This window comes from uncultured Thioclava sp., from assembly GCF_913064665.1.
In the GTDB taxonomy this organism is placed as follows: Bacteria; Pseudomonadota; Alphaproteobacteria; order Rhodobacterales; family Rhodobacteraceae; genus Thioclava; species Thioclava arctica.
The window spans coordinates 1-46,398 of the sequence record NZ_CAJYBT010000028.1; the positions used below are offsets into that span (position 1 = coordinate 1).

General features: G+C 61.3%; 45 protein-coding genes, 1 tRNA gene and 3 pseudogenes. 19 read left to right on the plus strand and 30 right to left on the minus strand.

What is annotated here, in order from left to right; all coding sequences use genetic code 11:
- A partial coding sequence (locus tag QZ571_RS12310) for an MFS transporter (RefSeq protein WP_295535185.1) occupies window positions 1-1,244 on the plus strand: 1,244 nt, incomplete at its 5' end.
- An 18-nt stretch (window positions 1,245-1,262) separates the two neighbouring features.
- Here the strand turns inward: QZ571_RS12310 and QZ571_RS12315 are convergent.
- Window positions 1,263-4,397 carry a valine--tRNA ligase gene (locus tag QZ571_RS12315; protein WP_295535187.1) on the minus strand — a complete coding sequence of 1,045 codons (3,135 nt, stop codon included), beginning with the start codon at window positions 4,395-4,397 and terminating at the stop codon, window positions 1,263-1,265.
- 358 nt (window positions 4,398-4,755) lie between these two features.
- Entirely contained in the window at window positions 4,756-5,187 is a 432-nt protein-coding gene (locus tag QZ571_RS12320) for an Lrp/AsnC family transcriptional regulator (protein ID WP_295535188.1), read from the minus strand.
- A 226-nt stretch (window positions 5,188-5,413) separates the two neighbouring features.
- Between QZ571_RS12320 and QZ571_RS12325 the strand changes: the two genes are divergently transcribed.
- Window positions 5,414-6,559: a type III PLP-dependent enzyme gene (locus QZ571_RS12325; protein ID WP_295535189.1), complete on the plus strand. Its 1,146-nt coding sequence runs from the start codon at window positions 5,414-5,416 to the stop codon at window positions 6,557-6,559.
- 123 nt (window positions 6,560-6,682) lie between these two features.
- Complete coding sequence (locus QZ571_RS12330; RefSeq protein ID WP_295535190.1) at window positions 6,683-7,852, plus strand: DUF2235 domain-containing protein; 1,170 nt, start codon at window positions 6,683-6,685, stop codon at window positions 7,850-7,852.
- On the opposite strand, the gene QZ571_RS12335 is transcribed toward QZ571_RS12330, so the two are convergent.
- Both QZ571_RS12335 and metF read right to left on the minus strand, forming a co-directional pair.
- The gene (locus QZ571_RS12335; RefSeq protein ID WP_295535192.1) at window positions 7,754-8,245 is read right to left on the minus strand and encodes a PaaI family thioesterase; all 492 of its coding nucleotides are present in this window, start codon (window positions 8,243-8,245) and stop codon (window positions 7,754-7,756) included. The two genes, QZ571_RS12330 and QZ571_RS12335, sit on opposite strands and share 99 nt — an antisense overlap.
- 144 nt (window positions 8,246-8,389) lie before the next feature.
- Window positions 8,390-9,256 carry a methylenetetrahydrofolate reductase [NAD(P)H] gene (gene metF / locus QZ571_RS12340; protein WP_295535193.1) on the minus strand — a complete coding sequence of 289 codons (867 nt, stop codon included), beginning with the start codon at window positions 9,254-9,256 and terminating at the stop codon, window positions 8,390-8,392.
- Between the two features lie 93 nt (window positions 9,257-9,349).
- Here metF and QZ571_RS12345 point away from each other — a divergent pair, with 93 nt between their 5' ends.
- The 3 genes from QZ571_RS12345 to QZ571_RS12355 all read left to right on the plus strand — a co-directional run bounded on the left by QZ571_RS12345 (window position 9,350) and on the right by QZ571_RS12355 (window position 11,871).
- Complete coding sequence (locus QZ571_RS12345) at window positions 9,350-10,255, plus strand: LysR family transcriptional regulator (RefSeq protein ID WP_295535194.1); 906 nt, start codon at window positions 9,350-9,352, stop codon at window positions 10,253-10,255.
- 79 nt (window positions 10,256-10,334) lie between these two features.
- On the plus strand, window positions 10,335-11,126 hold the full coding sequence (locus QZ571_RS12350; protein WP_295535196.1) for an inositol monophosphatase family protein: 792 nt from the start codon (window positions 10,335-10,337) through the stop codon (window positions 11,124-11,126).
- Between the two features lie 106 nt (window positions 11,127-11,232).
- Window positions 11,233-11,871 carry a hypothetical protein gene (locus QZ571_RS12355; RefSeq protein ID WP_295535198.1) on the plus strand — a complete coding sequence of 213 codons (639 nt, stop codon included), beginning with the start codon at window positions 11,233-11,235 and terminating at the stop codon, window positions 11,869-11,871.
- Between the two features lie 29 nt (window positions 11,872-11,900).
- On the opposite strand, the pseudogene QZ571_RS12360 reads toward QZ571_RS12355, so the two are convergent.
- A pseudogene (locus tag QZ571_RS12360) lies at window positions 11,901-12,595 on the minus strand (glutathione S-transferase N-terminal domain-containing protein).
- Window positions 12,596-12,709: 114 nt separating this feature from the next.
- Here QZ571_RS12360 and mscL point away from each other — a divergent pair.
- On the plus strand, window positions 12,710-13,138 hold the full coding sequence (mscL, locus tag QZ571_RS12365; RefSeq protein WP_295535201.1) for a large conductance mechanosensitive channel protein MscL: 429 nt from the start codon (window positions 12,710-12,712) through the stop codon (window positions 13,136-13,138).
- A gap of 66 nt (window positions 13,139-13,204) precedes the next feature.
- On the opposite strand, the gene ald is transcribed toward mscL, so the two are convergent.
- Window positions 13,205-14,320 carry an alanine dehydrogenase gene (gene ald, locus QZ571_RS12370; RefSeq protein ID WP_295535203.1) on the minus strand — a complete coding sequence of 372 codons (1,116 nt, stop codon included), beginning with the start codon at window positions 14,318-14,320 and terminating at the stop codon, window positions 13,205-13,207.
- Window positions 14,321-14,464: 144 nt separating this feature from the next.
- On the opposite strand from ald, the gene QZ571_RS12375 reads away from it, so the two are divergent.
- On the plus strand, window positions 14,465-14,929 hold the full coding sequence (locus QZ571_RS12375; protein WP_295535205.1) for an Lrp/AsnC family transcriptional regulator: 465 nt from the start codon (window positions 14,465-14,467) through the stop codon (window positions 14,927-14,929).
- Between the two features lie 11 nt (window positions 14,930-14,940).
- Here QZ571_RS12375 and QZ571_RS12380 read toward each other — a convergent pair whose 3' ends face one another.
- Window positions 14,941-16,389, minus strand: a complete 1,449-nt coding sequence (locus tag QZ571_RS12380; protein ID WP_295535208.1) for a TrkH family potassium uptake protein — start codon at window positions 16,387-16,389, stop codon at window positions 14,941-14,943.
- Between the two features lie 187 nt (window positions 16,390-16,576).
- Entirely contained in the window at window positions 16,577-16,783 is a 207-nt protein-coding gene (rpsU, locus tag QZ571_RS12385; RefSeq protein ID WP_010398727.1) for a 30S ribosomal protein S21, read from the minus strand.
- A 104-nt stretch (window positions 16,784-16,887) separates the two neighbouring features.
- Between rpsU and QZ571_RS12390 the strand changes: the two genes are divergently transcribed.
- The 3 genes from QZ571_RS12390 to QZ571_RS12400 are packed head-to-tail and all read left to right on the plus strand — an operon-like array spanning window position 16,888 to window position 18,941.
- On the plus strand, window positions 16,888-17,556 hold the full coding sequence (locus QZ571_RS12390) for a COQ9 family protein (RefSeq protein ID WP_295535216.1): 669 nt from the start codon (window positions 16,888-16,890) through the stop codon (window positions 17,554-17,556).
- Window positions 17,556-18,548, plus strand: coding sequence for an NAD(P)H-quinone oxidoreductase (locus QZ571_RS12395; RefSeq protein WP_295535219.1), 993 nt, complete (start codon window positions 17,556-17,558; stop codon window positions 18,546-18,548). Before QZ571_RS12390 ends, QZ571_RS12395 begins: the two co-directional genes overlap by 1 nt.
- A 21-nt stretch (window positions 18,549-18,569) precedes the next feature.
- Window positions 18,570-18,941 carry an STAS/SEC14 domain-containing protein gene (locus tag QZ571_RS12400; protein WP_295535221.1) on the plus strand — a complete coding sequence of 124 codons (372 nt, stop codon included), beginning with the start codon at window positions 18,570-18,572 and terminating at the stop codon, window positions 18,939-18,941.
- Here the strand turns inward: QZ571_RS12400 and QZ571_RS12405 are convergent.
- Window positions 18,938-19,576, minus strand: coding sequence for a ribonuclease T2 (locus QZ571_RS12405; RefSeq protein ID WP_295535224.1), 639 nt, complete (start codon window positions 19,574-19,576; stop codon window positions 18,938-18,940). The genes QZ571_RS12400 and QZ571_RS12405 overlap by 4 nt on opposite strands.
- A gap of 132 nt (window positions 19,577-19,708) precedes the next feature.
- On the opposite strand from QZ571_RS12405, the gene QZ571_RS12410 reads away from it, so the two are divergent.
- Window positions 19,709-20,470 carry a cell cycle transcriptional regulator TrcR gene (locus QZ571_RS12410; protein WP_295535227.1) on the plus strand — a complete coding sequence of 254 codons (762 nt, stop codon included), beginning with the start codon at window positions 19,709-19,711 and terminating at the stop codon, window positions 20,468-20,470.
- 117 nt (window positions 20,471-20,587) lie between these two features.
- Entirely contained in the window at window positions 20,588-21,340 is a 753-nt protein-coding gene (locus tag QZ571_RS12415) for an SDR family oxidoreductase (RefSeq protein WP_295535230.1), read from the plus strand.
- A gap of 16 nt (window positions 21,341-21,356) precedes the next feature.
- On the opposite strand, the gene QZ571_RS12420 is transcribed toward QZ571_RS12415, so the two are convergent.
- The 3 genes from QZ571_RS12420 to ubiA all read right to left on the minus strand — a co-directional run bounded on the left by QZ571_RS12420 (window position 21,357) and on the right by ubiA (window position 24,778).
- Window positions 21,357-21,683, minus strand: a complete 327-nt coding sequence (locus QZ571_RS12420; protein WP_295535233.1) for a hypothetical protein — start codon at window positions 21,681-21,683, stop codon at window positions 21,357-21,359.
- A 12-nt stretch (window positions 21,684-21,695) separates the two neighbouring features.
- Window positions 21,696-23,732 carry an OmpA family protein gene (locus tag QZ571_RS12425; RefSeq protein WP_295535236.1) on the minus strand — a complete coding sequence of 679 codons (2,037 nt, stop codon included), beginning with the start codon at window positions 23,730-23,732 and terminating at the stop codon, window positions 21,696-21,698.
- A 77-nt stretch (window positions 23,733-23,809) separates the two neighbouring features.
- Window positions 23,810-24,778 (minus strand): 4-hydroxybenzoate octaprenyltransferase, encoded by a 969-nt coding sequence (gene ubiA / locus QZ571_RS12430; RefSeq protein WP_295535239.1) that lies wholly within the window; start codon window positions 24,776-24,778, stop codon window positions 23,810-23,812.
- Between the two features lie 12 nt (window positions 24,779-24,790).
- Between ubiA and QZ571_RS12435 the strand changes: the two genes are divergently transcribed.
- The 3 genes from QZ571_RS12435 to QZ571_RS12445 all read left to right on the plus strand — a co-directional run bounded on the left by QZ571_RS12435 (window position 24,791) and on the right by QZ571_RS12445 (window position 27,485).
- The gene (locus QZ571_RS12435; protein WP_295535241.1) at window positions 24,791-25,516 is read left to right on the plus strand and encodes a 16S rRNA (uracil(1498)-N(3))-methyltransferase; all 726 of its coding nucleotides are present in this window, start codon (window positions 24,791-24,793) and stop codon (window positions 25,514-25,516) included.
- Window positions 25,513-26,046: a hypothetical protein gene (locus QZ571_RS12440; RefSeq protein ID WP_295535291.1), complete on the plus strand. Its 534-nt coding sequence runs from the start codon at window positions 25,513-25,515 to the stop codon at window positions 26,044-26,046. The genes QZ571_RS12435 and QZ571_RS12440 overlap by 4 nt, the downstream gene beginning before the upstream one ends.
- Window positions 26,047-26,114: 68 nt before the next feature.
- Window positions 26,115-27,485, plus strand: coding sequence for a glutamate--cysteine ligase (locus tag QZ571_RS12445; RefSeq protein WP_295535244.1), 1,371 nt, complete (start codon window positions 26,115-26,117; stop codon window positions 27,483-27,485).
- A 142-nt stretch (window positions 27,486-27,627) separates the two neighbouring features.
- On the opposite strand, the gene yihA is transcribed toward QZ571_RS12445, so the two are convergent.
- The 8 genes from yihA to rpmH form a co-directional block, all read right to left on the minus strand.
- Window positions 27,628-28,278: a ribosome biogenesis GTP-binding protein YihA/YsxC gene (gene yihA, locus QZ571_RS12450; RefSeq protein ID WP_295535247.1), complete on the minus strand. Its 651-nt coding sequence runs from the start codon at window positions 28,276-28,278 to the stop codon at window positions 27,628-27,630.
- Window positions 28,278-29,048: an MOSC domain-containing protein gene (locus tag QZ571_RS12455; protein ID WP_295535249.1), complete on the minus strand. Its 771-nt coding sequence runs from the start codon at window positions 29,046-29,048 to the stop codon at window positions 28,278-28,280. The genes yihA and QZ571_RS12455 overlap by 1 nt, the downstream gene beginning before the upstream one ends.
- On the minus strand, window positions 29,045-30,889 hold the full coding sequence (gene yidC, locus QZ571_RS12460) for a membrane protein insertase YidC (protein WP_295535252.1): 1,845 nt from the start codon (window positions 30,887-30,889) through the stop codon (window positions 29,045-29,047). Before yidC ends, QZ571_RS12455 begins: the two co-directional genes overlap by 4 nt.
- Before the next feature lie 189 nt (window positions 30,890-31,078).
- Complete coding sequence (locus QZ571_RS12465) at window positions 31,079-32,647, minus strand: EAL domain-containing protein (RefSeq protein WP_295535255.1); 1,569 nt, start codon at window positions 32,645-32,647, stop codon at window positions 31,079-31,081.
- A 74-nt stretch (window positions 32,648-32,721) separates the two neighbouring features.
- On the minus strand, window positions 32,722-33,603 hold the full coding sequence (gene ttcA / locus QZ571_RS12470; RefSeq protein WP_295535258.1) for a tRNA 2-thiocytidine(32) synthetase TtcA: 882 nt from the start codon (window positions 33,601-33,603) through the stop codon (window positions 32,722-32,724).
- Window positions 33,596-33,880: a membrane protein insertion efficiency factor YidD gene (gene yidD, locus QZ571_RS12475; RefSeq protein WP_295535261.1), complete on the minus strand. Its 285-nt coding sequence runs from the start codon at window positions 33,878-33,880 to the stop codon at window positions 33,596-33,598. Before yidD ends, ttcA begins: the two co-directional genes overlap by 8 nt.
- A complete protein-coding gene (gene rnpA, locus QZ571_RS12480) occupies window positions 33,877-34,311 on the minus strand; it encodes a ribonuclease P protein component (RefSeq protein ID WP_295535264.1) in 435 nt (144 codons plus the stop codon). The genes yidD and rnpA overlap by 4 nt, the downstream gene beginning before the upstream one ends.
- 144 nt (window positions 34,312-34,455) lie before the next feature.
- Window positions 34,456-34,590 carry a 50S ribosomal protein L34 gene (gene rpmH, locus QZ571_RS12485; protein ID WP_074854838.1) on the minus strand — a complete coding sequence of 45 codons (135 nt, stop codon included), beginning with the start codon at window positions 34,588-34,590 and terminating at the stop codon, window positions 34,456-34,458.
- A 283-nt stretch (window positions 34,591-34,873) separates the two neighbouring features.
- Here rpmH and QZ571_RS12490 point away from each other — a divergent pair, with 283 nt between their 5' ends.
- Window positions 34,874-36,298, plus strand: a complete 1,425-nt coding sequence (locus QZ571_RS12490) for a HAMP domain-containing sensor histidine kinase (protein WP_295535270.1) — start codon at window positions 34,874-34,876, stop codon at window positions 36,296-36,298.
- 97 nt (window positions 36,299-36,395) lie between these two features.
- A tRNA-Arg gene (locus tag QZ571_RS12495) sits at window positions 36,396-36,472 on the plus strand.
- 61 nt (window positions 36,473-36,533) lie between these two features.
- Here the strand turns inward: QZ571_RS12495 and QZ571_RS12500 are convergent.
- From QZ571_RS12500 to QZ571_RS12510, 3 genes are read right to left on the minus strand one after another with little or no spacing between them, the layout of a single operon-like run.
- Window positions 36,534-39,851, minus strand: a complete 3,318-nt coding sequence (locus QZ571_RS12500; RefSeq protein WP_295535273.1) for an error-prone DNA polymerase — start codon at window positions 39,849-39,851, stop codon at window positions 36,534-36,536.
- Window positions 39,848-41,341, minus strand: coding sequence for a DNA polymerase Y family protein (locus QZ571_RS12505; protein WP_295535276.1), 1,494 nt, complete (start codon window positions 41,339-41,341; stop codon window positions 39,848-39,850). Before QZ571_RS12505 ends, QZ571_RS12500 begins: the two co-directional genes overlap by 4 nt.
- A complete protein-coding gene (locus tag QZ571_RS12510; RefSeq protein ID WP_295535279.1) occupies window positions 41,256-41,855 on the minus strand; it encodes a hypothetical protein in 600 nt (199 codons plus the stop codon). The genes QZ571_RS12505 and QZ571_RS12510 overlap by 86 nt, the downstream gene beginning before the upstream one ends.
- Window positions 41,856-42,122: 267 nt before the next feature.
- On the opposite strand from QZ571_RS12510, the gene QZ571_RS12515 reads away from it, so the two are divergent.
- Window positions 42,123-42,275, plus strand: a complete 153-nt coding sequence (locus tag QZ571_RS12515) for a hypothetical protein (RefSeq protein ID WP_295535281.1) — start codon at window positions 42,123-42,125, stop codon at window positions 42,273-42,275.
- 71 nt (window positions 42,276-42,346) lie between these two features.
- Here the strand turns inward: QZ571_RS12515 and QZ571_RS12520 are convergent, their stop codons facing one another.
- The 7 genes and pseudogenes from QZ571_RS12520 to QZ571_RS12550 form a co-directional block, all read right to left on the minus strand.
- Window positions 42,347-43,156, minus strand: a complete 810-nt coding sequence (locus QZ571_RS12520; RefSeq protein ID WP_295535282.1) for a division plane positioning ATPase MipZ — start codon at window positions 43,154-43,156, stop codon at window positions 42,347-42,349.
- A gap of 272 nt (window positions 43,157-43,428) precedes the next feature.
- Window positions 43,429-43,719 (minus strand): hypothetical protein, encoded by a 291-nt coding sequence (locus tag QZ571_RS12525; protein ID WP_295535284.1) that lies wholly within the window; start codon window positions 43,717-43,719, stop codon window positions 43,429-43,431.
- Between the two features lie 109 nt (window positions 43,720-43,828).
- On the minus strand, window positions 43,829-44,377 hold the full coding sequence (locus QZ571_RS12530; RefSeq protein WP_295535285.1) for a LuxR C-terminal-related transcriptional regulator: 549 nt from the start codon (window positions 44,375-44,377) through the stop codon (window positions 43,829-43,831).
- A gap of 20 nt (window positions 44,378-44,397) precedes the next feature.
- On the minus strand, window positions 44,398-44,829 hold the full coding sequence (locus QZ571_RS12535) for a hypothetical protein (protein ID WP_295535287.1): 432 nt from the start codon (window positions 44,827-44,829) through the stop codon (window positions 44,398-44,400).
- A gap of 107 nt (window positions 44,830-44,936) precedes the next feature.
- Window positions 44,937-45,416 carry a hypothetical protein gene (locus tag QZ571_RS12540; protein ID WP_295535289.1) on the minus strand — a complete coding sequence of 160 codons (480 nt, stop codon included), beginning with the start codon at window positions 45,414-45,416 and terminating at the stop codon, window positions 44,937-44,939.
- 167 nt (window positions 45,417-45,583) lie between these two features.
- A pseudogene (locus tag QZ571_RS12545) lies at window positions 45,584-45,811 on the minus strand (tryptophan synthase subunit beta); the annotation flags it as partial.
- A gap of 45 nt (window positions 45,812-45,856) precedes the next feature.
- A pseudogene (locus QZ571_RS12550) lies at window positions 45,857-46,398 on the minus strand (transposase); the annotation flags it as partial.

Genomic DNA, 46,398 nt, shown 5'->3' on the forward strand with positions numbered 1-46,398 from the left:
CAGGCGACAAAAGCGGCACCCCCAAAGAGCTAAGCGATCAGGCGAGCCGCGCCGAGCCTGCGAACTTCCTGCGCCATGTCGCCTCGCTGTCGATGACCAAACTGGCCGATGGGCTGATCGACCCGAAGCTGGTGCTAAGCTGGCTGATGCAGGCGGTTGGCGCGCCCGCCTCGCTGGTGTCTTGGTTGGTGCCGATCCGAGAGGCCGGCTCGCTGCTGCCCCAACTGTTCACCGCACCGCGTATCCGCCGGATGCCGCAGCGCAAATGGGCTTGGGCGGCGGGCAGTCTGTTTCAGGGGCTGGCGGCGGCGGCCATCGTGGGCATCGCGATCACGATGCAGGGCATGGGCGCGGGTCTGGCGATACTGGCGGCGCTGGCTGTGCTGGCGATAGCGCGCTCGATCTCATCGGTGAGCTATAAGGACGTGCTGGGCAAGACGGTGGATCGCACGCGTCGCGGCACCACGACCGGGATCGCCACGACGATTTCCGCAGCGGGGGTGATCCTGTTTGCGGTGATCTTGATCACCGGCATTTTGGGGCGGATGAACCTTGTGATCGGGGCGATTTCTTTTGCAGCGCTGCTTTGGGGCGCGGCGGCAGCGGTGTTCTCGACCTTGCGAGAAGAGGACCAGCCGGGCGAGCCGGGAAAAGGCGTGGGCTGGCACGAATTGGCGCTGTTGTGGCAGGACCGTGATCTGGGGAAATTCGTGATTGCGCGCACGCTGTTGCTGCCCACAGCGCTTGCCCCGCCCTATATCGTGCTGCTCGCCGCGCAGGCGGGCGATAATCGTTTTGGCGCGCTCGGGGCGATGGTGCTGGCATCGGCGCTGGCCTCGCTGACGAGCTCCTATATTTGGGGGCGGTTGGCGGATCGGTCTTCACGCAAAGTGCTGATTTTCACCGGGATGGTCGCGGCGGTGTTTCTGGCGCTGGGGATCGGGCTGGATCAGGCCGATCTGATGAGCACGATTTGGGCTGCGCCGATCACGCTGTTTGGGCTGATGATTGGCTATCAAGGTGTGCGGCTGGGGCGGTCCACCTATCTGGTTGATATGGCCCCCAAGGACAATCGCGCCGCCTATACGGCGGTGTCCAACACGACGGTGGGTGTGATGCTGCTGGGGTTTGGCGCGGTCAGTTCCGCTGTGGCGATGATGGGGCCAGAGGCGGTGCTGATCGCGTATGCGGTGATCTGCATGATCGCCTCGAGGGTGGCGTTCACGATGAAAGAGGCGGGCTAGGCGCCCGCCCCGTTTTGTTTAGCCAAGCTCTGCAAGGCGGGTGACAGCGCCGCGCACTTTGTCGGCCTCTTCCTCGGCCCGCGCGAGGTTCTCGCGGGTCTCGACCACGACCTCGGGGTCGGCATTCTCGATGAATTTCGGATTGTTCAGCCGGCCTTTCAACCCGCCGATATCCTTTTCCATCTTGCCCAAAGCCTTTTCCAGACGGGCCTTTTCCGCGCCGATGTCGATCACCCCTTCCAGCGGCAGGCCGAACAACGCGCCCTGAGCCGGGATCGAGATCGCCCCTTTCGGGATCGCGGCCTCGGTGATGCTGTCGACCCGCGCGATGCGGAAAATCAGCGCCTCGTTATTGGCCAGCGCTGCGCGTGCGGCGTCATCCGCCTGCGCCAGAACCATCGGCAGTTTCAGCCCCACCGGAACCCCCATCTGCGTGCGCGAAGACCGGATTGCCTCGATCAGATCGATCACCCAGTTCATCTCGCGATCCGCAGCCGGATCAACCAGATCGGCGGCGGTATAGGTGGGCCAATCGGCATGCACTAGCATCTTGGCACGATCACCCTGCGGCGCGGTCAAATCCCACAGCTCTTCGGTGATGAAGGGCATAATCGGGTGCAACTGGATGTAGCACTGATCGAGTACCCAACGCATCGTTTCGCGCGTTTCCTCGGCATATTCGCCATCAAACAGCGGCTTGGCAAACTCGACATACCAGTCGCACACCTTGCCCCAGACAAAGCCATAGAGCCCCAGCGCCGCATCGTTAAAGCGATAGTTGGCAAAGGAGTCATCGACCAACTCGCGCACTTTCGCAGTTTCGCCGATGATCCAGCGGTTCACGGTATGCTTTGGCTGCGGGATCGCGCTGACAACCGGGCCCTCAAAGACGCCGTTCATCTCGGCAAAGCGGGTGGCGTTCCAGATCTTGGTGCCAAAGTTGCGATAGCCTTTGATGCGCTCTTCGCTGAGTTTCAGCACGCCGCCAAGCGCCGCCATCGCGGTATTGGTAAAGCGCAGCGCATCCGCACCGTACGCGTCGATGATCTCCAGCGGGTCAATCACATTGCCCGTGGTCTTGGACATCTTCTTGCCCTTCTCGTCGCGCACGAGCTGGTGCAGATAGACCGTGTGGAACGGCACCTGATCGGTCACGGCAAGCTGCATCATCATCATCCGGGCGACCCAGAAGAACAGGATGTCAAAGCCGGTGACCAACACGTCGGTCGGGAAATACTTCGCCAATTCGGGCGTCTCTTCCGGCCATCCCAAAGTGCCGATCGGCCACAGCCCCGAGCTGAACCAGGTATCGAGCACATCCGCGTCGCGCCAGATCGGGTAGATCAGCTGCGTCGGGTCCTCGGACATCTCGTAATTGGCAAGGCTCGCGGCCAGCGCCTCAACAGCGGCGTGACGGTCGGCCACTTCGATCACGCGCGCAGCGTTGAGCGGCGTGGGTAGACCCGCGATGCCCGCCTTGAACTGCGCAACGACCCCGCCGAATTCGGGCGCGCAGTGATGCACATCGCCCTGATGGACCATCTTGGTTTCTACCAGCAGCCGACCCATTTCGACCAGATCAAGGGTGCCATCGCCCTCGTCATCGCGGAAATCGGGCGCTTCAAGGTCAAGGCCATACCAGACCGGGATTTGATGCCCCCACCACAGCTGGCGCGAAATGCACCACGGCTCAATGTTTTCCAGCCAGTGGTAATAGGTCTTCTCGCCCGCCTCGGGCAGGATCACCGTGTCGCCATTACGCACCGCATCCAGCGCGCGCCCGACGATCTTTTCGGCATCCACGAACCACTGATCGGTCAGCATCGGCTCGATCACGACTTTCGAGCGATCGCCGAAAGGCTGCATGATCGGCTTGGCCTCGACCAGCGGCACCATGCCGCCATCAAAGCAAACCTTACCATCGGAATCGTCAGGCTCGCCGGGGATCATCACCGCCAGCCCCTCATCGGTGATCTGCGCGATCACGGCTTTGCGGGCCTCAAAACGATCAAGGCCGCGCAAGGCGTCGGGCACAAGGTTGAGGCTGTCGATCTCGGTCTCGGTGAAATCCGCGCCTTTCGAGATCTCCATCGCACGCGCGGCGCAGTCTTCGTAAGGCAACCCATCATCGCGCATCGCGCCTTTGGTATCCATCAGGCGATACATCGGGATGCCATTGCGCTTGGCGACCTGGTAGTCGTTGAAATCATGCGCGCCGGTGATTTTCACCGCACCCGATCCGAAATCCTTGTCCGGATATTGATCGGTGATGATCGGAATCAGGCGACGGTGTTCCTTGGGGCCGACCGGAATTTCACACAGCTTGCCCACGATCGGCGCATAGCGCGTATCTGAGGGATGCACCGCCACCGCGCCATCGCCCAGCATGGTTTCGGGGCGCGTGGTCGCGATGGAAATATAATCGCGCTCTTCCTGCACGACGATATTCCCGTGCTCGTCTTTCTCGACGTAAGTGTAGGTCTCACCGCCAGCGAGCGGATATTTGAAGTGCCACATATGGCCCGCAACTTCGATATTCTCGACCTCAAGATCGGAGATCGCGGTTTCGAAATGAGGGTCCCAGTTGACCAGCCGCTTGCCGCGATAGATCAGGCCCTTTTCATACATATCCACGAAGACCTTGATGACGGCATCATGGAAATTGGGGCTGTTCTCATGGCCGGTGCGCGGATCGCCCGGCGCGCCTGCCATCGTGAACGCGTTGCGCGACCAATCCGCGCTAGAGCCCAGCCGCTTAAGCTGGTTAACGATGGTCGAGCCGTATTGGCCTTTCCAATCCCAGACCTTCTCGAGGAATTTTTCACGCCCCAGTTCGGTGCGCTTGGGCTGCTGGGTCTTGGCAAGTTCTTTTTCAACCATCAGCTGGGTCGCGATGCCCGCATGGTCCTGACCCGGCTGCCAGAGCGTGTCGAAGCCGCGCATCCGGTGCCAGCGCACGAGGATGTCCTGCACCGTGTTGTTAAAGGCGTGCCCGACATGAAGCGCCCCGGTGACATTGGGCGGCGGGATCATCACGCAGAATGTTTCCTCGCGCGAGGCGTTTGCGCCCGCTTTGAACGCCCCCATCTCTTCCCATTTCGCATAGATCCGCGGCTCGGCGGCGGCGGCGTCAAAAGTTTTGTCCATTGTCATGTCATGGCATCCTTGCTGGCTTGAGCGTTGTGTAGCGCGCGCGCGCGGCAAGGAAAACCCTTCGCAGTTTGCAAGGGCGGCCCGAAGGGGGCGCTGCCCCCGCCTGCTGCGCAGGCTCCCCCGGGATATTTCAGGAATTTGGAAGCTGGTAACGCACCCTTAACCAGAATCGGGCCAATCAGGTTATGCGGGACAGGCGGGGACGCCGATGGCCGCGAATTTGGAAAGCGCCCGGCTTACCCGCCCCTCTGCGGTTCGAGTCGGGCGCGCCTTTCCTTTCCAAATTCTGGAAATATCCCGGGGGACTGACAAAGACTTGGCTTTGTCAGTTGGGGCAGAGCCCCCTCAGGGCGGCGTCCTAGACGGCGCGGTCGAGTTTCGTCGTCAGATGGATCAAGCTTTCGGAGTCTTTGACGCCCGGAATCTCGCCGATCACGTCAAGCACTTTATCAAGCTGAGGTGTCGAGTTCGCCGCGATTTGCAGCATCAGGTCGATGCGCCCGGACGAGGTGACGATCCGTTCGATCTCGGGCAGGGTGCGCAGTTTTTGCAAAATCGCGGCCTGAACCCGCAAATCGATTTCAAGCAAGACAGTCGCGCGCAGGCGTGCGGCTTTGGCTTCCTCACCCAGTTTGACCGTGTAGCCTGCAATCATCCCGTTGGTTTCCAGCCGCTCCAGCCGCGTCTGCACCGTCGAGCGCGCGACCCGTAGCCGGCGCGCCATCGTTGCGAGGGAGATCCTGGCATCGGCTGAAAGCAGGCCGAGAATCTTCTGATCGAGCTCATCCATGGCATCACCTTACAATTTGACCGGCACTTTCGTCATTGTAACGGAGTTTCGCAACTAATTTGTTCTTTTAACTGGTGAAAACGTGCCGCATATCGCGGACTATAGACGGACAGGAAAAGGGCGGCTCATACGTACCTTGCCTGCGGACTGGTTGAAACGCGTAAGCGCTCTCCCAACCCGCTCGGGGCAAGAGGTGGCTGCCACTCATTTGGCAAGGAGCAAGCCGATGGGACTGTCGAAGACAATCTGGGCAAACCCCGTAGAAGTTATTCGCACCAAGCTGCCGGATCATCCGGTGCTGGTGTTTGCACCGACCGTGCTGCAAGCGACCGCGCGGCGGTTTCTGGGCGGCTTTCCGGGTCTGGTGACCTATGCCGTGAAATCGAATCCCGACGAGATGGTGATCGAGAATCTGGTTGCAGCGGGTATCCGCGGCTTTGATGTCGCCAGCCCCGCCGAGATCGCGATGATCCGTCGCCTCGCACCGACCGCAGCGCTGCATTACCACAACCCCGTGCGCGGGCGGGACGAGATCGCCTTTGCCGTGAAGATGAATGTGAAAACCTGGTCGGTGGATTCGATCTCGGAACTGGAAAAACTGATCGAGATGGTCCCTGCCGAGGGCTGCGAGATTTCCGTGCGCTTCAAGCTGCCGGTCTCGGGTGCTGCGTATAATTTCGGGGCGAAATTCGGCGCGACCGCAGAGCTGGCTGCTGTGCTGCTCTCACGTGCTGCGGCGGCCGGGTTCATTCCCTCGCTGACCTTCCACCCGGGCACGCAATGCACCGATCCGAAGGCATGGGATGCCTATATCCGCGCCGCCGCCGAGATCGCTGGCAATGCGGGCGTTCAAATTGCGCGTCTCAATGTGGGGGGCGGGTTCCCGAACCACCGCTTGCAAGGGCCGGCACCGGTTCTCGAAGAAATCTTCGCGTTGATTGCACGGGTGCGCGACGAGGCCTTTGGGGCGGTGCGTCCGGCACTTGTCTGTGAGCCCGGTCGTGGCCTGGTGGGCGATGCCTTTGTGCATGTCACGCGCGTCAAAGCGGTGCGCGACGGGGCGCATGTGTTTCTTAATGATGGCGTGTATGGCGGATTGGCGGAGCTGCCGCTGATCGGGATCATCGACCGCGTGCAGGTGATCTCGCCCGAGGGGCAGTTCCGGCGCGAGGCGGGGCAGCCGCGTGTGGTGTTTGGCCCGACCTGTGACTCGGTGGACCGGCTGCCCGGCGAAATGGCGTTGCCGATGGATCTGGCAGAGGGCGATTTCGTCGTCTTCCAAGGCATGGGCGCGTATTCGAGCGCGACCAACACCCGCTTTAACGGCTTTGGTCAGCTTGAAGTGGTGACGGCGCTGAGCCTCAATTTCTAAGCGATCACGCAAGCGCCCTGACAAAGGCAATGAAAATTAACCAACCTTGCCTTACACTCTGTGGGGCAAGGTTTTTCGTTTGTCTTCGGGGAGGGCGATTTGCGCGGGTTGTTTGACAGGTTGATGTCGGTTTTCCGACGTCACGACCGGGCCAGCCCCGAGGCGCGCTCAGCCATGCGGGGGCGCGCGCCGGTCGATCATGTTGTGCTGCTGGATGGCACCTTGGGCAGCTTGCGGTCGGATCGGTTGACGTCGATCGGAATTATCTATCGGTTTTTGCGCCGCGCCGCGCCCAAAGCGTCGGTCTATTACGGGCGTGGGCTGCAATGGCGCGAATGGCATGACACATCAGATGTGTGGTTCGGTTGGGGCGTGAACCGCCAGATTCTGCGCGCCTATGGCTGGCTGGCGATGCGCTATCATCCCGGCGATCGGATTTTCCTGATCGGCTATTCGCGCGGGGCTTTTGCGGCGCGCTCGCTGGCGGGAATGATTGAACGTGTCGGGCTGTTGCGCGCCGAGGCCGCGATTGAACGCAATACGCAGATGGCGTGGCGTCACTATGAGGGGGCAACGCCTGCGCCAATCCTGCATGGTTTTCGCGATGGGCTGTGTCACCCCTCGGTGCGGCTGGAAATGGTGGGTGCGTTTGACACCGTCAGTGCGCTGGGCGTGCGCTTGCCGTTTTTCTGGATTTGGAACGAGCGGCGCGCGCAGTTTCATGACCATTTACTGGGGCAAAGCGTGCATCATGGCTATCAGGCGTTGGCGCTGGACGAAACGCGGTCCGTGCTCGAGCCGCTGATCTGGGACAGTGAGGGCACCGGGGCTTCGCGGATCGAACAGGTGTGGTTTCGCGGCTGTCATGGCGATATCGGCGGCCAGCTTGGCCATTATGAAGACTCGCGGCCTTTGGCCAATATCCCGCTGGTCTGGATGCTGGAGAAGGCCGAGGCGCTGGGGCTCTCGCTGCCGTCCGATTGGCAAGACGACTTTCCCCGCGATGCCAATGCCGCCTCGGTTGGTTCTTGGCGCGGTTGGGGGAAATATTCGTTGCTACGTGCACCGCGCGTCGTGGGTCGTGATCCAAGTGAGAGCTTGCACGAATCGGTGCCGCTTGCGCCGCCGGGGGGATGGCGCGCGATCTTGCGCCCGCGTCTGCTGTACCCCAAACCGGCCGTGCCACCCGCGTCGTCAGCCTCCGGGGGTCATCACGAAACAGGTGGCGGAGCCCGTAGCGTAGAGCCGCCCATCCTGAGCGCCCCGAATCTCGCCGCGCGCGACTCCGGTTGAGCGCCCGATGTGATCAAGCGTGCCCGTCGCGACCACCTCGGTGCCCGGCTTGATCGCCCCAATCAGATTGACTTTGAATTCCAGCGTGGTCTGGGTCTGGCCCAGTTTCAGCCCGGTGATCACTGCGCAGGTCATCGCGGTGTCGAGCACCATTGCATACCAGCCGCCATGAATGCCGCCATAGCCATTTGTTTGCGGATGCCCGGGCGTGCCACGCAGCTCGACGCGGCCTTCTTCGACCTGCGTGATCTTATAGGCCATCAGTTTCTGCACGGTGGGTGAGGGCACTTCGCCCGCCGCCATCTTACGGATGTAGTCGAGCCCCGATATGCTCAGAACCTCGTCAAGAGCGAGGAAATCCTCGGGGCCGTCGGCATATTTGGGATCGGGCATTGGCGTCTCCTGTTAGATGCGCCACAGGCTAGCGTCCGTTTTGGCAATGCCAAGGACATGCGTGACTTTCCTAGCGTCACAAGGCGCGCGCGCATGAAAAAAGGGGGCGCTTGGCCCCCCGTTTTGGTTTTCGCCGAAGGTCCTTCAGGCGACGTTTTCCAGAACCGTTTCGGGCGTCACGCCCAAAGCATGGCACACATCGCGCGTCAGCGTGGGGCGGTTGAGCGTGTAGAAATGCAGATCCTCGACGCCGCCCTCGATCAGCTTGTCGCAAAGCTCGGTGCACAGCGCGGTTGCCAAAAGCTGTTCGCGATCATCGCGCGTCGCGGCTTCAAACGCCTCTTCGACCCAAGCCGGGATCGAGGTGCCACAGCTTTGGGCGAATTTCTTAGCCCCTTTCCACGACTGGATCGGCAGGATGCCGGGGATGATCTTGGCCTCGATCCCCTCTTTCTCGCAGGCATCGCGAAAGCGGAAAAACGTGTCTGCTTCAAAGAAGAACTGCGTGATGGCGCTGGTGGCCCCCGCCTCGACCTTGCGCTTGAGCCAGCGCACATCGGCCAGCGAATCCGTGGCCTCGGGGTGGGGTTCGGGATAGGCGCCCGCGCGGATCGTAAAGCGACCATCTTCGGCCAGTGCCTCGATCAGCTCGACCGACGAGGCAAATCCATCGGGGTGCGGCGTGAAGCCGTTCGACCCTTTGGGCGGGTCGCCACGAAGGGCGACGATTTCCGTGACGCCAACCTCGGCATAGGCGTTCACGATCTCCATCGTTTCGGCTTTCGTTGCCTCAACGCAGGTCAAGTGCGCGGCCACATTCAGCCCGTAATTCTTGTGAATCGCGCCCACGGCCTCATGGGTCAATTTGCGCGTCGTGCCGCCCGCACCATAGGTGACCGAGACGAATTCAGGCTGCAGCGGCGCCAGAAGCTGCGCCGTTTCCCACAGCCGAAAGGACGCATCCAGCGTCTGCGGTGGGAAGAACTCAAAGCTGATTTTCGGCGTGGTCATGGCGGCGTTCCTTTTCGTTGGGTCTCTTGTGCCAGATCACTCATTGTGAGACAAACTCATAATATTCAAAATTGTTATGAGCCTGACAACAAGATGCACATCGAGTTCCGTCACCTGCGCACGATCAAGGCAATTCACGATGCGGGCGGACTCGCGCGGGCGGCGGACCAGTTGCACATAACACAAAGTGCGCTGTCTCACCAAATCAAGGGGCTGGAGGATCAAACCGGGGTCGAACTATTCGTGCGCCGCTCCAAGCCGCTGAAATTGTCGGCGGCGGGTATGAAGCTGCTGCGATTGGCCGAGCGCATCCTGCCCGAGATCGCCGCAACCGAGGCCGAGTTCGACGCGCTGCGGTCGGGCCGCGCGGGCCGCTTGCACATTGCGATTGAATGTCACGCCTGTTTCGACTGGCTCTTTCCGGTGCTGGAGCAGTTTCGCCATGCCTGGCCCGAAATCGACGTCGATATCCGCCCCGGTCTTGCCTTTAACGCCTTGCCTGCACTGGCGCGCGAAGAGGTCGATCTGGTGATCTCATCTGATCCCGAAACGATCCCCGGCGTGCAGTTCAACCCGCTGTTTGATTACGCGCCCACGCTGGTGGCCCCGGCCAATAGCCCCTTGGCGGCAAAGCCCTTTGTCGAGGCCGAAGATTTCGCCGATCAGACGCTGATCACCTACCCGGTGGATCGCGCGCGCATCGACATTTTCACGCAATTGCTGACGCCCGCGCATGTCGAACCCAAGGCGCATCGCAAGGTCGAGTTGACGGCGGTGATCTTGATGCTGGTGGCCTCGGGGCGCGGGGTGTCGGTGCTGCCCGACTGGGTGCTGCGCGAGGTGAAGTATCAGCCCGACTACATCACCCGCCCGGTTACCGCGAAAGGGCTGACCAAACGCCTTTATGCTGCGACGCGGGTCGAGGACGCGACGCAGCCTTTCATGTCTCATTTCCTGCGCTTGGCACGCTCAGAGCCGGTGAAATTGCAACGCGCATGACCGGGGGCGGTGCGCGGGCTCTTGGATTCCGTGCGCAACCCTTGTAAGGCAGCCGCTTGAAACGCAAGGAGCTCTTCGGATGCAAGGCAGCGCAAACCTCAACCTGATGATCAAGGCCGCCCGCAAGGCAGGCCGCTCGCTGGTCAAGGACTTCCGTGAGGTAGAGAACCTTCAGGTCTCATCCAAAGGGCCGGGCGACTTCGTGTCCAAAGCCGATCGTGAGGCCGAAGCGATCATCAAGGAAGACCTGCGCGCGGCGCGTCCGTCCTATGGCTGGGTTGGCGAAGAAACCGGCGAAGAAGAGGGCGAAGACCCGACCCGTCGCTGGATTGTCGACCCGCTTGATGGCACCACGAATTTTCTGCACGGCTTGCCCCATTGGGCCATTTCGATCGCGCTGGAGCATAAGGGCGAAGTGATTGCGGGCGTGGTGTTTGATGCTGCGAAAGACGAGATGTATTACGCCGAAAAAGGGCTTGGTGCGTTCATGAACGAGACGCGCTTGCGCGTTTCGGGGCGTCACAAAATGATCGAGTCGATCTTTGCGACCGGCGTTCCTTTTGGCGGCAAAGCGACCCTGCCTGCCACCTTGCAAGACCTTGCGCGTCTGATGCCGCAATGTGCCGGTGTGCGGCGTTGGGGGGCAGCGGCGCTGGATTTGGCCTATGTCGCCTCGGGGCGCTATGAGGGCTATTGGGAGCGTGGGCTGAATTCCTGGGATATCGCCGCTGGGCTGATTCTGGTGAAAGAGGCGGGCGGCTTTGTGTCGTCCCTGCGCGAGGGCCGCACGATCTTTGAATCGGGCTCGGTGGTTGCGGCGAATAACGCAATGTTCGACCCGCTGAAAAAAGTTCTGACGGAAAAAGCCTAGTATTTTAGACGTTCAATCGTCTCTAGGTTGATTTCTGGCGCTTTGTTCACTTCTTGTTCACCGTCCCGTGGCAGCGTGCAAATGCTGCCATAGGAGGGACGCTGCCATGTTCCAAGATCTTTATTGGGCCGATGCTGGCCCACACCAGTCGCGTGCAGAATTCGGTGGGGCCTACCCGATCGAAGCGGCGCTGGATGAGTTGCGCCTTGCTGCGCGCGACCTTGCTTTCGCCGAAACCGCTGAGATGATTGCGCAAAACCGCATCACTGTGATGGACGGAATGATTGCCGCCTGTGAAAAGGATGCCACGCAATCCGCCACGTCTGAGGCGGTGGCGTTGCGGGATGCGGCGGCAAATCTGCGCGAAGAGCGGGCGTCACTGGTGGCGACCTTGCCGTTGGAATGTGACTTTCGGGCCGATCAACGGGATCTCGCGCGCGCCCGGATTGCGGCGGTGCATGCGCGGCTTAGGGCGTGGCTTGAAAACCCGGATGCGGTTGAGGCTGCGTTCAATCCCAATATCGCCCAAGATGAGGCCGTTGATCTGGTGCACGAAGGGTTGGCTTGCTCGCCCGATGACATCGCGATGACCGCGCGTGCGCAAGCGCGTGCACGCCTCTATGAGGTCTCTGCCGGAGAGGCGCTGGATATTTCGCCCGTCGCGCCCATGCCGGCCACGCATTGTGCTGCTTGGCTTGCTGGCCGGTTGGTGGCGCGGGCGCGGGCTCGGCGCATTCGCAGCTAAGATGCGGTACCGAGGATTGGCGCGCGGTCCTAGTCGCGTGCCGGAATCGTCAATCCGCGCTGCACTGCGGGCGCTCAAGAAAGCGATCCAGATAGGCGGGGACATGGCGCAGCGCGTCCCACCCGGTCATGGCACCCACTTTGTAAAAGTCGCGCAAGGTGCGCAGCCAAGGGGCGATCGCGATATCGGCAATCGTGTAGTCCCCCGCAATCCAGTCGCGCCCCGCGAGCGCCCCGTCAAGCACGCCCAGTAGGCGGGCGGCCTCTTCGCGGTAGTGCTCTTTGGGGCGCGGATCGTCGATGTCTTTGCCCGTGCTGACGTGGAAATAGCCAAGCTGGCCAAACATCGGGCCGATACCACCCATCTGAAACATCAGCCATTGCAGCACTTCATAACGCCGCGCCTGTGGCAAAAGCTGCCCCGTTTTCTCGGCCAGATAAATCAGGATCGCGCCGCTTTCAAACAGCGCCAATGGCGTGCCGCCCGGCCCGTTTGGATCAATGATGGCAGGGATTTTGTTATTGGGATTGAGCGAGAGAAACTCGGGGCTCATTTGATCTGAGGTGGCGAATTTCACCAGATGCGGCTCGTAGGGAAGGCCGATCTCTTCAAGCATGATCGAAACCTTCACCCCATTGGGTGTGGGAAACGAATATAGCTGGAGCACCTGCGGATTGCTGGCAGGCCAACGCCGGGTAATCGGGAATTTTGACAGGTCAGACACGACGTGCAGGACTCCTATTGTTTACGCTGGGCGCGACATCTCGCCACACGAGGTTAAACTATGTTAGTATCCCCGCACCCGAAAGTCGTTCGGGCTATCTCTAAGGGGCAGAGAATGATTCAAGAGTTCAAGGATTTCATCGCCAAAGGCAATGTCATGGACATGGCGGTTGGTATTATCGTTGGCGCCGCGTTTACTGCGATCGTCACATCTTTGGTTGGCGATCTGATCAATCCGATTATCGGGTTGTTCACAGGCGGCATCGATTTCTCCAACAAATACGTCGTGCTGGCAGGGGACGTTCCCGCCGGGTCCGCTTTGGCGGCGGCACGCGAGGCTGGCGCATCGGTCTTCGCCTATGGTTCGTTTATCATGGCGATCATCAATTTCCTGATTATCGCCTTTGTGGTGTTCCTGTTGGTGAAGCTGGTGAACCGCGTTAAATCTGCCGCGGAAAAGCCCGACGACGTTGCACCCGAAGTGCCGACGGGACCGAGCGAACTGGACGTGTTGCTTGAAATTCGTGACGCATTGAAAAAATAAGCCTACTTTGCGCGGCTTGCAAAAAAGGCCCGGGGTGACCCGGGCCTTTTCGTATCGCGATAGCGCTTAAGCCAGCAGGGACTCTGTCGTGGTCAATGGCAGGCCAAGCGCCTCGGCCACCGCCGCATAGGTGATCTGTCCCTCATGTACGTTCAGACCGTTCGCAAGGTGGGAATCGTCCGTGCAGGCCTTCTGCCAGCCCTTGTTGGCCAGTGCCAACATGAAGGGCTGCGTCGCGTTTGACAGCGCCAAGGTCGCCGTGCGCGCAACGGCACCGGGCATATTGGCCACGCAGTAATGCATCACACCCTCGACCTCATAGATCGGATCGTCATGGGTCGTGGCATGCGAGGTTTCCACGCAACCGCCCTGATCAATCGCCACATCGACAATCGCAGCCCCCGGTTTCATCGTTTTCAGCATGTCGCGCGTCACCAGTTTGGGCGCAGCCGCCCCCGGAATCAGCACCGCGCCGATCACCAGATCGGCCGCTGCGACCAATGCAGCGGTCTCGGCTTTTGACGAATAGGCGGTGCGGAAAACCCCGGCGAAGGTGTCATCGAGATAGCGCAGGCGCGGCAACGAGCGGTCCAGCACCGTGACATCCGCGCCCATTCCCGCCGCCACACGCGCAGCCTGCGTGCCAACCACGCCACCGCCGATCACGACAACTTTGGCGGGGGCCACGCCGGGAACGCCACCCAGCAAAACGCCGCGCCCGCCATTGGCCTTTTGCAAGGTCCAAGCGCCCACTTGCGGTGCAAGACGCCCCGCCACTTCCGACATCGGTGCGAGCAGGGGCAACGTGCCGTCCTTGGCCGTCACGGTTTCATAGGCGATGCAGGTCGCGCCCGATTGCATCAATTCGCGCGCCTGTGCCTCATCGGCGGCGAGATGCAGATAGGTAAACAGAATCTGGCCCTTGCGCAGCATCGCGCGCTCGGACGTCTGGGGCTCTTTGACCTTCACGATCATGTCGGCCGCCTCAAAGACCGCCTTGGCGCTGGGCGCAATCTTGGCACCCGCTGCCTCATAATCGGCATCGCTAAAGCCCGCACCCACGCCTGCGCCGGCCTCGACGAGAACCGCGTGGCCATGTGCCACCGCCTCATGCGCTGCAGCCGGCGTCAGCCCGACCCGGTATTCCTGTGACTTGATCTCGCGCACGGTTCCGATTTTCATTGCGTTTCCTCCTCCAATGGTCCTGTCGCGTCCTGACCTTACTATGGGTTTTCTTGCGCGAAATCGGTTTGCCAATATGTGATTGTGACATCGCTAAAGCGCCGGTATCTTCGGTGAAAGCGGGTCAAGGCAGCAGGAACTTGCATGGATGGTAAATTGGACGCGACAGATCGTCGACTTTTGACGGTGTTACAAAAGCTTGGGCGAATCTCTAATGCCGATCTGAGCGAGCGGGTGAACCTCTCTCCCTCGGCCTGTCACAGGCGTGTCCAGCGGCTGGAGGAAGAGGGCTATATTCGCGATTACGTGGCGCTTTTAGATGCGCGCAAGATGGGGCGCACGACGGTGATCTATGTCGAGATCAAGCTGTCGGGGCAGGCCGATGAAATCCTTGCCGCATTTGAGAACGAGGTGCAAAAAGTGCCCGAAGTGCTTGAGTGTCACCTGATGGCGGGGGCTGCGGATTATCTTTTGAAGGTCGTGGCCAAAGATACCGAAGATTTTGCGCGCCTGCATCGTGCCAAACTGGCCTGTCTACCCGGGGTAATGCAAATTCAGTCAAGTTTCTCGTTGAAATGCGTGCAATGGACGACGGCGTTGCCGGTGTGACGTCAATCTGACTAGTCGCGCCAGAATTTGGGCAGGAACAGCACAAGGATCGCCAGCATCCCGATACGCCCCAACAGCATCGCCAGCGTCATCAACCAGATCGCAGTGGTCGAAAACGCGGCCATTGTGCCGCTGCTGGCAGTCAGCGGCCCGATCGCATAGCCGATATTTCCCAGCGCCCCCCACGTCGCGAATAGCGCCGAGATGAAATCGGCTCCGGTCATCGAAATGCCGACCGAAATCACCCCAAGCGCCAGAATATAGCCGGTGAAATAGAGGATCAGCGAGGACAGCACGTCCTCTTCGAGAACCTTGCCGCCAAGCCGGGGCAAGATGACGCGATGGGGCGCGTGCAACCGGCGCACCGAGGTGCGGATCACTGCCGCCAGCGCTTGCCAGCGAAAGACCGAAAGCGCGCCCGAACTGGAGCCCGTGCAACCGCCGATCAGCCCGACCCAATAGACCAGAACCACGCCAAAACTGCCCCAATGGGTCACATCCGAGGTGCCAAACCCGGTGCCCGTGATGATCGAGGACAGGTTGAAACTGCTATCGCGCAGGATGTCCTCGAAAGAGCCTTGGCGATGCAGGTAGCGCCAGATCAGCAAGGCTCCCAGGGCGATTGCGAACCAGCGCAGAAACGCGCGCACCTGCGGGTCTGCCCAAAAGGGGCGCAGGTCGCCATGGCCCAGTTGCACATAGCGGATAAAGGGCAGCGCCGAGGCCAGCATGAAGAGTGTCCCGGCATATTGGGCGGCAGGGGGGAAGCCTGCAAAGCTGGAATCATGGGTGCCAAAACCGCCCGTCGCAAGCGTCGCCATCGCGTAGCAAATCGCGTCGAACGGTGTCATCCCCGTCGCGCTATAGCTGACCGCGCAAATAACGGTGAGGGAGCCATAGACCCAAAGCAGCGATTTCGCGATATCGCGCGCGCGCGGCATCACCTTGCCCAGCGTATCAAAGCCTTCGGTCTGGAAATAGCGCATCCCGCCAATGCGCAGTACGGGCAGAAAGATCATCGCGACAAAGGCGATACCAAGCCCGCCGAACCAGTTCAGCATTGCACGCCACAGCAGGACCGAACGGGGCAGCTCATCAAGATCGGTGAAGACCGTGTAACCAGTCGTCGTGATGCCTGAGGATGCCTCGAAATAGGCATTGGTGAAGGACACATGCGGCGCTCCCTCAATAAAGGGCAGCGCGGCAAAACAGGGCACGGTGAGCCAGATCGCGGCGGTCAGCAAATAGGCCTGCCGGGTGGTCAGCCCATCATCGCTTTCGCTATGGGAAGCCATTGCAAGAAGGCTGCCCACCAGCATCGTCTCGATCGCGGCTTCGAGGAATTCTTGCCAGTTCAAGTTGGCGTCGTGCAGGTCGATCATCATCGGCACCAGCATCGACGCACCCAGCGCCGCAAGGATCAGACCAAGCAAATGTGTAACGGGCCGGACATCGGACATGTTTGAAAGCGGTTCCAGCCTTGAGTGCCAATGCGTCGCGAAAGGGTAGGCGCTGCGACGATTTAGGCAAGGTTAAATCGTCGCGCCGCATTTAGAAAACCAAAAACCCCCGACGGCGAGGCCACGGGGGTCATCAGCGCGGGCAAGCCCGCCAGCATTTTCAGACGCTTCAAGCGGCGTAGAGCGCTTAGAGCGCGCCTTCGCGCTGGGCCTTCTTGCGTGCCAATTTCCGGGCACGGCGAATAGCCTCGGCTTTTTCGCGCGCTTTTTTGACGGAGGGCTTCTCGAAATGTTGCTTGAGCTTCATTTCACGAAACACACCTTCGCGCTGAAGTTTTTTCTTCAGAGCACGAAGCGCCTGTTCGACGTTGTTGTCGCGAACGCTGACCTGCATGTGGTGTCACCACCTTCCTAAGTTAAAGTTGCAGTTACTTGCAGGAACGCCCCATATAGAAGGGAAAAGGTAGCTTGTCTACCGCCGCCAACAGAGGAAACGCGATGAAAAACGATCATATTGATATGGATCGCGCCCGGGCCGAGCTTTTGGCTGCGATCAAGCCGCATGTGCCCTTTGATGGCTGGTCTGAACCTGCTTTTCAGACCGCAATCGTCGATTTGGGACTCGATTCGGCTTTGGCGCGTGTGATCTGTCCGCGCGGGGCTGTGGATCTGGCTGTGCAATACCACCGTGAGGGCGATGCGCTGATGCTGGAAAGGTTGGCTGAAACCGATCTGTCGGGGATGAAATTTCGCGACCGGATCGCCACTGCGGTGCGTTTGCGCCTTGAGGTGAGCGATCCCGAGCTTGTGCGCCGGGGGGCTGCGGTGTTTGCCCTGCCGCAAAACGCAGCGACGGGGTCGAAACTTGTCTGGGAGACCTGTGACAAGATCTGGCGCGCGCTGGGCGATCAGAGTGAGGATTACAATTGGTATTCCAAGCGGCTGACCCTGTCGGGCGTCTATTCCTCGACCGTGCTCTATTGGATGGGCGATACCAGCGCCGATCACGCCGAGAGCTGGGAGTTTCTCGATCGCCGCATCGAGGGCGTGATGCAATTCGAAAAAGTGAAGGGCAAGCTGTTGAAATTGCCCTTCGCGACGCAGATCCTTGGCTCGATCCGGGCGCCTAAGCCGCCCACGGACATGCCAGGAAAGGAGGCGCGCTGATGAGCTTGCCCGAACAGATGCGCTGCGTCGAAATCACCGAAGCTGGCGGGCCGGATGTTTTGGTGCAAACCTCGCGAGCGGTGCCGGTGCCAGAGCATGGCGAAATCCTGATCGAGGTGGCCTATGCCGGGGTCAATCGCCCCGATGCGCTGCAACGGGCAGGGGCCTATCGCGCGCCCCCCGGTGCGTCCGATTTACCGGGGCTGGAATGTTCCGGACGGGTGGCGGCGCTTGGGTCGGGTGTCACGCAATGGGCGGTGGGCGATGCGGTCTGTGCGCTGTTGCCCGGCGGTGGCTATGCTGATTACGCAACCTGTCCGGCTGAACATGCGCTGCCTGTGCCCGTTGGTCTTGATCTGAAATCGGCGGCCTGCCTGCCCGAGACATGCTTCACCGTCTGGTCCAACGTGGTGATGCGCGGCGGGCTGAAGGCGGGGGAGCGGTTCTTGGTGCATGGCGGCTCCAGCGGCATCGGCACGACCGCGATCCAGATCGCTCGGGCGTTGGGCGCGCGGGTGTTCACCACGGCGGGAAGCCCGGAAAAATGCGCCGCCTGCGAGGAGCTCGGCGCGACCGCGATCAACTACAAGACGGGCGATTTCGTCGATGTGCTGCGGGCCGATGGTGGCGCCGATCTGATCCTCGATATGGTCGGTGGTAGCTATATTGCACGCAATATCAAGGCGATGGCGGATGATGGCCGGATGGTGATGATCGCCTTCCTCGAAGGCCCCAAGGCCGAGATCAATTTCGCGCAGGTCATGATGCGCCGCCTGACGATCACCGGATCGACCCTGCGCCCGCAATCGGTTGCGGCCAAGGCAGCGATCGCGGGGCAGTTGCGCGAGCATGTCTGGCCGATGATCAGCGCGGGCAAGTTGCGGGTGATCCATGACAGCACCTATCCGCTGGCGCAGGCCGCGATGGCGCATGCCCGCATGGAATCAAGCCAGCATATCGGCAAGATCGTGCTGGAAGTAACGGGCGGCTGACCCCGCCAATGGAGGTGAATGATGAGCGATGGATTCAAAATTCTCGACGGATTTCCCGACACGGTTCTGGCCGTTGAAGCGGCGGGAAAGGTCGACGCGCAAGCCTATGAAACGGTGCTGATCCCGGCGATCGAAGACAAGCTCTCGGCGCTCGGCAAGATCAAGCTGCTCTATATCATCGGCGAAAGCTTTGACGGGTTCACGCTGGGCGCGGCTTGGGATGACACCAAAGTCGGGCTGACGCATCTGGGCGATTTTAGCAAGATTGCACTGGTGAGCGATGTCGAATGGATCCGGCTGGGGATGCGGGCTTTTGCCCCGATGATCCCCGGCGAGATGCGGTTGTTCTCATTGGCCGAGCGTCAGCAGGCCGAGGATTGGATCTCGGCCTAGCGCACCTTTTCCATCAACGCGCCGCTGAGGCTGCAATCGCGGATCGTGTCTGCGCCACAGCGGCGTGGGCTCAGATCTTTGCGCAGGCAGATGCGGACCTCTTGGATGCGGCCGCGTTTGCAGGTGATCGTGACCTCATCGGCGGACAGATCGGGATTGGATTCCAGAAACGCCTGCTCCACCACCTTGGCGGGCAGTTTCACATCACGGTTCAGATGGGCGAAAATCGGGGGAATCACCACGCTGTCATAGGCTTTGCGCGCGGTGTCGAAATACTGGCTGGCCGACAATCCCGCGCAGCGCCCGTGCTTTTTCCACTGATACCACGCCGTTCCCGGCGCGCCCATGATATCCTCCATCGCCGCCGTTTGCGCCTTGGACGGGTCGCGCGCCACGGTGTGGCAATAGCTGGGCCAGCCCTGCTCATTTTGTGGCCAAAGCCCATGCAGAACGAACGAGAAATCGTTGCGCGCGTCACATTGCGGCGAGTGGCGCGCGTCCCCCGTGGTGGCGCACCACGTGGGCGACCAGCTGAGCGAGAGCACATAATAGTCGAAATTTCCCGCCTTCTCGCCATCGGCATGGGCGAGCGTTGCGCTCAACATCAGGGTGACAGCTAGAACAAGGGCTTTCATTTTCTCTTTTCTCCGGGCGCGCAAACGACTATATGGGCCTCAATTCCCCTTCCAGAAATGGACCGCGGCAGGGAACGTCCTTCGCCGCAGCCGGTTTCTCGGCCCGGGAGAGATATGTAAAGGATGGCCGCGATGACGAACAAGCCCCTCATGGCAAAGGCCACCGCCGTGTGGCTGGTGGACAATACAACGCTCACCTTCAAACAGGTCGCTGATTTCTGCGGTATGCACGAGCTTGAGGTGCAAGGCATCGCGGATGGCGATGTGGCTGTCGGTGTGAAAGGACAAGACCCGGTTGGCGCGAACCAGCTTGATCAGGCCGAGATCGACAAGGCCGAGGCGGACCCGCTGTATAAGCTGAAGTTGAAATTCAACGCTGCTGCCGTGGGCGAAGATAAACGTCGTGGCCCGCGCTACACCCCGCTCTCCAAGCGTCAGGATCGCCCGAACGCGATTTTGTGGCTGGTGAAATTCCACCCCGAGCTGGCAGATGCGCAGATCGCGCGTCTCGTGGGCACCACCAAGCCGACGATCCAGACGATCCGCGAGCGCACGCATTGGAATATCCAAAGCATGACGCCGATTGATCCGGTCGCGTTGGGCCTGTGCCGTCAGACCGAATTGGATGGCGAAGTGCAGAAAGCTGCCAAGAAATCCTCGGCCGAAGGTGTGATGAGCGATGACGAGCGGCGCAAACTGGTCTCGACCGAGCAGTCCTTGGGGATGCCCGACGAGCCGCGTTTGCCGACCGCGATTGCGGGGCTGGAAAACTTCACCTCGTCCGATCTTCGCGATGACAGCGAAGATGATAAGAAAGACTTCTCGAACGCAGACAGCTTCTTCAATCTGCCCGAGGATGATGACGAAGATGACGAGGATGACGACAAGAAATAAGTCGTGCCATGTCGTTGACAGGATTGAGGCCGCTCCATCAGGGGCGGCCTTTTACATGCTCTGGACAAGTTTGCCTGCAAGGCGACACTCTGGGGCGAGCCTTTGCAGGAGTGTGCCATGCCCGATTTTGCGATCTATCCAAGCCTGACAGGCAAGCGTGTCTATGTGACGGGGGGCGCGTCAGGGATCGGGGCGCTGATCGTCGAGGCTTTTGCCGCTCAAGGCGCGCAGGTCGGGTTTCTGGATCGCGACCGCGAGGCCAGCGAGGCGCTGTGCGCACGTCTTGAGGGCGTGTCCCACGTGCTGTGCGATCTGCGCGACATCAGCGCGATGCAGCTTGCCTTGGCCGAATTGCGCGCCAAGATTGGCCCGGCCGATGTGCTGGTGAACAATGCCGCGCGCGATGACCGCCATGATTGGCGCAAGATTGATGCCGCCTATTGGGATGAACGCCAGCACACCAATCTGCGCCATATGTTCTTTGCGATTCAATCGGTTGCGCCAGATATGATCGAAACTGGTGGCGGCTCGATCATCAATATGGGCTCAAACAGTTGGTGGGAGGCGGGCAGCGGTTTTCCCGCCTATGCCACGGCCAAGGCCGCCGTGCACGGCTTGACCCGCACGATGGCGCGCGAATTGGGAGGTCATCGCATTCGGGTCAATACAGTGGTGCCCGGCTGGATCATGACCGACCGTCAAAAGACGCTATGGGCAACGCCCGAGGCGCTGGAAAGTCACCGCAACCGGCAATGCTTGCCCGACCTGATCCAGCCCGAATATGTCGCGCGGATGGTGCTGTTTCTGGCGTCTGACGATGCCGCGATGTGCACGGCGAGCAATTATATGGTCGAGGCGGGCTCGATCTGACATCCGCCGCGCGCCCTCAGGCCTGTTGCAGCCGCTCGATATAGGTGCGCAGCTCTTCGGCTTCGTGGCGGGCATCGCGCAGACCGTCCATCGCGGCGCGCAGCTCGGCCTCGGATTGATTGAGCTGGGTGCTGAGTTCGGCCTCACGCTGTTCAAAATAGGCCAGCGTCTGATCGCGGTTTTCCTCGGCCTCATGGAGCGCCTGCGCCATCTGCTCCAGCTCGCCCATATCGGCGCGGCTGACGCGGGTCAGACGGTGGATCAGCCATGAGGCGAACCAGCCAAGTGCGAAGGCAATAAAGAGGATGATTGCGGTGGCGATGACGAATTCGGTTCTGTTCATATCCCTGTCCTCTTAACCCTTCTTGTCCAAAGCCGCCGGGCGGCTTTTTGGGCGTGGCGTATTGGTGTCCGGCGTTTCGACCGGGACCGGATCGGTGCTGTCCGCAGCAGGCTGCGATGATTGCGCGGCGGGTGCGCCATCATCGCTGGGTGGCGCGCCCGCATCATCGGTGATCGCGCCATTCCATTGCGGCTCGGCCGTGTCGCTGCCCTGCGCGCTGGCATCAAGGCCATTGTCGACTGGCGTTTCATCCAGCAGCACAAATTCGATCCGACGGTTCTTTTCGCGCCCGGCTTCGGTATCATTTGGCGCGATCGGCTGGGCCTCGCCATAGCCTTTGGCAACCAGATTGCCGGTCAAAACACCCCGATCAAGCAACCCGTGCAGCACCGCTTGGGCGCGTTCCTGCGAGAGTTGCAGATTCATGTCCGAGCCGCCCTGATTGTCGGTGTAGCCATCCACCTCCATCCGAAACTCGGTGCAGTTTTTCATCGCTTTGGCCAGCGTATCAAGGGATTTCAGGCTATCCGCCGAGACCTGAGCCGAGCCCGGATCAAAATTGATCTTGGCTTTGGCGAGCGAGTCATTCAGACGGCTGACGCATTCTTTGCCATTGGGCAGCGCAAGCGAGGCGTCCAACCGCTTGTCGTATTTTACCTGCAGATCCATCTGCACATCCTCGCCCAGCTGTCCGGTCAGAAGGCGCGCGATTTTGTCAGACGCTTGCGCATCGCCCGTGGTGCCCTTGAGCGCAATCTTCTTGGCCGTCACACTCAGCGTGCCGTCATGCAGCATCGTGAGCGCCTCAAGCCCGGCCAATGTGCGTACCGGCCAGCCAGCGGGCAAAGTCGCATCGACCCGCGTCGCCCCATGGACCTGATCATGTCCGAACTGGGCGCGGGCATAGTTTTCGACCGCCTCACGTTGGCGCGCATCCAGAACGCGGCCCTTCAGGGTTACGCTGCCTTTGCCATCGCGAATCGCCGTGAATTGCGCTTCGTCGGCTTTGGCTTTGGCGCTGGGTTCAAGCGTGGCCTTTAGCGAAAACACCGCCGGCAGGTTTGATTCCAGCTCGCCCACCACATCGTCAAAGGTTTTCTGGCTGACCGTGGAACTGGCATCCAACACGATATCGGCATCCGAGAAGGTGACGGTTCCCGCACCAAGCTCGCCCAGCGATTTGATCGCCATGCTCGCAGCGGTCGCCCATTGGGTAGAGGGCACGCCCATCCCGATGGTGCAGCTCAACGTGCCTTTCGCACCCGCCGCGCGCGCCGCTTTCAAAATCTGATCGCGCGCCTTTTCGGTATCCGCCGAGCAGGCATCGAAATGCGGGCCATCCGCGTCAATCAGAAACCGCAGCGTGAACGGGGTGATCACCGGGCGGGGCGCGGAAATGTCGAAACTAAGCTTGAGATCGGCGGGGCGGCGGCGCGCCAACGATGTCTCGACCCGGCCTTTTTCGACCGGGCTGTCGGTGATCGCCTGCACCGAGACCTTGCCCGCCTGCACTGAAACCTTTGAGCGTGGCAGCGTCTCAAGCGTGCTGAGCCCGTATTTCATCGCCATATCCCAACCCGCCGGGACCGCGTAATCTGCCGTTTCCAGCAGGTCGGTGACGGGTTCATCGCCCACCACTTTTTTCAGATCGTCCACGATCGCCTTGCGATCAACAGAGGCTGGCACCAGCCCGATCAGCGAAATCCCGTTTTCATTGCGCAGCATCTGCATCGAGAAGGGAGGCGGGCTGAGCGCCTCGGTATTCTCGACATCGGTGTTGTCCACCACGCGCGAGCTATCGACATATTTATCCGCCAAAGAGACCGCGCGGAACCGCTCGGCCTCGGTGGGGGCGGTGCCGTTGAGGATCACTTGCAATCCATCGGTTTGGACCTGAACCCAGCTGTGATCCTGGGTTTCCATCGCAAGGCGCACCTCGGATTTCGTCCGTTTTTCGATGACGGTGGCAGAACCGCCTGCGATCACCATCGACAAAATCAAGGCGATGACGAAAGCGGCGATGGTCAAGAGCGTGCTGCGCGAGCGCATCTGTCAGGTATCCTCCCCCGGGGACTCGGTCGCACATGCTTTAAGGTGCGCAGGACCGGGGATCAATCATAAGGGCTCTACACGATTGCGCCAATGGCAAGAAACAGCGCGCCCAGCAGTCCGGTATCGCGATTGGAGCGAAACAGATCGAGGCAAATATCTGGATTGTCGATGTCGAGTTTGCGCATCTGCCACAGCATATGCCAGCCCATCGCCCAAGGTGCACACAGCGACAGCGTCAGGCGCAGCGGCGAGGCATCGGGCAGCAGCGCCATCAGCACTGCGATGCTCATCATCGCAACCGAGGCGATCAGAAACCCGCCCAGCCATTTCGCGCTGTCATTGCCAAACAGCCGTGCGGTGGATTTCACCCCGATCAGCGCGTCATCCTCTTTATCCTGATGGGCGTAGATCGTGTCGTAAAACAGCGTCCAGATCAGCCCGGAAAGATACAAGATCACCGGCGGCCAAGACAGCGATCCGGTATGCGCCACCCAAGCCAGCAGCGCGCCCCAGTTGAACGCAATGCCCAAAAACACCTGCGGCCACCACGTAAAGCGTTTGGCAAAGGGATAGATCGCAACCGGCGCAAGCGAGACGATCCCCAGCAGGATCGCCGGGGTGTTGAAGGTCAAAAGGATCGCAAATGAGATCAGCGCCTGAATGATCAGCCAGACCAAGGCCTGCCGGACGCTGACCTGCCCCGAGGGGATTGGGCGCGAGCGGGTGCGCGCGACGCCTGCGTCGATTTTGCGGTCGGTGATGTCGTTCCAGGTGCAGCCCGCCCCGCGCATCAAAAACGCCCCCAGCGCACAGCCCAAAGCCAGCCACAGATCGCGCCAGACAAACCCGCCGGTATGGGCAGCGGCCAGGGCGATCCCCCACCAGCAGGGCAGCAATAACAACCATGTCCCGATCGGACGATCTGCGCGGCTGAGTCGCAGGTAGGGGCGCGAGAAAGGCGGGGCGATCCGGTCCACCCAATTGCCCCGATAGGCATCGGCAACCGTGCCCGCCACCTCTGGTGTTTCGCTTTTTGTGCTCATAAACTCCGCCTCATGGAACGTGCCAAGATCAGGCTCTGTGTAGAGCACCCGCTAGGCGCGGGGCAAGCCGTGCCGCTTGACCCCGATCAGGCGCATTACCTGTTTGCGGTGATGCGCCTTGAGGTTGGCGCGCGCGTCGCGCTGTTTAACGGGCGCGATGGCGAATGGACGGCCGAGGTCGCCGAGGCCCATAAAAAGCGCGGTATCCTCGTCTGTGTCGCGCAGGCCGCGCCGCAGCTTGACCCGCCCGATCTGTGGCTGATCTTTGCGCCGATCAAGAAAGAGCGCACCGATTTCATCGTCGAAAAGGCGACCGAACTGGGCTGTTCGCGTATTCTGCCAGTGCAGACCGACTTCACCAATTCCGCGCGCATCCGCCAAGATCGCCTGCAGGCCCATGCCCGTGAGGCCGCCGAGCAATGCCTTGGCACCTTCGTGCCCCCCGTCGCGGATTTGCAGCCGCTCTCCAAACTGCTGAGCGGCTGGGACTCATCGCGCCGTCTCCTGTGGGCGGATGAGGCGCTGGTGGGGCCGGCGGAAACGCTTGCCAGTTTGCCGCCCGGCCCTTGGGCGATCCTGATCGGGCCAGAGGGCGGGTTTTCCCCGGCTGAACGCGCCAAGCTGGCCGATTTGCCTTTCGTTACCCCGATCAGCCTTGGCCCGCGCATTTTGCGCGCGGATACGGCGGTCTGTGCCGCGATCACCCTTTGGCAAGTGGGGATCGGGGATTGGCGGTGATCCGTCCCGAAGTTGCGCAAGGCGTGCAGCGCTGGCGTGAGGTGATCGCCGCCGCTTGCGTGATTGCCTTTGGCGGCTGGTTGATCTGGCTGGGTGGCTGGTTCTTGATCCCTTTGGGGGCGGTCTTTGGGGCCATCGGGCTGGGCTGGGCGGTGATCGGCTGGCGCCGCCTGCGCTTTGAACGTGCGATTGGCGCGCCGGGGTTGGTCGAGGTCGTCGAAGGACGCATTTCCTATTTCGCGGCTTCGCGTGCGCGCGCCCTGCCAAGCCCCGACAGCACCACGTTGCACGGGCTGGGCGGAGAGTTGGCGCTGCGCGAACTGGCCGAGATCCGGCTATTGCAGCTTTCTGGCCGCCATTATTGGCGTTTGCGCACGATTGGCGGCGAGGCGGTGCTGATCCCGCTTGATGCGGCGGGGGCGGAGGCGCTTTATGATGCCTTCGCCAGCTTGCCCGGCATTGATATGGGCGCGCTGTCGGCGGCACTTGACCGCCCGTTGGCCGCACAGAGCCTGTGGACTCGGAAATAGGTTTCGCGCTTGACTTGAGGGCTTGCGCGCGCCACCTGTTCCCTCCTGAAATCAAGCGCGAGGCTCCGATGTCCATTCCGCAAGAGGGCGGCGGCCCGATCGAAAGATACGAGCAGTTGGCCGAATATCTGGCCTCTGGCGAAAAGCCGCGCGACGATTGGCGCATCGGCACCGAGCATGAGAAATTTGGCTATTGCGCCAAGAAACAACTGCCGCTGCCCTACGAGGGGCCGTGCTCGATTCAAGCGATGCTTGAAGGGCTGCGCGACCGCTTTGGCTGGAAGCCGGTGGAAGAGCAGGGCAAGCTGATCGGACTGGAACAGAACGGTGCGAATGTCAGCCTTGAACCCGGTGGCCAGTTGGAACTGTCGGGCGCGCCGCTTGAGACGATCCATCAGACCTGCGACGAGGTGAACGTCCATTTGCGCGAAGTGCATGAGGTCGCGGACGCGATTGGTGCGCGCTTTATCGGGCTGGGGGCGGCCCCGATCTGGAGTCAGGATCAGATGCCGATGATGCCCAAAGGGCGCTACCGGCTGATGACGGATTACATGGATGACGTCGGCACGCTGGGCAAGCAGATGATGTATCGCACCTGCACCGTTCAGGTGAATCTCGATTTCTCGTCCGAGGCCGATATGGTGAAAAAAATGCGCGTGGCGCTGGCGTTGCAGCCAGTTGCGACGGCGCTGTTTGCCAACTCGCCCTTCCTGGATGGCAAGCCCAATGGCATGAAATCTTGGCGCAGCCATATTTGGCAGAACCTTGATGATGCGCGCACCGGCATGTTGCCCTTCATGTTTGAACAGAGCGCAGGGTACGACGCCTATGTCGAATATGTCCTCGATGTGCCGATGTATTTCGTCTACCGGAATGGAAAATATATCAACGCGTTGGGGCAATCCTTCCGCGATTTCCTGAAGGGCGAATTGCCTGCGCTGCCGGGAGAAAAACCCACGCTCAGCGATTGGGCCGATCACCTGACCACCGTCTTCCCCGAGGCGCGCGCCAAGAAATATATCGAAATGCGCGGCGCCGATGGCGGCCCGTGGCGGCGTTTATGTGCGCTGCCCGCCTTCTGGGTTGGGCTGCTTTACAACCAAAGCGCGCTCGATGCGGCTTGGGATTTGGTGAAAGACTGGGATCACGAGACTCGCGAGGGCCTGCGTAAGGTGGCGGCTATCGATGCGCTGCAAGGCGAATTTGGCGGCGTCAAGCTGCACGATCTGGCGCGCGAAACCGTGGCGATTGCAAAATCCGGTCTGGCAGCGCGGGCCTGTCCGGGCGCTGGTGGCATGATTCAAGATGAGACCCATTTCCTCAACGCGCTTGAGGAATCGGTGGAAACCGGTCGCGTGCCAGCCGATGAGCTGTTGGAGAAGTACCACGGCGAATGGAATGGCGATCTTAGCCGGATCTATTCCGAATATAGCTACTGAGCCGGGGAAGGGGGCGCCGCCCCCGTCGCTGAATGGCGACAATCAAAGGATAAGAAGGGGGCGCTGCCCCCATCTGCCAAAGCCAAGGCTTTGGCAGACTCCCCCGGGATATTTTTAGAATTTGGATCCAGAGAGGCGTTGGCTATTCAAGCGCCGCGATGATTGCGCGCAGGGTTTCAATCCCGTCGCCTTTTTCCGATGAGGTCAGCACGATCTCGGGATAGGCGGCGGGATGGCTGGTCAGGGCTTTGCGCACTTGGGCGATTGTTTTCTCACGATCGCTTGCGCCGACCTTGTCGGCCTTGGTCATCACGACCTGAAACGGAACCGCCGCGCGATCGAGCAGGCTGAGGATTTCTTCATCCACGGCTTTGACGCCGTGGCGCGTGTCGATCAGCACAAACGCACGACGCAAAGTGGCGCGCCCCGAAAGGTAACTTTTGAGCAGCGCTTGCCACTTGGCGACCACTGCAACAGGGGCTTGGGCAAAGCCATAGCCGGGCAGGTCGACCAGATAGGGGCCGTCTTGGGTGGTGAAATAGTTGATTTCCTGCGTGCGACCGGGTGTGTTTGACGCGCGTGCAAGGTTCTTGCGGTTGGTCAGCGCGTTGATCAGGCTGGATTTGCCGACGTTCGAACGCCCCGCAAAGCAGACCTCGATCCGATCTGCGGGCGGCAGCCCTGACATCGCGACCACGCCTTTGAGAAACTCGACGGGAAAGGCAAACATCTTGCGCCCCGCCTCCCGGCTGAAGTCGTCAGGCTCTTGCGCCAAGGGGAAGTGCAGTTCCATCAGATCACCTCTACTCGATCGCCCTTGGCAATCGCACCGCCCTCGATCACGGCGCAGAACACGCCCAGATCCGTATGGCCATAATGTTGCGTCAACGCCTGCAGCATGTCGATATCGCGCAGGCCGGTTTCGGGGTTGGCATCGGTGGCGCGACAGCGACCAACGCGTTTTTGAACCTTAAGTAGCGTGTCGCCAATGCGAATCTGACGCCCGATCAGATCGAATTCCGCGAAAGATGCCCAGCCTTCAATCCAAAGATTCGCGCGAAAACGGGCCCTCGCAAGCGGCTGGCTCAGCTTTGCGCTGAGAGCGTCGAGAGAGGATTGCCCGATCAGTGATAGCACCGGTGTGTTTTGATCGCTGAGCGGCTGATCGTCGGGAGCGCGCAAAACGGCAGTTGGTTGGGGCGCATCGGCGGGCCAAATCGGGCGGAGCCATTCGAAAAGCTTGGCGTGATCTGCGGCGCGGGTCAGATCGATCTCGACATGCCAAAGATCGGGATGTTGCAGCAAGATGCGCCCATCTTCCAGGGAGCGTGCCGTGACCGCCATCAACGCAGCGCTGGCGCGACCGGTCAGAAAATTTGCCTTTTGGCCCCAGCTTTCCGCGCGTCCCTCAGCATCGCCCATGACCTTGGAATGCGTATGCGCGATCGCCCACACCCGGTCCAAAGGCAGAGCGCGCCCCTGCGAGAGGGACGCGCTTGCGATTTCTTCCAGCCCGATTGATTTGATCGGATGGCGATAGATATGGCTGAGATGCCCGGTCATTTTTCCTCGGCTGCGGCCTTCTTGCGTTTGAAGCCCGACTTGATGTTGCCAAACAGATCAGGCCGTTTCCCGTGCATCGACATGATCGTGTACTGCTGCAGGAAGGTGATCGTGTTGTTGGTGATCCAGTAAAGCACGAGCCCGCTGGCAAAGCTGCCCAGCATGAACATGAACACCCAGGGCATCCAGGCAAAGATCATTGCCTGCGTTGCATCGGTGGGGGCGGGGTTCAGCTTTTGCTGGAACCACATCGACACGCCAAGCAGGATCGGCAGGATGCCCAGAGAAATAATGAACAGCGGCGAGCCCGGGTCCGGTGTGTGGATCGGCAACAGGCCAAACAGGTTCAAGATCGAGCTGGGATCGGGCGCAGAGAGGTCGTGAATCCAACCCAGCCACGGCGCGTGATACAATTCGATCGTGACGTAGATCACCTTGTAGAGCGAGAAGAAGATCGGAATCTGGATCAGCAAGGGCAGACAGCCGGCAGCCGGGTTCACCTTGTGCTTCTTATACAGCTCCATCATGCCTTGCTGCATCTTCTGACGGTCGCCCTCGGCTGCTTCTTTCATCTTCTCCATCTCGGGTTGCAGTTCTTTCATGCGCGCCATCGAGATGTAGGATTTGCGTGCCAACGGGAAGACCAGCAGCTTGATGATGAAGGTCAGTGCGATGATCGCCCAGCCCATATTGCCGATTGCCCCATGCAGGAAGTGCAACAGGCGGAACATCGGCTTGGTCAGGAAGTAGAACCAGCCCCAGTCAATCGAATCGACAAAGTTCTGGATCGGCACGTTGTCTTGGTAATCGCGCAGCGTCTCCCATTCCTTTGCTCCTGCAAACAGATGGGTCTGCGCATCGCCGGTCGCGCCGGGCGCAACTTCGATCACGGGCAGGCGGGTCTCGGTCTGATAGATGTCGGATTTTTCGCCGGAATATTTCACCACAGAGGTGAAGGGCCCTGAAATCGGCGCCAAAACGGTCTGCCAATACTTGTCGGTGAACCCGGTCCAGCCCGTCGTTTGGGCCTGCAGAACCTCGGCTTGGCCTTCGGCGCCGCTTTGGTCGAGCTTGGTGATATTCTTGTATTTAATCTCTTCGAGCTTGCCATCGGTCATCCGCACGGCGCCCTCATGGAGGACGTAAACGCGGCGCTCTTCGGGAATGCCGTGGCGCGCGATGATGCCGTAGGGGGCCAGTTTCACCGGCGCGCTTGTGGCGTTTTGAACCGATTGGGTGATGGTGAAGAGATATCTGTCATCAACCGAAATCTTGCGTTGGAAGGTCAGGCCGTTGCCGTTGTTCCATTGCAGCGTGATCGGGGTGGAGGGGGTCAACCCACCGGTGCCAACCTGGCTCCAGATGGTGTTGGGGCCGGGCACCTGATCGGCGGGCAAGCCGCCTGCTGGCATCCAGCCATAGACGACATAATATGGCTTGGTCGCATCTGTGCCATCGCCGCCCACCGGGGATAGCAGCCGGACATCGGGCGAATCCTTGGCCAGTGTTTCTTTGTATTTCTTGAGCGACAGGTTGTCCAAGCGCCCACCTAGCAACGAGATCGAGCCAACCACTTCGGGCGTTTCGATCTTGATACGCGGTGTGTCTTTCACGGCGGCCTGCGTCGCTTTGGACATCATGTCCGCGTCGACCGTCTGACTGTCGAGCGCCGAGGGCGTGGGTTTAACGTCGGGCGCCGCAGGAGAGGCGACCTGATCAGAGCCATTCTCGCCCTGAGGGGGAACGGCCGATTGCTCGGGGGGGAAAAAGAAAGTCCAGACCGCGATCACAAGCGCCGAAAGCACCAACGTTAGAAGAAGGTTCTTATTCTGATTGTCCATGTAGACGGAATCCACCAACCTGCCCAAAGATTGGGGAGGTTCAACAGAAGGGGCAGGCAAAGGTCAAGCCATTTCCCGGTCAATTCTTGAAACGAGGCGGGTTTCACGGGAATGACTGGGTATTTTGCGCAAAGAAATCTGGCCGCGCCACCAAAGTGACACGGCCGATCCGCCAATTTGCGTTTTCGCCTATGTGCCCCGGTGCTTGTCGATCCGAGGCGTCGCTGCGCGTTTTGCGCGGTGCCGACGCACCCATTCGCCCAATTCGTCAAGCGGCATGGGGGGCGCGATTGCGTTACCCTGAACGATGGCGCAGCCCAGTTGCCCCAACATCGCGTGCTCGCCGATGGAGGTGGCACCGTCTGCCAGCGTCTCAAGCCCGAGCCCTTCACACAGCGAAATCATCGCGGCAACGACGCGCTGTTGTTCGGGGTCGTGGTCGATTTTGGTCACGAAGGATCGGTGGATTCGCATCCGATGCGTCGCCGTGCGCTTGATCGTTGTGACCGAGACCGGACCGTTGCCAAAGCCCGCCAGTTCGATGCGGCACCCGAGCTTGGCGATCTGGGACATATTATGGGCGACGATCTCTTGGTTGAGCTGTTCTGTCTCCTCCTGGCAAAGCGTCAGGCAGATCCGTTCAGGGGCGACCTCGAAGCGATCAAACTCCCATTTCATGCGCTCCAGCAATTTCGGATTGCGCAGCATCTCCCCGGAAATCGGCAACGACAATGTACCATAATCCGCACCGCGCGCGTCAAAGTCGCGCAAGGCACCAAAGGCTTGATACAACATGATCTCTGCAAAGCGGCGCTGAAGTCCTGCCGCTTCGATTGCGGCCTGGATGTCTTTTTCGCCAAGGATGCCACGTTTGCGATGAAGCCAGCGCGGGACCACCTGAAGGCCAACGACATCGCCCGTGTCGGTGGAGATTTGCGGTTGATAAAAGGGCCGAATCTGCCCGGATTCCAATGCCTCTGCGGCGTCGTTGCTGAGCGTCGAGCGCGACTGAGCTGATTTCTCCACCTCGCGAGAGTAGCCCCGGATGGCACTTGGGCCATGACGCGCCGCTTCGTCTGCGGCAATTTCAGCGGCAGACAAAAGCGACTCTCCGGTGGCTGCGGGTGCCCGCCCCATCAGACAAAAGCCGATATGGCAGGTTGCATGGATCGCGCGCGCGCCGACGGATACCGGCGTCTCGACAGCGGATTGCAGCCGTGCCGATAGCTGGATGAGGCTTTCAAGATCGGGGCGCGGTGTGGGGCGCAGCATGATCGCAAAGCGCGTGCCATTCACCTGCGCCAGCGTGTCAACCTCGCGCAGCGCACCTGAAATGCGTTCCGAGATGCGGCGCATGAATTCACCGAGTTCCTCACGGTGCATTTGACGCGCCAGCATATTCGGCTCGTCAAAGCCCAACACGATACAGGCCGTTCCGCGCGCAGCGGCCTGCGCCTCGACGATGAAATCAGACATGATCGCCACAGCTTCATCGCGCAGCGGCAGTCCGGTTGCGCCATCGCGCGGCAGATCGCTGTCTTCGGGCGGGATCGGCAAGGGGCGGGTCATCCACCCCACAAGCAGCGCCGTCATCCCCAATAAAAACATTCCCTCAAGGCCAAACCACAGGCCGGCCAGTGCGACGGCGGGCAGAAAGACCACCATGTCGCGGCGCAGAAGGATCGGGCCTGCCTTACGCTTGTTGCGGGCGCGCAGCTGCGACAGTCGCGCCAACCCGGTTCCCCCATTCATCGCCATTCTACCACCTCGCCAATCCCACTGCCCTTCAGGTCATTCGCAGGTCAGGCTAAGATGAATTGGTCAGTGAGCGGTTAATTGGTGGGGCCCAAATCGGGAAGATTTTGGCTAAAATCCGTCTCATCACCGGATTTTAGTTCCAGCCCGGCAAAATCGAAAATGCCGGGATCGCACAGATGCGAGGGGCGCGCATTCATCAGCGCGCGAAACATCACCTGACGACGACCGGGGGCGTTTTTTTCCCATCCATCTAGGATTTGTTTGACCTGTTGGCGCTGTAGCCCGTCCTGGGAGCCACACAGATCACAGGGGATGATCGGGTAGTTCATCGCGCGGGAAAATTTCTCGCAATCGGCCTCTGCCACGAAAGACAGCGGGCGATAGAGGAACAGATCGCCCTCTTCATTGACCAGTTTCGGCGGCATCGTTGCCAGCCGCCCGCCATGAAACAGGTTCATCATGAAGGTTTCGAGAATGTCGTCGCGATGATGGCCCAGCACCACGGCGGAACAGCCCTCTTCGCGCGCGATCCGATAGAGATTGCCACGCCGCAGACGCGAGCATAGCGCGCAATAGGTGCGCCCGGCGGGCACTTTGTCCATCACGATGGAATAGGTGTCTTGATACTCGATGCGATGGGGCACGCCCATCTTTTCCAGAAATTCCGGCAGGACGGTGGCGGGAAAGCCGGGCTGCCCCTGATCGAGATTGCAGGCCAGCAATTCGACTGGCAGCAAGCCGCGCCATTTCAGTTCGTGCAGCACCGCCAGCAGCGTGTAGCTATCCTTGCCGCCCGACAGGCAGACCAGCCATTTCGCGCCGCGCTCGATCATGCCGTATTTTTCAATCGCGTCGCGGGTTTCGCGCACGATGCGCTTGCGCAGCTTCTTGAACTCGGTGCTCGAGGGGGCACCGGCAAACAGCGGGTGGATCGGGCTATCTTCGTCGTCAAGCATCGGGATCGTCCTTGCTGGGATGGGCGCAGCGGTGATGGGCGTCAAATTCGGGATCGGCGCCGGGCACCGGATCATAGCCATGCCCGCCCCATGGATGGCAACTCAGAATGCGCTTGGCCCCGAGATAGCCCCCCTTGAGTGCGCCGTGGCGCTGCAGCGCCTCCAGCGTATAGACCGAGCAGGTGGGCTGATAGCGGCAGCCATGCCCGATCCAGGGGCTCAGCAGCAGGCGATAGGCGCGCACCGGCAGCGCAAAGAGATGGGCAAGCGGGCTCATGCCTTGGCCTTGGGCTTTTTGCCCTTGGAGCGGGGGCGATAGGGCAGGATGGGCAGATCGTGAATCACCGCCAGCGCCGCCTCAAGATCGGCGCGCAGATCGGCGAAATTCCGGTTGGCCGTGACTTCGGGGCGACCGACAAGCACATAGTCCCAGCCCGGACGGCCTGCAGCGGGCACAACGGCCCGCGCGATGTCGCGCAAGCGACGTTTGGCGCGATTGCGCGCAACCGCATTGCCAAGCTTCTTCGAGCAGGTAAACCCGACCCGGATCAGATCGACGGGGGCGGGATCAGCATCGCCGCGCGCGCGCGCCTGTAGCAGAAATCCCGGCATGCTTTTGCGTTGCGCACTGGCGGCGCGCAGGTAATCCGGGCGCTGGCGCAGGGTCGCTACGGGGCGGGCAGGGTCATCTGATCGGATCGCGGCCATGGGCGGGGCCCTCAGGGACAAGACAGGAAACGTCATGCACCAGACAAACGCAAACCGCCGGTGTGCAACCCATGAGCCAACCCATCGGGTCGGTCAGGGGTGCCTCCGGCGGCGTCATCAAGCCAGATGCAGAGTGTCGAGGCCTTAAGCCGAGAGACTCTTGCGGCCCTTAGCGCGACGGGCGTTGAGAACTTTGCGGCCGGCCTTGGTCGCCATACGGGAACGGAACCCGTGACGGCGGGCGCGAACGAGGTTCGACGGCTGGAACGTGCGTTTCATCCTGGTCACTCCGGTTGCGGCCTCTGAACATCGAGATTCGAGGCCTGCTTTCATTCGAAGCCCGGTCTCTAGCGACCCGATCCCACCAAGTCAATTCGGATGAGACCAATTTTTTGCCTTTTTCCGCGCTCTGGTAAGAAACGTGACCGATCACAGGGTTTTGCCTTTTGCGCGCCCCGTCTATCTTTAGGGGAAATCGCTTGTGGTTGCACCGTAGGTTGGGGCAGGCGTAAAGAAGTAGCAGTAGGCAGTCCGGCGACGGGCTGTGGCAAATGATAGGCGGATGGCAGTGAACACTCTTTCGGGGCGGTTTCTGATCCTGACGACGGTTTTCGTCGTGCTGGCCGAAGCGCTCATCCTGCTGCCCGGCCTTGCCAACTTTCGCGAGGATTATCTGCTTACACGATTGGAGCGCGCGCAGATCGCTTCGCTTGCCCTGCTGACGACCGATACCACCATCAATCCCGATCTGGAAAAAGAGCTGCTGTCGAATGCCGGGGTGTTCAACGTGGTGCTGCGGCGCAATGCAGTGCGTCAATTGGTGCTGTCCTCGCCGATTCCCTCGCCAGTGACCGAAACCTACGACCTGCGTGATTCGACGGAATGGACGCGGATTCGCGATGCGGTTCACTCGCTGTTTGATTTCGACAATAAGGTGGTCCGGGTTCTGGGTGAGCCGGTGCAGCAGGGCGGTATCGTGATCGAGGTGACGCTGGCCACCGAACCGATGCGCATCGCGATGGTCGAATACGGGCTGCGTCTGTTGTCGATCTCGGCGGTGTTTTCGGTGATTACGGCGGTGTTGCTATTCTTCTTGGTGCGCCGGTTGATGGTGGTGCCGATCAAGCGATTGGTGGCGCATATGGCGTCTTACGCTGAGGCTCCCGAAGATGCGCGGCGCATCATCTCGCCCGAGGCGAGTGTCGAAGAACTGCGCGTCGCCGAAGAGGCTTTGGCCTCGATGCAAAAACAGCTCACCGCATCGTTGCGCCAGAAAGAACGTCTTGCCCAACTGGGTCAGGCGGTGGCCAAGATCAGCCACGATCTGCGCAATATCCTGACCACGGCGCAGCTGTTTGCCGATCGCATGGAAAGCTCGGATGATCCCGGCGTGAAACGCGCCGCGCCCAAGTTGACCGGCTCGATCGAGCGCGCGATCAACCTGTGCGAGACGACCTTGGCCTTTGGGAAGGCCGAAGAGCCGCCACCCTCGTTGTCGCGCTTCATGCTGGCGGAATTGGCCCATGAGGTGCTTGAGAACGAGGACCATCCAAGCGAGGCAACGGTCGTTGAATTTCTCATGGATGTGCCGCCCAATCTGGTGATTCGGGCGGATCGCGAGCAGCTTTATCGTGTGCTCAACAATCTGGTGCGCAACGCGCGTCAGGCCATCGAGGCCACCAACACGCCCGGCACGATCGAGATTGGCGCAGGCGAAAATGCCGATGGCTGGTGGATTCGCGTGCAAGATAGCGGCCCCGGCCTGCCCGAACGCGCGCGCGAGCATCTGTTCCAGCCGTTCACCGGGGGCGCGCGGCGCGGGGGCAGCGGGTTGGGTCTGGCGATCGCGGCCGAGCTGATCCGTGGGCATGGCGGGCGCCTTGATCTGGTGCGCACCGATGAAACCGGGACCGAGTTTCGGCTGTTTCTGCCCTCAAGCGAGGGGCTCAACTGCGCCACCGACAAACGCGCGGGTGCCGAGGCGTGAGCTTATAAGGGGCAAAGCGGCTTTCTCGGAGAAATTCAGAATTCGGGCGCGTTTTGTCCTTGCAATGGTCTGCCGCGGGGGCTAAATCGCCCCCCACGGACCCGTAGCTCAGCTGGATAGAGCACTTGACTACGAATCAAGGGGTCGGGCGTTCGAATCGCTCCGGGTCCACCACTTTCCCTTGAAATGACTGAATGTTTTGGCGTCATCGCGATTTTGCGAGGCCCTTGGCCTCTCAATGAAAATCGCGGCTGGGGAACAGCTTTTTGGCTTGTTCGCGGGGATGGCGCGCGCTGACTTGCGGGCGCGCTACGCGCGGGGCGTCATCGGCTTGGGGCTGGGTGATACCAACCGCGTCGTCCATCGGATGACCCAGATCGGCAAGGCGATGCGAGAGATCCTCGATCTGCTCGGCGATCAGATGGGTGACGATGCCCTCGCGTTGCAAGGTGCCGCGCACCCGCACCAACCGCCCGCCCATCACGGCACGGCGAAACCGATCATAGATCTTGGGCCAGACCACAACATTGCAGACGCCGGTTTCATCCTCCAGTGTCAGAAATACCACGCCCGAGGCGGTGCCGGGGCGTTGTCGGGTGATCACCAGCCCGCACACGCTCAGACGCCTGAGCGCAACCTTTGGCAATTGATCATTCGGAGTCAGCCCGGCGATGGCGGGGCGCAGCAGTTCCATCGGATGGGCGCGCAGGCTTAAACGCATCGCGATGTAATCCTCGACCACCTCTTCGCCCAAGTTCATCGCGGGCAGATTGACCAGTGGCTCGTGCAGCCCCTCGCCATCCAGCGGATCGGCAAATAGCGGCAAGGGGGCGGGGGCCCGAATCGCGCGCACGGCCCAAAGCGCATCACGCCGCGTCAGTCCCATGCCCGAGAACGCATCGGCCTCGGCCAGCCGTTCCAGCGTTGCCGGCATCAGCCCCGCGCGCAGCCACAGGCTTTCGATATCGGGATAGCCATTGCCACGCGCGGCCATGATCCACTCGGCATCCTGTGCGCGCAGCCCCTTGATCTGGCGAAACCCCAGCCGCAGCGCCAGCGTGCCATCCGCGCGCCGCTCTAGCTGGTTGTCCCAAGCGCTGTGATTGACGCAGATCGGGCGCACCTCATGCCCGTGATCGCGCAGATCGCGCACGATCTGAGCGGGAGCGTAAAACCCCATCGGTTGAGAGTTCAGCAGCGCACAGGCAAACACCGCCGGGTGATGGCATTTCAGCCACGAGGACACATAGGTCAGCATCGCAAAGGCCGCCGCGTGGCTTTCGGGAAAGCCGTAATCGGCAAAGCCCTCGATCTGCGAGAAGCATTGCTCGGCGATCTCGGCGCGATAGCCATTGGCGAGCATGCCGTTGACGAAGCGTTCCCGATGCGCGCCGATCGTGCCCATCCGGCGAAACGAGGCCAACGAGCGGCGCAGGTGATCGGCCTCTTCGGCGCTATAGCCCGCGCCGACCACCGCGATCTGCATGGCCTGCTCCTGAAACAGCGGCACGCCCAGCGTCTTGCGCGTCACCGCCTCTAGGGCGGGGCCGAAAGGTTCGGGCATCTCGCGCCCCTGACGGCGTCGGATATAGGGCTGCACCATGCCGCCCTGAATGGGGCCGGGGCGCACGATGGCGACTTCGATCACCAGATCATAAAAGGTGCGCGGGCGCATTCGGGGCAAAAAGTTCATCTGCGCCCGGCTTTCGACCTGAAACACCCCCACCGCATCGGCCACGCACAGCATGTCATAGGTCGCCGCGTCTTCCTGTGGGACGCTGGCAAGGCTGTGATGGATGTTTTCATGCTGGGCCAGAAGCGCAAAGGATTTGCGGATACAGCTCAGCATTCCAAGGCTGAGAATGTCGATCTTGAGGATGCCGAGCGCATCGATATCGTCCTTGTCCCATTCGATCAGCGTGCGATCCTCCATCGCGGCATTCTCGATTGGGCAGAGGTCATCCAGCCGCCCGCGGGTGATGATAAAGCCGCCGACATGCTGGCTGAGATGGCGAGGAAAGCCGATGATCTCGCCAATCAGCGCGATGGTCTGGGCCAGCCGCCGGTCGCTTGGATCAAGGCCCAACTCGCGAATGCGGGCGGGGTCTGCGCCGCCATTGGACTGGCCCCAGATCTGCCCGGATAGACTGGCGGTCACGTCCTGGCTTAGGCCCATCACGCGGCCCACCTCGCGGATCGCGGCGCGGGTGCGAAAATGAATGACCGTGGCACACAGCCCCGCGCGCTCGCGGCCATAGGTCGCATAAATCCACTGGATGATCTCTTCGCGCCGTTCATGTTCGAAATCGACGTCAATATCGGGCGGTTCGCCGCGATGGCGCGAGATGAAGCGTTCGAACACCATGGCGATCTGATCGGGGGCAACATCGGTGATGCCCAGCGCCCAGCAGATGATCGAGTTGGCCGCCGAGCCGCGCCCCTGACACAAGATGCCACGCGTGCGGGCCTCTTGAACGATGTCATGCACGGTCAGGAAATAGGCCGCATAGCCAAGCTCACCCACAAGGCGCAGCTCCTTTTGCGCCAAGGCGTGGTAATGGGCGGGGATCGCATCGGGGCAGCGCCGCTCCAGCCCCTGCGCGGTCAGCCGTTCCAGCCGCGCTTGCGGGGGTTCGCCATTGGCGATCTCATCGGGATATTCATAGCTGAGCTCGGACAGATCAAAGCTGCAGCGCGCCGCGATCTCCAATGTGCGGCGCAGAGCGGCGGGATGGTGGCGATAGAGCCGCGCCATATCGGGTGCCCCCTTGAGGCGGCGCTCGCCATTGGCCAGCGCGCGGGTGCCGATCTGGTCGATGGTGATGCGCTCGCGGATGCAGGTCAGCACATCGGCCAATTGGCGGCGCGCCGCGCGATGCATCAACACATCCCCCAACGCCACCATCGGTGCAGAGGTGCGCAGCGCAAGATGGGCGCAGGCGTTCAGATGCGCCTGATCCGAGCCGTCATAGCGCGGCGCGGCCCCCAGAAAGACCTGCCCCGGATAGCGGCGTTGCAACTGCTGGATCGGGGTGGCGGCTTGGGTCAGATCGGGGGGCGGCAGGGCGATCAGGATCATGCCCGCACAGCCCTCGCGCAGATCGCCCAGATCCAGCAGGCAGTCGCCTTTTTCCGCGCGCCGCTTGCCCAGCGTCAGCAGGCGCGAGAGCCGCTCATAGGCGGCACGATCCGTGGGCAAGGCAACCCATTGCACGGGGCTATCGCGCAGCACCAGCCGCGCCCCCACGATCAGCCGGGGCAGTTTCGGCCCGTCGCACAGGACCGGGCGCGCCAGATCCTGCGGCTGACCGGTTTCCTGACGCGAACAGGGGTCGATCTGATGGCTCGAGCGGATGCGAAGGGTTTCGGCCGCCTCGGCCTTCAGCGTCTTGAGCGCGCTATAGGCCCGCACCACCCCGGCCAGCGAATTGCGGTCGGTGATGGCGATCGCCTCCAGCCCCAGTTCGGCGGCGCGCAGCACCAGTTCCTCGGGGTGTGAGGCCCCGGTAAGGAAGGTGAAATTCGAGGTTACGCATAGCTCGGCATAGCTCATGCGAATTCCCCCTGCACGAACCAGCCGGGCGTTTGTGGGGTGTAAAACATCCACAGGCGGCGACCCTCGCGGGTTTCGACATGCCAGTAATCGCGCACCCCCGAGCGCCAGCTATCATCTTCGAGCCACCATTCCGGCGCGATCCGTTCCGGCCCCGTGGTGCGCGCCAGCGTGAAGCCCATGCGCCGCCAGCGAAACCGCGCAGCCGGGCGCGGGGTGGTGCCCGCAATCGGCTCGGGGGGGAACAGGCGCAGCGGGCGTGGGCGGGGCGCGTGCCAGCAAGATTTGGGCCAGCCGGATTTAGGCTGGCTATAGGCGGCGGGCGCAATCAGAAAGCTGCGCTCGGGGATGTGGCTGTCGGCGGGCAGAAAGCGCTGGATATTCTCCAGCCCGATACGGGTGCCGATGCGCGTGATCAGATCGTTCAGCCGATCCGGGGCGGGCTGCGTTTTCGGGCCGATCTGCTGGGCGGGCAGGGGTTCGACCACGCTGGCCTCAAGACGCATCTGGTCGATGCCAAAGCCCGCATCGACCGTGCTGATCCCGCGCTCGAACAGCGCCAGAATGCGGGCAGGGTCGCGCATGGCGCTGGCCAGCCGCAGCTCGACCTGCTGGCTGGCGCGATCCACGCGCTGCAAGGTCAGGCACAACACCCGCGCGCCCGCCTCATCGGCCTTGAGCGTGTCACAGAGCCGCTTTAGCAGCCGCCCCGTGCCCGCCATCACATCCGCGCTCAACCCGATCGGCTCGGGCAGCGTCAGGCGGGTGGCGTAATGGGGCGGCTCGCGCTCGGGGGTGATTGCCTCGGGGGTGCGCCCCAGCGCCTGATCGAGACGCAGCATCAGTTCGGGGCCGAAGCGGCGCGCCAGCGGGCCGCGCGGGCTTTGCGCCAGATCGCCAATCGTGCGCAGGCCCAGCCGTTGCAGCCCGGTCGCCTGCGCGCCCTCCAGCCGCAGCGCCGCGACCGGCAGTGATTGCAACGCGCACAGCCCCTGTCCGGGGGGCGCGATTCCCTCGTGGTAATGCGCCAGCGCCCAAGCCGCGCCGCCCGTATCGCCCAACCCCAGACGCCGGCTGAGCCCGGCGGCCGCCGCCCGCGCACCCCTATCGCCCAGCAGCTCCGCCCCTCCGCCCCACAGATGGGACGCGGCGGTGATAGCGAGCACGAGCCCATCGGCCCCCTCAGGCCCGACCCACGGACAATGGTGCGGCGCCCAGCGGGGCAGGGCGGCCAGAAAGCGCGCATCCTGATCGGGCCGTGCGGGCGCACTCAGCAGATCGGGGCAAAACGCATGCGCATCGGCAAAGCTCATGGCGCGGTGCAGCCCCTGCGCCTCGGCCTGCGCGTTGAGGCAATAAAGACGCTGGGTGTTCTGCTCGGTGATAGTCAGGGCAAAGGGCGCGTCAACCGGGCGCGTGCGAAGAACCCGGTCGCTCGCCAACCGGGGAAACCACATCGAGACGATGCGCCGTGTGATCCCATCGAACATCCCAAACCCCAAGAGTTCCTGATTTGTTCTTTATAATTTCCCACCGCATCAGAGTCGAGTCTTCGCCCCGCGGCGGTGGGTGGGACTCATGGATCGGGGTGGCGTTCCAGCGGGTCTCGGCGGCGTTGGAGCCCATGCCTTCAGGGATCAGGCACAACCCGGTCGCAGCGCCCGCCTTGGCCGCCAGTTGCAACCGCCGCCCTTCGCGCAGATTGAGCGGGCGGGTGAGTTCAAGCACGACCAAAGACACAGCGCCGTCCTTCAGCGCGGTCTCTGCTACCGCCAAACTGTCTGTCTGTTCTTTGGTCTGCGCGATCAACAGATGGCTGGGATCAAAGAAGGCCGACAGGCCGGTGGGGTTCAACCGCTCAGACAGCCATGCCTCGCGAATCCACAGCACATCGGTTTGAACGCGCGCGCAGACCACCGCAGCAAAGCCAAACGCACCCGCCCCGCAAACTTCGTGGACGCGGGCGGGGCGTAGGGGGAAAACGGTGTTGAGCGGCGTGAACATTGCAAGAACTTACACCGGGCGCGGGGAAAGATAAATTGTGTCTGGCGACGAATCACGGCGATTGGCGCGCCCTGCCGCGTTTCGCGCGTTGGCAGTGTGCGCCCAAGCGGCCCGCCAGCCGACATTGTCGCACTATCGCAGATCGGCACACAAACGCCGCGTGAATGCCACGATGGTTGCGTGCCCGTGCCACCCATTTGCCGCATTTCGCGCCGAAAACAGGATCAGACCAGAGCAAAATCAGACCCAGACCGAGAGGAGCCGCAGATGGCCCGCACCTTAGCTTCGATCTTCACGCTGTTTCGCGCCCGCCCCGACACCATCCTCGAGGCCCGTTTCGATGCGCTGCGCGCGATGCCCGAACTGCGCCGCAATCGTCGGCTTGCTTCGCCTTTCGACGTCATGCCGCGCACGATCTAAGCGCCCCTCCAAACCGATACGAAAAACGCCCGGTCGCGATGCCGGGCGTTTTTTGCTGTCCAGTGGCGCGATCAAAAATCGATCGTCACGCCCGGCAATTCCAGCTCTTTGAGCAGATCGCGCAATTCCTGACGCGCGGCCACATTCGAGATGTTGAGATTGTCGATGCCCAGATCTTTCAGATCCAAAAGCGTCAGCCCGCGCGGGAACAGCTCGCGGAAGATCACCCGCTCTGCAAAGCCGGGGGCGACGCGAAACCCGATCCGCTTGGACAGTTGATCCAACGCGGCACCGACTTTGCGCTTGTTATGCATCTGTTGCGCACCCACCCGGTTGCGCAGCACGATCCAGTCGATCGGCTTGAGCCCGGCCTTGGCGCGCAATTGCCGCGCGGACCAAACCATTTCTGAATAGATCGAGGGGCCGATCACTTTCGATGTCACCGGGTCGATCCGTGCCAGCAAGTCAAAGTCGATAAAGCTGTCATTGAGCGGCGTGACCAGCGTATCGGCCAGCGAATGCGCGACCTGGCTGAGGCGGGTATGCGAGCCGGGGCAGTCGATCAGGATGAAATCGCAGCTTTGCTCCATCTCGGCCACAGCCGTTGACAGGCGATGGTCATAAGGGTTCTCGCCGGGCGCAAGCGTGTCTGCATCGACCTCGGGCAATTCGCGGTAATCGGGGGTGGGCAGGTCCAAACCTTCACGGGCGCAAAATGCCAGCCGGTTCTCGATATAGCGCCCGAAACTGCGTTGCCGCAGATCAAGGTCAAGCGCGCCCACGCGCCAACCCATGCGGGCCAATGCGGTGGCCACATGCATCGAGGTGGTGGACTTACCCGAGCCACCCTTTTCATTGCCCATCACGATGATATGCGCCACGTCTGCGATCCCCGCCCTGTCTTGTGTCTGGTTTCTTGAGGCACACTATAGATGGTTGCATGGCACGGTGGAAGAGATTGCGCACGCCAACAAGGTGCGAGAGTTTGGAAACACTGTGTTTTGGCAACAGGGGGCGCTGCCTGACCGTTGTTTGTCAAACGCGCACGCCTTTCTTGTAACGCTTTCTGCATTGCTGAAAGCCCGCCAGAAGTCTGGCGGGCTTTTGTGCTCCATGCGCGCGATCAACGGCGCCGGGAAGAAGTGATCGCCGATCAGCTGTCCTTGCGATCTGCCGCACTCTCCTGAGGCTTCTCCAGAGGCGCCGGACAGAATTTCGAGGAAGGCTCCAACCTCGGCGCGCGGCGTCTTGTCGAGCCACTTCCCGAAAGCGTCGAGGACATAGCGCCGCCGATGCAGTTGCGCCCGATGCTCTTTTTCAGTTCTTTGTTCACGACTTCAACCGTCCGAATTTCGATTTGCGTGCCTGCGATGAAATGTTTGCGGAGGCTCGATGGGAGAGCTGCAAGCATCTTGGCGCGCAACTGGTTGAGGGCGGTTTCCATCTGCTCGACCGCAGCCAACCGTGCAGCGACAGCCTTCTCGACGTGTTGGGCTGCCCCTTGACGGAAGGCTCGATAAGCGCCGCCCAGACTGTTGCACGCGGATGACGCGCTATTGCGCCGCCGTGCGCGCGCTGTCACTGCGCAACACGCCCGAGGTTGCGTGCAACTTCAAGCTCTCGTCATCAATCATATCTTCGATGAACACGCTCAGTAGCGGACCGCGCCCATTGACCCCCGCCTTGCGGTAGATCGCGGCGGTCTGCGCCTTGACTGTTCCTTCCGAGGTCGCGCGCAGGCCTGCGATCTCGGCCGTGGACAGGCCCTTGATCGCGAAGATCGCAACATCGCGTTCCGCAGGCGTCAGCCGCCATTCCTCGAAGCGCATATCCAGAAGGTCCGCAAAATCAGAGGTTGCCCGGCCAAGCCGTTCGCGCACCCGGCGCGCCTCGCGCCGCGCAAACACCAGCGACACCGCCCCCAGCGCGATGCCCAGCAACAGCCCGACCGCGGCCCCGATCTCGATGATTTCGCGGGACCGCCAACTGATCGGTGCGACATAGATGCCAAAGACCGACAGCAAGATATCCGAGACAAAAAACAGCGCACAGATGACCTGAACGCCAAACAGCAACGTCAACAAGACTGTAGTGCCCGACATTCGCATGCGCCTAGCCTCGCTCAATCATCATCGCCGCCATCACTGCTCCCGCTGTCGCCACCGTCATGGCCACCATCACTGCCACCGCTGTCGCTACTGTCATGGCCACCATCGTCGCCACCATCGCTGCTGCTGTCGCCAGCCGCCCCGCTGCTACTGTCGCTGATCGAGCGGTTTGAGCCGCTGGTTTGACCGATAATGACCGTCCCGGCGTCGGTGCTCAGGTCGCGTAACACCTCACCGGTGCGCGGATCAATGACGATTTCGCGCCCGGTCTTGCCGCGCTCAGCGGTGATCCGCACCCGACCAAGCCAAGTGCGCGAAACTTTGATCTGGCCATAGCCAAAACCGCGCAACTGGCGCGATACGGCCTCGGCTGCGGTTTCTGCCTGTGCGGCCTGCGCACAAAAGACAGTCGCGCAAAGACCGGTCAGAAAGACCCGTCGGTCCATTTTCGTCCTCCCGGCCCAAGGCGTCATGCCGTTACAGGGCCCGATAATTGCAAGATGAACTATGCCCGGCGCAGGAGGCGCCGGGCAAGGGGGCAAACAGCTTGAGATCAGTGATCGCTGGAATTGTCTCCGCTATCACCGGAGTCGCTTCCGCCATCATGCGACGAACCGCCATCACTATGCGAGTCGCTCTCGTGATCGGCCCCATCGTCGGAATGATCCGAGCCGCTGCCTTGCGATGCGCCCATGCCATGATCGTCGTCCGATCCGTCGTGCCCTTCCATGTCGTCGTCCGCCATGGTCTGAGTGGTCTCAGACACCTGCATGCGCTTGGTAGCGCGCACTTGGCTCATTTCCTGGTTCATGATTTTGCCGGTGACACGATCATAGGTCACCTCGATCTTGGAACCATTGTTCACGCCTTCCGCCTTGACCTGCGTAGCACCAACCTTCACCTCGACATTGGTGAACCCATTGGCGGCCAGATTGTCGGCGATACCTTGGACCGAAACCTCTGCCTGCGCCGAGGCGACAAAACCCGATGCGACGACAACCATGGCGCTCAAAGTTGCAGATAAAAATTTCATCATACTCTCCCAAAACAAGCGCCCCGAATGAGCGCCAACACGGAAAAGATTGGGCGTTCACGGAACCGCGATCTATGGACCAGAAGGCTTAGATTGCGCCTTTATCCCTCTGGGCTAAGCCGCATAACCTCAGGGTTACGCCCGACTGATCAGACCTTCATCTCGAATTACGGATGCTTGGCGACGGCAAAGATGCCCTTGTCGCCCCGCCCGCACATGTTCATCACGATGATATGGTCGCGCGGCAGATCGGGCGCGATCTTGATCACATGGGCCAGCGCGGGAATGATCCATTCCAGACGGCACGAGAACTGGAATGCCTCCAGCGGCTCGGCGTCGGTGATATTCACATATTCCGTGCGGCCAGTGTCATGCAGCCAAGTGTGAGGCATTATTGCAGAACTCGTCGTCGGGACGAGCTCCCGCCTTCCCCCGAGATCTTAGGCCACGCGTTCGATCTCGGCCCGGCCGAGGGCGTTGAAGCGGTTCATGAGGGCGATGCGGATGTGGATTTCTGCAGGCTGACGGTTGGGGTCTCGTGACGCGATCCTTTCTGCGAAGGATTTAAGGCCGCGCATCCGCTGCCCGGCAATTGTTTGCCTGCAAACCATGAGAGGGTTCGCCTCGACCCGACTTCGGATGTGGTAGCAGGATAACCCTCCTTCCAGAGGCGTCCGTTCTTGCGGATGGGTATGATGGCGGTGCCGCCGCGCGCGAGGATCGCGGTGTGGCCGCGACGGGGTGAAGGGCGTCTTGGAAACGATCCAGTGGATCGTTTCAGCCCTGAACGGGCGGAGCCCTGGGTCGAAGGCCCCATCCATCGCCCGAGAGGGCGCCATCGCCCAGGAACTTGATCCCCAGGCTGTCCACTAGCAGGTTCAGGGGCCCCGGCGCCCGGCGGCTCGAGATCCCGACGGTGATGTTCTTTGCCCGCAGCTCAGGGTGGAAAAGTCGGGAACCGGCCAATCCAGCTCTGCCATCT

Excerpts from the sequence above, each read along its gene's own strand:
- QZ571_RS12315 (WP_295535187.1), bottom strand. The coding sequence starts at position 4,397 with ATGACAATGGACAAAACTTTTGACGCCGCCGCCGCCGAGCCGCGGATC.
- QZ571_RS12320 (WP_295535188.1), bottom strand. The coding sequence starts at position 5,187 with ATGGATGAGCTCGATCAGAAGATTCTCGGCCTGCTTTCAGCCGATGCC.
- QZ571_RS12325 (WP_295535189.1), top strand. The coding sequence starts at position 5,414 with ATGGGACTGTCGAAGACAATCTGGGCAAACCCCGTAGAAGTTATTCGC.
- QZ571_RS12330 (WP_295535190.1), top strand. The coding sequence starts at position 6,683 with ATGTCGGTTTTCCGACGTCACGACCGGGCCAGCCCCGAGGCGCGCTCA.
- QZ571_RS12335 (WP_295535192.1), bottom strand. The coding sequence starts at position 8,245 with ATGCCCGATCCCAAATATGCCGACGGCCCCGAGGATTTCCTCGCTCTT.
- metF (WP_295535193.1), bottom strand. The coding sequence starts at position 9,256 with ATGACCACGCCGAAAATCAGCTTTGAGTTCTTCCCACCGCAGACGCTG.
- QZ571_RS12345 (WP_295535194.1), top strand. The coding sequence starts at position 9,350 with ATGCACATCGAGTTCCGTCACCTGCGCACGATCAAGGCAATTCACGAT.
- QZ571_RS12350 (WP_295535196.1), top strand. The coding sequence starts at position 10,335 with ATGCAAGGCAGCGCAAACCTCAACCTGATGATCAAGGCCGCCCGCAAG.
- QZ571_RS12355 (WP_295535198.1), top strand. The coding sequence starts at position 11,233 with ATGTTCCAAGATCTTTATTGGGCCGATGCTGGCCCACACCAGTCGCGT.
- mscL (WP_295535201.1), top strand. The coding sequence starts at position 12,710 with ATGATTCAAGAGTTCAAGGATTTCATCGCCAAAGGCAATGTCATGGAC.
- ald (WP_295535203.1), bottom strand. The coding sequence starts at position 14,320 with ATGAAAATCGGAACCGTGCGCGAGATCAAGTCACAGGAATACCGGGTC.
- QZ571_RS12375 (WP_295535205.1), top strand. The coding sequence starts at position 14,465 with ATGGATGGTAAATTGGACGCGACAGATCGTCGACTTTTGACGGTGTTA.
- QZ571_RS12380 (WP_295535208.1), bottom strand. The coding sequence starts at position 16,389 with ATGTCCGATGTCCGGCCCGTTACACATTTGCTTGGTCTGATCCTTGCG.
- rpsU (WP_010398727.1), bottom strand. The coding sequence starts at position 16,783 with ATGCAGGTCAGCGTTCGCGACAACAACGTCGAACAGGCGCTTCGTGCT.
- QZ571_RS12390 (WP_295535216.1), top strand. The coding sequence starts at position 16,888 with ATGAAAAACGATCATATTGATATGGATCGCGCCCGGGCCGAGCTTTTG.
- QZ571_RS12395 (WP_295535219.1), top strand. The coding sequence starts at position 17,556 with ATGAGCTTGCCCGAACAGATGCGCTGCGTCGAAATCACCGAAGCTGGC.
- QZ571_RS12400 (WP_295535221.1), top strand. The coding sequence starts at position 18,570 with ATGAGCGATGGATTCAAAATTCTCGACGGATTTCCCGACACGGTTCTG.
- QZ571_RS12405 (WP_295535224.1), bottom strand. The coding sequence starts at position 19,576 with ATGAAAGCCCTTGTTCTAGCTGTCACCCTGATGTTGAGCGCAACGCTC.
- QZ571_RS12410 (WP_295535227.1), top strand. The coding sequence starts at position 19,709 with ATGACGAACAAGCCCCTCATGGCAAAGGCCACCGCCGTGTGGCTGGTG.
- QZ571_RS12415 (WP_295535230.1), top strand. The coding sequence starts at position 20,588 with ATGCCCGATTTTGCGATCTATCCAAGCCTGACAGGCAAGCGTGTCTAT.
- QZ571_RS12420 (WP_295535233.1), bottom strand. The coding sequence starts at position 21,683 with ATGAACAGAACCGAATTCGTCATCGCCACCGCAATCATCCTCTTTATT.
- QZ571_RS12425 (WP_295535236.1), bottom strand. The coding sequence starts at position 23,732 with ATGCGCTCGCGCAGCACGCTCTTGACCATCGCCGCTTTCGTCATCGCC.
- ubiA (WP_295535239.1), bottom strand. The coding sequence starts at position 24,778 with ATGAGCACAAAAAGCGAAACACCAGAGGTGGCGGGCACGGTTGCCGAT.
- QZ571_RS12435 (WP_295535241.1), top strand. The coding sequence starts at position 24,791 with ATGGAACGTGCCAAGATCAGGCTCTGTGTAGAGCACCCGCTAGGCGCG.
- QZ571_RS12445 (WP_295535244.1), top strand. The coding sequence starts at position 26,115 with ATGTCCATTCCGCAAGAGGGCGGCGGCCCGATCGAAAGATACGAGCAG.
- yihA (WP_295535247.1), bottom strand. The coding sequence starts at position 28,278 with ATGGAACTGCACTTCCCCTTGGCGCAAGAGCCTGACGACTTCAGCCGG.
- QZ571_RS12455 (WP_295535249.1), bottom strand. The coding sequence starts at position 29,048 with ATGACCGGGCATCTCAGCCATATCTATCGCCATCCGATCAAATCAATC.
- yidC (WP_295535252.1), bottom strand. The coding sequence starts at position 30,889 with ATGGACAATCAGAATAAGAACCTTCTTCTAACGTTGGTGCTTTCGGCG.
- QZ571_RS12465 (WP_295535255.1), bottom strand. The coding sequence starts at position 32,647 with ATGGCGATGAATGGGGGAACCGGGTTGGCGCGACTGTCGCAGCTGCGC.
- ttcA (WP_295535258.1), bottom strand. The coding sequence starts at position 33,603 with ATGCTTGACGACGAAGATAGCCCGATCCACCCGCTGTTTGCCGGTGCC.
- yidD (WP_295535261.1), bottom strand. The coding sequence starts at position 33,880 with ATGAGCCCGCTTGCCCATCTCTTTGCGCTGCCGGTGCGCGCCTATCGC.
- rnpA (WP_295535264.1), bottom strand. The coding sequence starts at position 34,311 with ATGGCCGCGATCCGATCAGATGACCCTGCCCGCCCCGTAGCGACCCTG.
- rpmH (WP_074854838.1), bottom strand. The coding sequence starts at position 34,590 with ATGAAACGCACGTTCCAGCCGTCGAACCTCGTTCGCGCCCGCCGTCAC.
- QZ571_RS12490 (WP_295535270.1), top strand. The coding sequence starts at position 34,874 with ATGGCAGTGAACACTCTTTCGGGGCGGTTTCTGATCCTGACGACGGTT.
- QZ571_RS12500 (WP_295535273.1), bottom strand. The coding sequence starts at position 39,851 with ATGAGCTATGCCGAGCTATGCGTAACCTCGAATTTCACCTTCCTTACC.
- QZ571_RS12505 (WP_295535276.1), bottom strand. The coding sequence starts at position 41,341 with ATGTTCGATGGGATCACACGGCGCATCGTCTCGATGTGGTTTCCCCGG.
- QZ571_RS12510 (WP_295535279.1), bottom strand. The coding sequence starts at position 41,855 with ATGTTCACGCCGCTCAACACCGTTTTCCCCCTACGCCCCGCCCGCGTC.
- QZ571_RS12515 (WP_295535281.1), top strand. The coding sequence starts at position 42,123 with ATGGCCCGCACCTTAGCTTCGATCTTCACGCTGTTTCGCGCCCGCCCC.
- QZ571_RS12525 (WP_295535284.1), bottom strand. The coding sequence starts at position 43,719 with ATGGAAACCGCCCTCAACCAGTTGCGCGCCAAGATGCTTGCAGCTCTC.
- QZ571_RS12530 (WP_295535285.1), bottom strand. The coding sequence starts at position 44,377 with ATGTCGGGCACTACAGTCTTGTTGACGTTGCTGTTTGGCGTTCAGGTC.
- QZ571_RS12535 (WP_295535287.1), bottom strand. The coding sequence starts at position 44,829 with ATGGACCGACGGGTCTTTCTGACCGGTCTTTGCGCGACTGTCTTTTGT.
- QZ571_RS12540 (WP_295535289.1), bottom strand. The coding sequence starts at position 45,416 with ATGAAATTTTTATCTGCAACTTTGAGCGCCATGGTTGTCGTCGCATCG.